General features: G+C 70.4%; 53 protein-coding genes and 1 tRNA gene (2 of these 54 running past the window's edge). 26 read left to right on the top strand and 28 right to left on the bottom strand.

Annotation, left to right across the window (positions count from 1 at the left end; genetic code table 11):
- From OV207_RS08595 to OV207_RS08510, 18 genes are all read right to left on the bottom strand, one after another.
- Window positions 1-1,842, bottom strand: the 5' portion of a protein-coding gene (locus OV207_RS08595) for a chemotaxis protein CheA (protein WP_267554100.1). The gene continues 486 nt to the left of window position 1, outside the view; the window shows 1,842 of its 2,328 coding nt (coding positions 1-1,842); it begins with the start codon at window positions 1,840-1,842; the stop codon falls past the left edge of the window.
- The gene (locus OV207_RS08590; protein WP_193430576.1) at window positions 1,839-2,213 is read right to left on the bottom strand and encodes a response regulator; all 375 of its coding nucleotides are present in this window, start codon (window positions 2,211-2,213) and stop codon (window positions 1,839-1,841) included. Before OV207_RS08590 ends, OV207_RS08595 begins: the two co-directional genes overlap by 4 nt.
- Window positions 2,214-2,269: 56 nt before the next feature.
- Window positions 2,270-2,761 carry a M17 family peptidase N-terminal domain-containing protein gene (locus OV207_RS08585; RefSeq protein WP_193430575.1) on the bottom strand — a complete coding sequence of 164 codons (492 nt, stop codon included), beginning with the start codon at window positions 2,759-2,761 and terminating at the stop codon, window positions 2,270-2,272.
- A complete protein-coding gene (nusB, locus tag OV207_RS08580; protein ID WP_267554098.1) occupies window positions 2,758-3,180 on the bottom strand; it encodes a transcription antitermination factor NusB in 423 nt (140 codons plus the stop codon). Before nusB ends, OV207_RS08585 begins: the two co-directional genes overlap by 4 nt.
- 4 nt (window positions 3,181-3,184) lie before the next feature.
- Window positions 3,185-3,685 (bottom strand): 6,7-dimethyl-8-ribityllumazine synthase, encoded by a 501-nt coding sequence (gene ribE / locus OV207_RS08575; RefSeq protein WP_193430573.1) that lies wholly within the window; start codon window positions 3,683-3,685, stop codon window positions 3,185-3,187.
- Window positions 3,686-3,769: 84 nt separating this feature from the next.
- Window positions 3,770-4,432, bottom strand: coding sequence for a riboflavin synthase (locus OV207_RS08570; RefSeq protein WP_193430572.1), 663 nt, complete (start codon window positions 4,430-4,432; stop codon window positions 3,770-3,772).
- Between the two features lie 41 nt (window positions 4,433-4,473).
- On the bottom strand, window positions 4,474-5,637 hold the full coding sequence (gene ribD, locus OV207_RS08565) for a bifunctional diaminohydroxyphosphoribosylaminopyrimidine deaminase/5-amino-6-(5-phosphoribosylamino)uracil reductase RibD (protein ID WP_267554094.1): 1,164 nt from the start codon (window positions 5,635-5,637) through the stop codon (window positions 4,474-4,476).
- A 10-nt stretch (window positions 5,638-5,647) separates the two neighbouring features.
- Window positions 5,648-6,151: a transcriptional regulator NrdR gene (gene nrdR / locus OV207_RS08560; protein WP_120533839.1), complete on the bottom strand. Its 504-nt coding sequence runs from the start codon at window positions 6,149-6,151 to the stop codon at window positions 5,648-5,650.
- Between the two features lie 9 nt (window positions 6,152-6,160).
- Entirely contained in the window at window positions 6,161-7,417 is a 1,257-nt protein-coding gene (glyA, locus tag OV207_RS08555; RefSeq protein WP_120540523.1) for a serine hydroxymethyltransferase, read from the bottom strand.
- Between the two features lie 52 nt (window positions 7,418-7,469).
- Window positions 7,470-7,916 carry a ribose 5-phosphate isomerase B gene (gene rpiB / locus OV207_RS08550; protein ID WP_193430569.1) on the bottom strand — a complete coding sequence of 149 codons (447 nt, stop codon included), beginning with the start codon at window positions 7,914-7,916 and terminating at the stop codon, window positions 7,470-7,472.
- Window positions 7,917-8,013: 97 nt separating this feature from the next.
- Window positions 8,014-9,270 (bottom strand): beta-ketoacyl-ACP synthase II, encoded by a 1,257-nt coding sequence (gene fabF / locus OV207_RS08545; protein ID WP_267554087.1) that lies wholly within the window; start codon window positions 9,268-9,270, stop codon window positions 8,014-8,016.
- 88 nt (window positions 9,271-9,358) lie between these two features.
- A complete protein-coding gene (acpP, locus tag OV207_RS08540; RefSeq protein WP_193430567.1) occupies window positions 9,359-9,607 on the bottom strand; it encodes an acyl carrier protein in 249 nt (82 codons plus the stop codon).
- 104 nt (window positions 9,608-9,711) lie between these two features.
- A complete protein-coding gene (gene fabG / locus OV207_RS08535) occupies window positions 9,712-10,461 on the bottom strand; it encodes a 3-oxoacyl-[acyl-carrier-protein] reductase (RefSeq protein ID WP_267554085.1) in 750 nt (249 codons plus the stop codon).
- Window positions 10,458-11,396, bottom strand: coding sequence for an ACP S-malonyltransferase (fabD, locus tag OV207_RS08530; RefSeq protein WP_267554083.1), 939 nt, complete (start codon window positions 11,394-11,396; stop codon window positions 10,458-10,460). The genes fabG and fabD overlap by 4 nt, the downstream gene beginning before the upstream one ends.
- Before the next feature lie 28 nt (window positions 11,397-11,424).
- Window positions 11,425-12,432 carry a beta-ketoacyl-ACP synthase III gene (locus OV207_RS08525; protein ID WP_267554081.1) on the bottom strand — a complete coding sequence of 336 codons (1,008 nt, stop codon included), beginning with the start codon at window positions 12,430-12,432 and terminating at the stop codon, window positions 11,425-11,427.
- A 51-nt stretch (window positions 12,433-12,483) separates the two neighbouring features.
- Window positions 12,484-13,545 carry a phosphate acyltransferase PlsX gene (gene plsX, locus OV207_RS08520; protein WP_193430636.1) on the bottom strand — a complete coding sequence of 354 codons (1,062 nt, stop codon included), beginning with the start codon at window positions 13,543-13,545 and terminating at the stop codon, window positions 12,484-12,486.
- 20 nt (window positions 13,546-13,565) lie between these two features.
- Window positions 13,566-13,754: a 50S ribosomal protein L32 gene (rpmF, locus tag OV207_RS08515; protein WP_193430563.1), complete on the bottom strand. Its 189-nt coding sequence runs from the start codon at window positions 13,752-13,754 to the stop codon at window positions 13,566-13,568.
- Between the two features lie 58 nt (window positions 13,755-13,812).
- A complete protein-coding gene (locus OV207_RS08510; RefSeq protein ID WP_193430562.1) occupies window positions 13,813-14,412 on the bottom strand; it encodes a YceD family protein in 600 nt (199 codons plus the stop codon).
- Window positions 14,413-14,578: 166 nt separating this feature from the next.
- Between OV207_RS08510 and OV207_RS08505 the strand changes: the two genes are divergently transcribed.
- The 20 genes from OV207_RS08505 to OV207_RS08410 all read left to right on the top strand — a co-directional run bounded on the left by OV207_RS08505 (window position 14,579) and on the right by OV207_RS08410 (window position 33,562).
- On the top strand, window positions 14,579-15,505 hold the full coding sequence (locus OV207_RS08505) for a hypothetical protein (RefSeq protein WP_267554078.1): 927 nt from the start codon (window positions 14,579-14,581) through the stop codon (window positions 15,503-15,505).
- The gene (locus tag OV207_RS08500) at window positions 15,502-16,005 is read left to right on the top strand and encodes a hypothetical protein (protein ID WP_267554076.1); all 504 of its coding nucleotides are present in this window, start codon (window positions 15,502-15,504) and stop codon (window positions 16,003-16,005) included. The genes OV207_RS08505 and OV207_RS08500 overlap by 4 nt, the downstream gene beginning before the upstream one ends.
- Before the next feature lie 129 nt (window positions 16,006-16,134).
- Window positions 16,135-16,815 carry a winged helix-turn-helix domain-containing protein gene (locus tag OV207_RS08495; RefSeq protein ID WP_267554074.1) on the top strand — a complete coding sequence of 227 codons (681 nt, stop codon included), beginning with the start codon at window positions 16,135-16,137 and terminating at the stop codon, window positions 16,813-16,815.
- A 10-nt stretch (window positions 16,816-16,825) separates the two neighbouring features.
- Entirely contained in the window at window positions 16,826-18,181 is a 1,356-nt protein-coding gene (locus tag OV207_RS08490) for a sensor histidine kinase (RefSeq protein ID WP_267554072.1), read from the top strand.
- Window positions 18,182-18,194: 13 nt separating this feature from the next.
- Window positions 18,195-19,157 (top strand): metallophosphoesterase family protein, encoded by a 963-nt coding sequence (locus OV207_RS08485; RefSeq protein WP_193430558.1) that lies wholly within the window; start codon window positions 18,195-18,197, stop codon window positions 19,155-19,157.
- A gap of 191 nt (window positions 19,158-19,348) precedes the next feature.
- Window positions 19,349-20,950 carry a S1C family serine protease gene (locus tag OV207_RS08480; RefSeq protein WP_267554070.1) on the top strand — a complete coding sequence of 534 codons (1,602 nt, stop codon included), beginning with the start codon at window positions 19,349-19,351 and terminating at the stop codon, window positions 20,948-20,950.
- A 159-nt stretch (window positions 20,951-21,109) separates the two neighbouring features.
- Window positions 21,110-21,961, top strand: coding sequence for a sulfite exporter TauE/SafE family protein (locus OV207_RS08475; RefSeq protein WP_420715190.1), 852 nt, complete (start codon window positions 21,110-21,112; stop codon window positions 21,959-21,961).
- Window positions 21,958-22,401, top strand: coding sequence for a DUF1634 domain-containing protein (locus OV207_RS08470; RefSeq protein ID WP_267554066.1), 444 nt, complete (start codon window positions 21,958-21,960; stop codon window positions 22,399-22,401). The genes OV207_RS08475 and OV207_RS08470 overlap by 4 nt, the downstream gene beginning before the upstream one ends.
- A 52-nt stretch (window positions 22,402-22,453) precedes the next feature.
- On the top strand, window positions 22,454-22,933 hold the full coding sequence (locus OV207_RS08465; RefSeq protein WP_267554065.1) for a SixA phosphatase family protein: 480 nt from the start codon (window positions 22,454-22,456) through the stop codon (window positions 22,931-22,933).
- Between the two features lie 104 nt (window positions 22,934-23,037).
- The gene (locus OV207_RS08460) at window positions 23,038-23,727 is read left to right on the top strand and encodes a response regulator (RefSeq protein ID WP_193430554.1); all 690 of its coding nucleotides are present in this window, start codon (window positions 23,038-23,040) and stop codon (window positions 23,725-23,727) included.
- 125 nt (window positions 23,728-23,852) lie between these two features.
- Window positions 23,853-24,677, top strand: coding sequence for a phosphate ABC transporter substrate-binding protein (locus OV207_RS08455; protein ID WP_193430553.1), 825 nt, complete (start codon window positions 23,853-23,855; stop codon window positions 24,675-24,677).
- Between the two features lie 59 nt (window positions 24,678-24,736).
- The gene (gene pstC / locus OV207_RS08450) at window positions 24,737-25,732 is read left to right on the top strand and encodes a phosphate ABC transporter permease subunit PstC (RefSeq protein WP_193430552.1); all 996 of its coding nucleotides are present in this window, start codon (window positions 24,737-24,739) and stop codon (window positions 25,730-25,732) included.
- Complete coding sequence (pstA, locus tag OV207_RS08445; RefSeq protein WP_193430551.1) at window positions 25,729-26,640, top strand: phosphate ABC transporter permease PstA; 912 nt, start codon at window positions 25,729-25,731, stop codon at window positions 26,638-26,640. The genes pstC and pstA overlap by 4 nt, the downstream gene beginning before the upstream one ends.
- A gap of 39 nt (window positions 26,641-26,679) precedes the next feature.
- On the top strand, window positions 26,680-27,423 hold the full coding sequence (gene pstB / locus OV207_RS08440; protein ID WP_267554410.1) for a phosphate ABC transporter ATP-binding protein PstB: 744 nt from the start codon (window positions 26,680-26,682) through the stop codon (window positions 27,421-27,423).
- Window positions 27,424-27,452: 29 nt separating this feature from the next.
- A complete protein-coding gene (phoU, locus tag OV207_RS08435) occupies window positions 27,453-28,139 on the top strand; it encodes a phosphate signaling complex protein PhoU (RefSeq protein WP_120535119.1) in 687 nt (228 codons plus the stop codon).
- Between the two features lie 98 nt (window positions 28,140-28,237).
- Window positions 28,238-29,425 carry a ceramide glucosyltransferase gene (locus OV207_RS08430; RefSeq protein ID WP_193430550.1) on the top strand — a complete coding sequence of 396 codons (1,188 nt, stop codon included), beginning with the start codon at window positions 28,238-28,240 and terminating at the stop codon, window positions 29,423-29,425.
- Between the two features lie 79 nt (window positions 29,426-29,504).
- Complete coding sequence (locus OV207_RS08425; RefSeq protein ID WP_267554058.1) at window positions 29,505-30,338, top strand: metallophosphoesterase family protein; 834 nt, start codon at window positions 29,505-29,507, stop codon at window positions 30,336-30,338.
- 95 nt (window positions 30,339-30,433) lie between these two features.
- Window positions 30,434-30,817 carry a response regulator gene (locus tag OV207_RS08420; RefSeq protein WP_227028118.1) on the top strand — a complete coding sequence of 128 codons (384 nt, stop codon included), beginning with the start codon at window positions 30,434-30,436 and terminating at the stop codon, window positions 30,815-30,817.
- 82 nt (window positions 30,818-30,899) lie between these two features.
- Window positions 30,900-32,183 carry a hemolysin family protein gene (locus OV207_RS08415; protein ID WP_267554409.1) on the top strand — a complete coding sequence of 428 codons (1,284 nt, stop codon included), beginning with the start codon at window positions 30,900-30,902 and terminating at the stop codon, window positions 32,181-32,183.
- 281 nt (window positions 32,184-32,464) lie between these two features.
- Window positions 32,465-33,562, top strand: coding sequence for a glycosyltransferase family 4 protein (locus OV207_RS08410; protein ID WP_267554057.1), 1,098 nt, complete (start codon window positions 32,465-32,467; stop codon window positions 33,560-33,562).
- A 255-nt stretch (window positions 33,563-33,817) separates the two neighbouring features.
- Here the strand turns inward: OV207_RS08410 and OV207_RS08405 are convergent, their stop codons facing one another.
- Together OV207_RS08405 and OV207_RS08400 are read right to left on the bottom strand one after the other, a co-directional pair.
- Entirely contained in the window at window positions 33,818-34,456 is a 639-nt protein-coding gene (locus OV207_RS08405; protein WP_267554054.1) for a glutathione S-transferase family protein, read from the bottom strand.
- 547 nt (window positions 34,457-35,003) lie between these two features.
- Window positions 35,004-35,077: transfer RNA gene (locus tag OV207_RS08400), tRNA-Arg, on the bottom strand.
- Between the two features lie 167 nt (window positions 35,078-35,244).
- On the opposite strand from OV207_RS08400, the gene OV207_RS08395 reads away from it, so the two are divergent.
- Window positions 35,245-35,907: a hypothetical protein gene (locus OV207_RS08395; protein WP_267554052.1), complete on the top strand. Its 663-nt coding sequence runs from the start codon at window positions 35,245-35,247 to the stop codon at window positions 35,905-35,907.
- Window positions 35,908-35,924: 17 nt separating this feature from the next.
- On the opposite strand, the gene OV207_RS08390 is transcribed toward OV207_RS08395, so the two are convergent.
- Window positions 35,925-37,088 carry an esterase/lipase family protein gene (locus tag OV207_RS08390; RefSeq protein ID WP_267554050.1) on the bottom strand — a complete coding sequence of 388 codons (1,164 nt, stop codon included), beginning with the start codon at window positions 37,086-37,088 and terminating at the stop codon, window positions 35,925-35,927.
- Between the two features lie 222 nt (window positions 37,089-37,310).
- Here OV207_RS08390 and OV207_RS08385 point away from each other — a divergent pair, with 222 nt between their 5' ends.
- On the top strand, window positions 37,311-38,144 hold the full coding sequence (locus OV207_RS08385; protein ID WP_267554048.1) for a mechanosensitive ion channel family protein: 834 nt from the start codon (window positions 37,311-37,313) through the stop codon (window positions 38,142-38,144).
- A gap of 9 nt (window positions 38,145-38,153) precedes the next feature.
- Here OV207_RS08385 and OV207_RS08380 read toward each other — a convergent pair whose 3' ends face one another.
- From OV207_RS08380 to OV207_RS08355, 6 genes are all read right to left on the bottom strand, one after another.
- Window positions 38,154-38,687: a DsbA family protein gene (locus OV207_RS08380; RefSeq protein ID WP_267554046.1), complete on the bottom strand. Its 534-nt coding sequence runs from the start codon at window positions 38,685-38,687 to the stop codon at window positions 38,154-38,156.
- A complete protein-coding gene (locus OV207_RS08375; RefSeq protein ID WP_267554044.1) occupies window positions 38,684-39,199 on the bottom strand; it encodes a redoxin domain-containing protein in 516 nt (171 codons plus the stop codon). Before OV207_RS08375 ends, OV207_RS08380 begins: the two co-directional genes overlap by 4 nt.
- Window positions 39,200-39,373: 174 nt before the next feature.
- The gene (locus OV207_RS08370; protein WP_267554042.1) at window positions 39,374-40,111 is read right to left on the bottom strand and encodes an SDR family oxidoreductase; all 738 of its coding nucleotides are present in this window, start codon (window positions 40,109-40,111) and stop codon (window positions 39,374-39,376) included.
- A gap of 15 nt (window positions 40,112-40,126) precedes the next feature.
- Window positions 40,127-41,518, bottom strand: a complete 1,392-nt coding sequence (locus OV207_RS08365) for an FAD-binding oxidoreductase (protein ID WP_267554040.1) — start codon at window positions 41,516-41,518, stop codon at window positions 40,127-40,129.
- Between the two features lie 13 nt (window positions 41,519-41,531).
- Window positions 41,532-42,980, bottom strand: coding sequence for a UbiA family prenyltransferase (locus OV207_RS08360; RefSeq protein ID WP_267554038.1), 1,449 nt, complete (start codon window positions 42,978-42,980; stop codon window positions 41,532-41,534).
- A gap of 138 nt (window positions 42,981-43,118) precedes the next feature.
- Window positions 43,119-44,504 carry a di-heme oxidoredictase family protein gene (locus tag OV207_RS08355; RefSeq protein WP_420715194.1) on the bottom strand — a complete coding sequence of 462 codons (1,386 nt, stop codon included), beginning with the start codon at window positions 44,502-44,504 and terminating at the stop codon, window positions 43,119-43,121.
- 230 nt (window positions 44,505-44,734) lie between these two features.
- On the opposite strand from OV207_RS08355, the gene OV207_RS08350 reads away from it, so the two are divergent.
- The 3 genes from OV207_RS08350 to OV207_RS08340 all read left to right on the top strand — a co-directional run bounded on the left by OV207_RS08350 (window position 44,735) and on the right by OV207_RS08340 (window position 50,437).
- On the top strand, window positions 44,735-47,752 hold the full coding sequence (locus OV207_RS08350; RefSeq protein WP_267554036.1) for a DEAD/DEAH box helicase: 3,018 nt from the start codon (window positions 44,735-44,737) through the stop codon (window positions 47,750-47,752).
- A gap of 191 nt (window positions 47,753-47,943) precedes the next feature.
- Window positions 47,944-48,918, top strand: a complete 975-nt coding sequence (locus OV207_RS08345; protein WP_267554034.1) for an NADP-dependent oxidoreductase — start codon at window positions 47,944-47,946, stop codon at window positions 48,916-48,918.
- Between the two features lie 109 nt (window positions 48,919-49,027).
- Window positions 49,028-50,437, top strand: a complete 1,410-nt coding sequence (locus OV207_RS08340; RefSeq protein WP_267554032.1) for a hypothetical protein — start codon at window positions 49,028-49,030, stop codon at window positions 50,435-50,437.
- A gap of 3 nt (window positions 50,438-50,440) precedes the next feature.
- On the opposite strand, the gene OV207_RS08335 is transcribed toward OV207_RS08340, so the two are convergent.
- On the bottom strand, window positions 50,441-50,743 hold the full coding sequence (locus OV207_RS08335) for a hypothetical protein (protein ID WP_267554030.1): 303 nt from the start codon (window positions 50,741-50,743) through the stop codon (window positions 50,441-50,443).
- A 434-nt stretch (window positions 50,744-51,177) separates the two neighbouring features.
- On the opposite strand from OV207_RS08335, the gene OV207_RS08330 reads away from it, so the two are divergent.
- A protein-coding gene (locus OV207_RS08330) for a CHAT domain-containing protein (protein WP_267554029.1) crosses the window boundary here: on the top strand, window positions 51,178-56,199 show its 5' portion. The gene runs 468 nt beyond the window's last position; 5,022 of the gene's 5,490 nt are visible here — the first part of the coding sequence; the start codon lies at window positions 51,178-51,180; its stop codon lies beyond the right edge, outside the window.

Below are 56,199 nucleotides of genomic sequence, written 5' to 3'. Positions count from 1 at the left end.
GATGCCGGACAGGTTGCCCAGGTTGTTCTTCACCACGTCCAGGCCCACGCCGCGCCCGGACAGCGCGCTGACGCTGGAGCGGGTGGAGAAGCCCGGCAGGAAGATGAGGTTGAGCAGCTCGCGCCGCGTCATCTCGCTGATCTGCGAGGAGGTGACGAGCCCCCGGGAGAGCGCCACCTCGCGCACGCGCGCCTCGTCGATGCCGGAGCCGTCGTCGCTCACGCTGATGAGGACGTGGTTGCCCTTCTGCTCCGCCCGCAGCCGCAGCAGCGCGCGCCGGGGCTTGCCCGAGGCCAGCCGCGCCTCCGGCCCCTCCGCCCCATGGTCGATGGCGTTGCGGATGAGGTGCATCAGCGGATCGCTCAGCTCCTCGACGATGAGCTTGTCCAGCTCCACCTCGCCGCCGGTGCTGACGAAGTCGATCTCCTTGCCCGCCTCGCGCGCGATGCGGCGCACCAGCCGCGCCAGCTTGTCGAACACCTGGCCCACCGGGACCATGCGCGCTTCGAGCAGGCCCTCCTGGAGCGCCTCCAGCTTGCGCTCCAGTTGCCGCGTCTCGCGCGACAGATCCTGGCCGAACAGCTTCGACAGGGCCACCGTCCCGTCCTGCCGGGACGCCTCCGCCAGCCGCTGGAGGTTCGCCTTGATGAGCAGCAGCTCGCCCACCATGTTGATGAGCCCGTCCAGCCGGCCGATGTCCACGCGCACCGTCTGCGTGAGCGAGCGCAGCGACGTCTCCTCCGGCCGGGGACGTCCGGCGGGCACCGGCGCGGACGCGGCCGCCTGGAGCCCGACCGCGGTGGACGGAGGGCTCGCCACCGCCCGCATGCGCGGCGCGGACGTCGGCACGGAGGCGAGGCCCGACGGCGCACCCGCCTGCGAGGGCCCCTGCTCCGGCGCCCCGGTGTTCGCCGGCAACAGCGGCGGCGACGTGCCCGGGCCCAGCGCCAGCGCGGAGGCGCGGGCCCCCTTCTTCTTGCGCTTCACGCGGGGCGACGCGACGGGGCCGGCGTCAGGGGCTTCCATGGACGGCCGGGCCGCGTCCGGCGACCGGGGCGGTTCGAAGCCGGGGCCCGGCGCGCCGTCCACGGAAGGCCGCACGACCAGCGGCTCCAGCTCCGCGGGCGTGCCGTGGAGGCCCGCCTCCAGCACCTGCGCGGCCACCTTCGCGCCGAAGATGAGGTCGAACGCGATGCCGGTGGCGCCCCCGGGGCGTGACGAGGGCAGCGTGCTGATGACCTCGCCCAGGGGCTTGAGGCGCGCGTTGAGGTCCGCCAGGCCCTGGTCGAAGTCGGAGAGGTCGAACGCGGCGCGCACCCGCCACAGCGCCACGCCGCGCCGCACGTTCTCGCGCAGCCGGTGCTCCTCGTACTCGGTGAAGACGGCGCGCACCTGCGCGTCCAGCTCCAGCCGCTCCAGCGGATCCTCTTCCACCGCGGCCGGCGGCGAGCCCATCCGCGCCAGCCGGTCCTCCATGGCGCGCGTGCGCCGGGTGAGGTCCTCGCCGTCCTCGCCCCGCGACGCCTCCCCGAGCAGCGACTGGAAGGTGTCCAGCGCGTCCACCAGCGCGTCCAGGACCTGGTCGTCCAGCGTCAGCCGGCCCAGCCGGAGCCTGTCGAGCAGGTCCTCCGCGGCGTGCGCGAGCTGGGTGATGCGCTCCTGCCCGAAGAGCCCGGACAGGCCCTTGAGCGAGTGCGCCGCGCGGAAGATGCCGTTGATGTGCTCCGGATCCGCCTCCTGGTCCCGGGCCTCGTCCAGCGCGAGCAGGTCCCTGCCCAGCGCGTCGAGGATCTCCGTGGCCTCGGCGACGAACTCCGCCAGCGCCTTGCCCCCGGGCGTCACAGCGGCTTCAGGAAGCGCCGCAGCAGCGCCTCCAGTTCCTCCGTCTGGAACGGCTTCACCAGGTAGCCCGCGGCCCCCAGCGCCATCCCCCGGGAGCGGTCCTGCTCACGCCCCTCGGTGGTGACGATGATGAGCGGCACGTCCCGGTAGTTGGGGTTCTTCTTGACGAAGTTGATGAGCTCCAGCCCGTTGATGTCGGGCATGTTGATGTCGGTGATGATGAGGTCGAAGCGCTGGCGGGGCAGCAGCTTCAGCGCCTCGAAGCCGCTGGCGGTGGTGACGGCCTCGATGCCGTCCACGGCCTCCACGGTCGCGGCGATGTGCTCGCGCGACACCTTGGAGTCCTCGACAATCAAGACCTTGAACTTCATCGCGCGCACGCCTCGGAGGTCGGATGCTAGCAGAACACCCGCCCGGGCACAGCGCGTCACCCCTTGCGGGATGACAGTGAGCCGACAAGCCCCTTGTCCGCCAGCAGCGACACCCGGGCCCCCTTGAAGGCCGGCAGGAACTGGCGCTGATACGCTTCCGCACGCGCCGCGTCGCTCAGGCCCGCGCCCCCGGGGATCTCCAGGGCCACCGACTCCACCTTCGCGCGGCTGAGCACCTTCGCCGCGCCCGCCAGCGCCTCGCCCAGCGCGGCCGGGTCCAGGCGCTTGCGCGCCCCCAGCCCCACCACGAAGATGCGCGGCACGGAGAACTTCCCGTCCGAGGGCAGGAGCAGCCAGTCATCCTTCACGCCGGTGAAGAAGCCACCCTGGAGCACGCGGGACAGGACGCCGCACAGCCGCCAGTCCACGTAGCCCGCGGTGGAGGGCAGGGGCCGGTCGTCCTCGGCCACGAAGAGGCACAGGGCGTCCACCCCGGCCAGCGCGTCCAGGCCCTCCAGGCCCACGTCCAGGGTGGTCGTCTGGCTCACGGCTTCCCGAGCGCCACCGCGACGCGGTCCAGCAGGCCGTTGACGAAGGCGCTCGACTCCTCCGTCCCGAAGTTCTTCCCCAGCTCCACCGCCTCGTTGATGGTCACCTTGCGGGGGATGTCCGGGCGGTGCTTCAGTTCGAAGATGCCCAGGCGCAGCACGTTCCGATCAATGCGGGACATGCGGTCCAGGCGCCAGTTGTGGCTGTGGCGTTCAATGAGCGCGTCGATCTCCTCGCGGTGGGCTTGCACCCCGTCGACCAGCTCCTTGGCGAACTTCACCGCGTCCGGCTCCGGCTTGCCGTCCTCCGCGGAGGCGGCCCACGCCGAGTCCAGGGCCTCCCGGGCAGCGCCCTGGGCCATGTCCAACTGAAAGAGCGCCTGCAACGCCCGCTCCCGTGCCGTTCTGCGCGCGCCCATGCGGTCAGCCCTTCCGTTCCGCGGCCGTCATGCGCGCGTAGAGGTTGACCATCTCGATGCAGGCCACGGCGGCCTCCGCGCCCTTGTTGCCCGCCTTCACGCCCGCCCGGTCGATGGCCTGCTCCACGGTATCGCACGTCAGCACGCCGAACGTCACCGCCGTGGGCTTCGGGCCCGCCGCCGCGCTGAACGCCACCGAACCCACGCCCTTGGCGCACTCGCCCGCCACGTAGTCGAAGTGGGGAGTCCCACCGCGAATCACCGCGCCCAGGATGACGAGGCCCGCGTACTGGCCGCCCTCCGCCACGCGCCGGGTGAGGCCGGGCAGCTCATACGTGCCGGGGCAGCGGTACACGTCGATGGCGTCGTCCTTCACGCCATGGCGCACCAGCGTGTCCACGGCGCCCTTCAGCAGCTCCTCCGTGATGAAGCTGTTGAACCGGGACACGCAGATGGCGAACCGGCCCTGGGGGGGGAGGAAATCCCCTTCGAAATAACGAGGCATGGCGCGCTCCTTACACCACCCCGCCCCCCGACGTCTGCACGGGGTTTGCCGCACCGCGCCCGCCCCGGAAATCCGGGGCCTTTCCTACCCGCGCGGGGTGAAGCCCGCCGCCCGGACCACCGCCTCCGACAGGCCGGCGCCCCGGGTCCCCTCCGGGGTGCCCCGGAGGGCGAACAGCCGGGCCACGTACTTGCCAATCAGGTCGCCCTCCAGGTTCACCTGGGCCCCCACCCCCTTGGCGTGCAGGGTGGTGCGCTCCTGGGTCTCCGGAATGAGCTGCACCCGGAAGCGGTCCGCCTCCACCGCGTTCACCGTGAGGCTGATGCCGTCAATCGTCACCGAGCCCTTGTCGATGAAGCAGGGCGCCAGCTCCGGGGGCAGCCGGAACACCATCACCCACGAGCCCCCTTCCGCGAAGGCCTCCAGCACCTCGCTGACGGCGTCCACGTGGCCCGACACCAGGTGGCCTCCCAGCCGGTCCCCCAGCGCCAGGGCCCGCTCCAGGTTCACCTTGTCGCCCGCGCGCCGGGCGCCCAGGGTGGTGCGCCGCAGCGTCTCCGGGGCGGCCTGCACGCGGAAGGTGTCCCCGCCCTTCTCCACCACGGTGAGGCACGCGCCGTCCACGGCGATGGATTCCCCCAGCGCGAACGCCTCCGCGCCCAGCGAGGTGCGGATCCACACGTCCGTCATCGCCCCGGGGGTGATGCGGGTGATGGTGCCAGTGTCCTGGATGAGGCCGGTGAACATGGCCGGATTTTATAGCGGAAGCGCGCGCCGGGCGCTGGCCTTCAGAGCAGGGCGCGCAGCAGGACGTCGTCCCCCACCTTCTCCAGCTTCAGGTCCTTCACCGCCAGCGCCTGGGCCATGTCCTTCACGCCCAGCTCTCCGGCCCACGACAGCCCACCCGCGCCCACCAGCTTGGGGGCGAGGAACAGGTCCAACGAATCCGCCAGGCGCTCGCGCAGCAGCGTGCCGTACAGGCCCGCGCCGCCCTCCACCAGCACGTGGTTGAGCCCCTCCTTCGCGATGCGGCGCAGCACGGCCTTCAGGTCCACGCGGTCCTGCTTCGCGCGCACGTGCCAGACCTCCACGCCCTGCGCCAGGAAGCGCCGCGCCTTGCGCCCCTCCGGGTCATCCAGCGTGGCCACGATGGTGCGCGCAGGGCTGCGCTGGGTGAAGACGGTGTGTCCGGGCGACAGCTTGAGGTGCGAGTCCACCACCACGCGCACGGGGTCCTTGCCCCCACCGCCGGGCAGCCGGGTGGTGAGCCGGGGGTCGTCCAGGCGCACCGTGTTGGCGCCCACGAGGATGGCGTCCACCTGATCGCGCAGCCGGTGCACCCAGGCAAGCGCGGCCTCCCCCGTCACCCAGCGCGAGCTTCCGTTGGCCGCGGCCAGCTTCCCGTCCAGCGTCGAGGCGGCCTTGAGCGTCACCCACGGCAGGCCCGTGCGCATGACCTTGAAGAAGGGCCGGTTGAGCGCGTCCGCCTCGTCCTTGAGGACGTGCGTCACCACCGCCACGCCGCCGCGCTTGAGCCGGTTGAGGCCCTTGCCGCTCACCAGCGGGTTGGGGTCCGACGAAGCGCTGAACACGCGCCGCACGCCGGCCTCCAGCACCGCGAGGCTGCACGGCGGGGTGCGCCCGTAGTGGTCGCACGGCTCCAGCGTCGTGTAGAGGTCCGCGCCCCGCGCCTTGGAGCCGGCGGCCTCCAGCGCCACCACCTCCGCGTGCGCCGTGCCGGCCTTCTTGTGGTGGCCCCGCGCGATGATGCGCCCGCCCTTCACCAGCACCGCCCCCACGACGGGGTTGGGGCTGGTGCGGCCCAGGCCCTTGGCGGCCTCCTCCAGGGCGATGCGCATGAAGAACTCGGCCACGGCGTGGTCGAAGTCCGCCGCGCGTTTCGCCCGGGGCGTCTTCGCCGCCTGCAACCGTCCCCGCGTGAGCAAGCGCATACCGCCCTTCCTAACCGTCCTTGGGCGGAGTCGAAGGTGGCTTCACCTTGCGCTCGCGCTCCTGGTCCTCGAGCAGGTCCTTCAGCTCGTGCATGAACTCGGAGATGTCCCGGAAGCTGCGGTACACGGACGCGAACCTCACGTACGCCACCTCATCCAGTTGCTGCAGCCGCCGCATCACGTGCTCGCCAATGGAGGACGAGGGCACCTCCTTCTCCCCCATCCCCTGGAGCATCCGCTCGATGTCCTCCACCGTCTCTTCCAACTGCGCGGCGGACACCGGGCGCTTCTCGCAGGCCTTCTTCAGGCCGTTGAGCATCTTCTCCCGGTCGAACGCCTCGCGCCGCCCGTCCTTCTTCACGATGAGCGGGTAGAGCTCCTCCACCCGCTCGTACGTGGTGAAGCGTCGCTTGCAGGCCAGGCACTCGCGCCGCCGTCGGATGACGGAGCCCTCATGCGACTCTCGCGAGTCGATGACCTTGTTCTCCGCGTCCTGGCAGAAGGGGCAGCGCACGGGGGCGGGTTACTTCAACCGCGAGGCGTACAGCGGGAAGCCCTGGGCCAGGTCCTTCACCTGGCCGCGCACCCGCGCGAGCCCGGCGTCGTCCTGCGCGGAATCCAGCGCCTCACCAATGAGCCTGCCCACCACCGCCATCTCCTTCTCGCGCATGCCGCGCGTGGTGATGGCCGGCGTGCCCACCCGGACGCCGGAGGTCACCATCGGCTTCTCCGGGTCGAAGGGGATCATGTTCTTGTTCACGGTGATGCCCGCCTTGCCGAGCACCTCCTCCGCCACCTTGCCGGTGAGCTTCTTGGAGCGCAGGTCCACCAGCATCAGGTGGTTGTCCGTGCCGCCCGAGCACAGCCGCAGGCCCGCGGACTTCAGCGCCTCCGCCAGCGCCTGCGCGTTGGCGACGATCTGCTTCTGGTAGGCCTTGAACTCCGGCGTCAGCGCTTCCTTGAAGGCCACCGCCTTGCCCGCGATGGCGTGCATCAGCGGCCCGCCCTGGATGCCGGGGAAGATCTGGCTGTTGATGCTCTTGGCGAAGGCTTCCTTGCTGAGCACCATGCCGCCGCGCGGCCCCCGCAGCGTCTTGTGCGTGGTGGTGGTGACGATCTCCGCGAAGGGCACCGGCGAGGGGTGCACGCCCGCGGCCACGAGGCCCGCGATGTGGGCCATGTCCACCAGCATGGAGGCGCCCACCTTGTCGGCGATCTCCCGGAACTTCGCGAAGTCGAGCGTGCGCGGGTAAGCGCTCGCGCCCACCACCAGCACCTTGGGCTTGTGCTCCAGCGCCAGCGCCTCCACCTGCGCGAAGTCGATGGTCTCCGTCTCACGCGTCAGGCCGTAGTGGACGACCTTGTAGAGCTTGCCGGAGAAGTTGAACGCCGCGCCGTGGGTGAGGTGGCCGCCGGAGTTCAGGTCCAGCGACAGCATGGTGTCGCCGGTCTTCATGAGGGCCATGAAGGCGCCCATGTTGGCCTGGCTGCCGGAGTGCGCCTGCACGTTCACCGCGTCCGCGCCAAACAGTTCCTTCGCGCGGTTGATGGCCAGCGTCTCCGCCACGTCCACCACCTCGCAGCCGCCGTAGTAGCGCTTGCCGGGGTAGCCTTCGGCGTACTTGTTGGTGAGCACGGAGCCCACCGCCTCCATCACCGCCGGGCTGACGAAGTTCTCCGAGGCGATGAGCTCCAGCCCCTCCTCCTGACGCTCGGTCTCCTGACGGAGCACCTGGGCGATTTCAGGATCCACCTGGGCCAGCGTGCGGGTGTTCTCCATGGGGTTGCCTCCTGGCGACGAACGGGGACAGCGTGGGGACGACGGCGGAGCTTCAGCGCTGCTGGGCTTCGACGTCGCGAATCTTCTGGACGCGCTGCTCGTGGCGGCCGCCCGCGAAGGCGGTGTCGAGGAAGGCCTCGAGGATGCCCCGCGCCACGCCCACGCCCACCACGCGCTGGCCCAGGCACAGCACGTTGGCGTCGTTGTGCGCGCGGGTCATCCGCGCCTCGAACTCGGTGGTGCACAGGGCCGCTCGCACGCCCCGGTGCTTGTTGGCCACGATGCTCATCCCGATGCCGGTGCCACACACCAGCACGCCCAGCGTGCCGGCGTCCGCCACCACCGCGCGCGAAACCTGCGACGCGAAGTCCGGGTAGTCCACCGACTCACGGGTGTGGGGACCCAGGTCCTCGAACGCGACGCCGCGCTCCTTCAGCAGGGCCACCAGGTCCTGGCGCAGCTCGAGTCCCGCGTGGTCGGAGGCGAGGATGACTTTCACGGCCGGACTCCGAAGCGGCGCCCGCTGAAAGGGCGGGGCCTGGAAGGGAAGGCCCCTGCCCGCCGCCCCGTGCAGGGGAGTAGCGGGCCGGAAGCCATCAGGTGAAGCGCTTGAACACCAGCACCGCGTTGGTGCCACCAAAGCCGAACGAGTTGCTCATCACCGCGTCCACCCGGGCCTCGCGCGCCTGGTTGGGCACGTAGTCCAGGTCGCAGTCGGGGTCCGGCGTCGTCTGGTTGATGGTGGGGGGCAGCACGTTGTGCGTCAGCACCCGCACGCTCACCACCGCCTCCGCGCCCCCCGCCGCGCCGAGCATGTGGCCCGTCATCGACTTGGTGGAGGACACCGCCAGCTTGCGGGCGTGGTCCCCGAACACGGCCTTGAGGGCCTTGGTCTCGTTGGCGTCGTTGAACGGCGTGGAGGTGCCGTGGGCGTTGATGTAGCCCACCTCCTCCGGCCGCATGCGGGCGGACTGGAGCGCCAGGCGCATGCAGCGCGCCGCGCCCTCGCCCTCCGGGGCCGGCTGGGTGACGTGGTACGCGTCCGAGTTGGCGCCGTAGCCCACGATCTCCGCGAGGATGTTGGCGCCGCGCTTCTTCGCGGACTCCAGCTCCTCCAGCACGACGATGCCCGCGCCCTCGCCCATCACGAAGCCGTCGCGGTCCTTGTCGAACGGACGGCTGGAGCCCGCGGGGTCGTCGTTGCGCGTGGACAGGGCCTTCATGACGGAGAAGCCGCCCATGCCCAGGGGCGTGATGGCCGCCTCCGCGCCGCCGGCGATGGCCGCGTCCGTCTCACCCAGGCGGATGGACTTCCAGGCCTCGCCGATGGCGTGGGCGCTGGTGGCGCACGCGGACACCGGGGCCCAGTTGGGGCCCTTGCAGTTGTAGCGCATGGAGATGAGGCCCGGCGCCATGTTGACGATCATCTGGATGATGAAGAAGGGGGACAGCCGATCAAACCCCTTCTCCAGCCCCTTGCGGTGCTGCTCCTCCAGCGAGGAGATGCCCCCGATGCCGGAGCCCACGATGACGCCCACGCGCTCCGGATCATAGCCATGGGGCGCGTCCGGGCCGATGGGCAGGCCCGACTCCTTCACCGCCATGTCGGCCGCGGCCATCGCGTACTGGGCGAACAGGTCCATCCGGCGCACTTCACGCCGGTCGATGAACTGCTCGGGCTGGAAGTCCTTCACCTCGCCCGCGATGCGCGCGTCGATCTTCCCCGGATCGAAACGGGTGACCGCACCGATTCCGGATTGACCGGCCAGGAGCGCCTGCCAGTTCTTCTCGGTGCCGGTGCCCAGCGCTGAAATCATGCCGGTGCCGGTGATGACGACTCGACGGTTTGACACTTGTCCTCTCCACTGACCGCGGACGGCGATGGGACCGGAGCGCCGGTGACGCGCGCCCCCGTGGCCCCGACACTCCAGGATGCCGCGGCTACTTCTTGTGGGTCTTCACGTAGTTGATGGCGTCGCCGACGGTCTTGATGTTCTCCGCCTCGTCGTCGGGGATCTCGACCTCGAACTCCTCTTCCATCGCCATCACCAGCTCGACGATGTCGAGGCTGTCCGCGCCCAGGTCCTCGATGAAGGAGGACTCGGGCTTGATCTCGTCCTCTCCCACTCCGAGCTGGTCGGCGATGATGGACTTGATCTTGGCTTCGACGTTCACGGTGGCAGTCGTCATAAGTGTAAATCCTCCAGCGGCCGGGGCGGGCCCCAGCTTGACTCACGGGCTGTCTTAAAGGCCGGCGCGGTATATCCCACGCCCGGCGGCAATCCAACCTTGGCTTACATGTACATGCCGCCGTTGACCTTCAGGACCTCGCCGGTGATGTAGGACGCCGCATCACTCGCGAGGAACACCACCGCCCCGGCGACCTCCTCCGGATTGCCCAGGCGGGCCAGCGGGATGCCGCCGACCATCTTCTGGCGCAGCTCGTCGTCCAGGTGGGACGTCATGTCCGTCGCGATGAAGCCCGGGGACACGGCATTGACCCGGATGTTGCGGCTGGCCAGCTCCTTGGCCACCGACTTGGTCATTCCGATAAGCCCCGCCTTGGCCGCCGAGTAGGCGGCCTGTCCCGGGTTGCCCATCTCCCCCACCACGGAGGTGATGTTGATGATGGCCCCGCTCCTCTGCTTCATCATGGGGCGGCTGGCGGCGCGAATCAGCGCGAAGGGGCCCCGCAGGTTGGCGTCCAGTTGCTTGTCCCAGTCCTCGTCCTTGACGCGCATGACCAGGCCGTCCACCGCCAGGCCGGCGTTGTTCACGAGCACGTCCAGCCGGCCGTGCGCCTTGATGACGCCCTCCACGGCGCCCGCGCACGCGGCGGTGTCCAGCAGGTCGAAGCGGATGGCCTCCGCCTTCGCGCCCGCCTGCTGGAGCAGGCCCACGGTCTCCTGGGCGGCGGCTTCGTTGCCCACGTAGCTGATGACGACGGTGGACGCGCCCGCCTTCGCGAAGGCCAGCGCCACCGCCCGGCCGATGCCGCGCGAGCCACCCGTGACCAGCACCACCTTCTCATTGAAGCCGCTCATGCTGCCTCCAGCGCCGCCAGCACCTTCTGCAGGGTCGCGGCGTTCTCGACGTTGAACGATTCGATGTCCTTGGTGATGCGCTTGATGAGGCCGCCCAGCACCTTGCCCGGCCCCAGCTCCACCACGTGCGTGACACCGTTCGCCTTCAGGGCCTCCACGCACTCAATCCAGCGCACCGGCGCGCTCACCTGCGACAGCAGCAGCGGCACCACGCGAGCGGCGTCCGAGTTGGGCGTGGCCTCCACGTTGCTGACCACCGGCACCTGGGGCGCGAGGATGCGCACGCCCGCGAGCACCTCCGCGAGCCTCGGCTTCACCGGATCCATCAGCGCGCAGTGGAAGGGCGCGGAGACGGGCAGCGGCATCACGCGCTTGGCCCCGGCCTCCTTGCACCGCAGGCCCGCGCGCTCCACCGCGGCCGCGTGGCCGGCGATGACGGTCTGCTCGGGCGAGTTGTAGTTGGCGGGCGACACGATTTCACCTTCGGCCGCGGCGTCGCAGGCGGCCTTCACCGCGTCCGGCGCGAGCCCCAGGATGGCGGCCATGGCGCCCACGCCCGCCGGCACCGCCTCCTGCATGAACGTGCCGCGCGCGCGCACCGCCCGCGCCGCGTCGCTCAGGTCCAGGGAGCCCGCGGCCACCAGCGCGGAGTATTCCCCTAGCGAGTGGCCCGCGACGAACAGCGGGGCCGGGCCGCGCGCCTTGAACACCGCGTGCACCGCCGCCGACACCGTGAGGATGGCCGGCTGGGTGGTCGCGGTGAGCTTCAGCGCGTCTTCCGGCCCCTCGAAGCAGGTGGTGGAGAGCTTCTCACCGAGCGCTTCGTCCACGGCGTCGAAGACGGCGCGCGCTTCGGGGAACTGCTCGTAGAGGTCCTTGCCCATCCCCACGGCCTGGCTGCCCTGCCCGGGAAACACGAACGCGACCTTCGCCATGTTGCGGTCCTTCCTTGTGTCGTCCTGCCTACCAGCGCACCACCGCGCTGCCCCACGCCATGCCCGCCCCGATGGCCATCATCGCGATGACATCCCCGCGCTTGAGACGGCCGGCGCGCTGCGCCTCATCCAGCGACATGGGCAGCGAGGCGGACGACGTGTTGCCGTACTTGTGCAGGTTGAGCCAGCATTTTTCGCGCGGGATCTCCAGACGCGCCAGCACGGCTTCCAGGATTCGCAGGTTCGCCTGATGCGCGATGACGTGGTCCACCTGCCCCGGGTTCATCCCCTGGGCCCCCAACGAAGCCTGGGTGGATTCCACCAGCGCACGCACGGCGAAGCGGAACACCTCCTTCCCGTTCATCTTGAGCTTGTGAAGATTTGCATCCACGTTGTCCGCGGTGACGGGGGTGCGCGAGCCGCCCGCGGGGATGCAGAGCAGGTCCGCCATCGCGCCGTCGGTGCGCAGGCAGGTGGAGAGGATGCCGCGGGGCGCCACGGCGTCCGGGGCCTCGTCCTGGGCCGGGCCCGGGCCGAGCACCATCGCGCCCGCGCCGTCCCCGAAGAGAACGCAGGTGTTGCGATCGGACCAGTCCACCGCGCGGGTGAGCAGCTCCGCGCCCACGACGAGCGCGCGCTTCACCTGGCCCGTGCGCACGAACTGGTCCGCCACGCTCAGGGCGTACAGGCCCCCGGCGCACGCGGCGGACACGTCGAAGGCGAACGCGCGCCGGGCGCCCAGCTTCGCCTGCACCAGCGCGGCGCACGAAGGCATGGGCATGTCCGGGGTGACGGTGCCCACGATGATGAGGTCCAGGGCCTCGGGCGCCACGCCCGCCATCTCCAGCGCCTGCCGGGACGCCTGCACGGCCAGGTCGCTGGTCGCCTCATCCGGCGCGGCCTGACGGCGCTCCTGGATGCCGGTGCGCTCGCGGATCCACGCATCGGACGTGTCGACGAGCTGCTCCAGGTCCTGGTTGGTCAGGACGCGCGCGGGAGCATAGGAACCGGTTCCGAGGATCTGGGTGCGTGACACGAGGTTTCTCCGATGAAGCGCCGTCGGAGCCCTCCACCCGGGCCACGCGCTCTAGTCAGGAACCTCTTCCGTCTCCGCCTTCCTTCCCCGCGCGTGGGGCGGAAGCCAGGAGGCGGCATTGGCAATGCAGCGCGTCAGCTCTTCCTGCACACCCGCGCGCACGTGCTGGAGCGCGGTGACGAGCGCGTTGTGGATGGCGCGAGGGGACGACCGGCCGTGCGCGACGATGCCCACCCCCTGGAGGCCCAGGAGCGGCGCGCCGCCGTATTCAGCGTAGTCCATGACGCGGCGCAGGCCCGCGAGGGTGGGCTTGAGCAACAGCGCGCCCAGCTTCTCCGGAAGGCCGCCGCGCTTCTCGATGGCCTGACGCAGCAGGCCGGTAATGCCCATGCCCACACCCTCCGACGTCTTCAGGACGATGTTGCCCGTGAAGCCGTCGGTGACGACCACCTCCACATCCCCGGAGAACAGGTCCTTGCCCTCCACGTAGCCCACGAAGTCCAGGTCCGAGCGCCGCAAGAGCGCGCTGGCGTCCCGCGTCAACTGCGTGCCCTTGGAGGGCTCCTCGCCGTTGGAGAGCACCGCCACCCGGGGGCGCTTCACGCCCAGCAGGGTGCGCAGGTAGGCCTCGCCGAGCACGGCGAACTGGGCCAGGTGCGAGGCGCGGCAGTCCACGTTGGCGCCCGCGTCGAGCAGCAGGCAGCGGCCACCGCCCTTGAGGGCCGGGAACAGGGCCGCGATGGCAGGACGCTCCACGCCGGGGATCCGGCCGAGCGTCAACATGCCGCCGGCCATCACCGCGCCGGAGTTGCCGGCGGAGACCAGGGCGGACGCCTCCCCTTGCCGGACGAGCGCGAAGCCCACCCGGAGCGAGGAGTCCCGCTTGCGTCGGAACGCAGCGGTCGCTGGGTCGTCCATCTCCACCACCTCCGACGCGTGGTGGAGCTGGACGTTGGCAGGGGCACCGGCGCGCTCCAGGACGGGGCGTACACGCGTGGCGTCCCCGACCAGCACGAGTTCGTGCCCGGGATACGCTCGCGCGAACAGCACGCCCCCTTCCACGACGGCGTCAGGGGCGTGGTCGCCACCCATCGCGTCGAGGACGAGCCGCACCGGCGTCATCCGCCTTTCAACTACTCCGCGGCGGTCGCGATGACTTCACGGCCCCCGTAGTTGCCACAGGCCGCGCAGGCGCGGTGCGGCATCACGGGCTCCTTGCACTTGGAGCACTTGATGACCTGCACGGCGGTCCGCAGGTTGTTGTTGCCCGCCCGACGACGGTCCCGGCGCATCTTCGACGTCCGCTTCTTGGGAACTCCCACGACTCACCTCGGCATCGGACCCGTCCCCCCTCGCGACCTGCGAGGGGCATAGGGACCGTCAGTTCAGCTTGATGTTCATCAGCGGCGACAGTCGAGGGTCGGAGACCTTCGGCGTGCAACCGCACTTCTTCTCATTGAGGTTCTGGCCGCACTGCGCACAGAGCCCCTGGCAGTCATCCCGGCAGACCGCGCTCATCGGGAGGGCGAGCAATACCTGTTCTCGGACGATCGGATCCAGATCGATCGTCTTTCCGTCGAACACCTGCTCATCCGTATCGTTGATGGCGAAGGTGCCGCCCGACTCGCCCTGGGCGCGCTCCTTCTTCTCCATGACCTTCTCGTCGTCGTCCTTGAAGTCATCCCCCCGGGCCAGCGACTCCGGCACCAGGTTGAGGGTGAAGGACACCGGCAGGTCCATCTTCACGTCGGTGAGGCAGCGCTTGCAGGGGGCCGTGATGTTGAGCGTGAAGCTGCCCTGCAGCAGCACACCGCCACTGAGCTTGCGCAGGGAGGCATGGAGCGTGGACGGTTGGGTCGGCTGGAAGCCGGTGTCGTGACCCGACGCCGCGCCACCCAGGACCTCCGACAGGAGCCCAAGAGCGATGGGCTCATCGAGCTTGAGCCCCGCATCTTTGATTTGTTCAATCTTTACGAGCATCTACGAGGCGTCCCATCCAAAAGGGCGCGCAACATAGAGGGACTCCCCCCGTCAGTCAACACGCCGGATTTCACCGCGACCTCCCAGACGGCGCCGCCGCCCCGAACGGACGGCGACATTGCGTCGCGTGGATCCCTTCAACACCGCTCTGGTAGGTTTCCTTCTGATGCACACCCCCGCCCGACGTTGGCGGGGCGCACTCTGCGTCGCGGGACTCGGGCTGACGCTCGCCCTGCCGGCCCAGGCCCGTGCGCCCCTTCCCCCGCCTCCCCTCTTCCAGCTGGGACCGGCCAGCCCCGCCATCACCGAGGCGCGCGAGCTGCTGGAGGCCGGCCGCTTCCAGGAGACGCTGTCCGTCGTGCAGCGCGGGCTGGATGCCCCCGACGTCACGGACGACGAGCTGGTGGAGCTCTACCGCCTCCAGGGACTCACCGCCCTCTACGTGGGGGACGAGCCCCTGGCGCGGGGGGCCTACGAGAAGCTGCTCCAGGCCCGGCCGGACTTCGAGCTGCCCCGCTCCGCGCCCCCCAAGATTCGCGCCCTGTTCGCGAAGCTGAAGGAGGACCTGAAGCACCGCCGCGTCCACCCCGTCACCCTGGAGGTGGACCCCATCCCGGACCCCGCGCCCGGGGAGACGGTGCGGGTGGAGGCCACGCTGCGCGACATGGCGCTGGGCGCGCGGGCCCGGCTGTTCTACCGGCGCGCGGGGGCCCAGGCCTTCTCCTCGGTGGACTTCGTTCGCGACCGCGCCCGGCCGGAGCACTACAGCGCCGTGCTGCCCTCCTATGAGCTGCCGGTGGAGAGCACCTCGTATGAGGTGGAGTACTACTTCGAGGTCGTGGACGCGGCGCAGCGCAGGCTGGCCGGCCGTGGCGACCCGTTCCACCCCCTCCTCTTCCAGGTGGCCCCCCGGAACGCCCCCACCGCCACCCTGACGGAGGGCCAGGGCCGCCCCTGGTACAAGAGCCCCTGGGTCTGGGTGGCCGTGGGCGCGGTGGCCATCGGCGGCACCGCCGGGGTGGTGGCCCTCACCTCCTCCGAGGACCGGGGCCGGGTCCCCCTCACCATCCGCGTGGAGGACGCCCTGCCATGAGACGCCAGGAGAGCCTGTGCCTGCTCCTGGGCCTGGGGGCCGTGCTGGCGGGCTGTGGGCCGGACGCGGGCACGGACACCCGGCCGGTGGGCCTGGAGGTCGTCTTGAGCCGCGCCGTCGCCAGCCAGGTGGGCGCCTACCAGGTGGCGGTGCTCAAGGACGGCGCGAAGCGCAACTGCACCGAACTGCAACGCACCTGCCTGGCCGCGCAGGTGGAGCCGGGCGTGCTGCTGGACCTCCGGGACGCGGACGGGAGGTCGGGGCGCACGCTGCGCTTCCCCTCGGCGCCCGGGGGCGCGGCGATGGAGCTGGCCGTGGACGTGCCGGTGGGGCGCGACTACGCGCTCGTCATCGAGGCCCTGTCCGCGGACACGCCCACCCGCTTCCTCGGCAGCTCCTGCAACTACCTGCGCGAGGTGAACGCCGGCCGCAACGCGGCGCTGGTGGCGGCGCCCATCGAGCTGACCGAACAGGCGTGTGATCCGGTGTTCCCGCGCTGAAGCCCGCGCCTCTGAAGGGGGGAGGCGGGCAGGCATGGCGCATGGATGTCACATGGTTGTCCCGAGCGGGCCGGAACGAATCTGTTACGGGACGCCACGGATTCCATCCCCTTCGCGGGAGCAACCTTCATGACGCGCATCCTCATCATCGAGGACGAGCAGGACCTGGCCGGCCTCGTTGACTACAACCTCCGCGCGGCCGGCTTCGAGACCGACACGGCGAACACCGGCGCGGGGGGCCTGGCCCGGGCCCGGGCGCAGCCGCCGGACCTGGTGCTGTTGGACCTGATGCTGCCCGACGTCGCGGGCGGCGAAGTGCTCCGCATGCTCAAGAACGACCCGGAGCTGAAGAAGGCCGCGGTCGTCATCGTCAGCGCCAAGGGCCAGGAGGCCGACCGCATCCAGGGCCTGGAGCTGGGCGCGGACGACTACGTGGTGAAGCCCTTCTCCGTGCGCGAACTGCTGCTGCGCGTGAAGGCCGTGCTGCGCCGCGCGGACGCGGAGGAAGGCCCCGCGGCGGTGCTGTCCGCGGGGGACATCGGCCTGGACACGTCGCGCCACCAGGTGCGCGTCAAGGGCGAGGAGGTGGTGCTCACCGCGCTGGAGTTCCGCCTGCTGCGCACCCTGCTGGAGCGCAGCGACCGCGTGCAGACGCGCGAGGTGCTGCTGTCCGACGTCTGGGGCATCCAGGCGGAGATCCACACCCGCACCGTGGACACCCACATCAAGCGCCTGCGCGAGAAGCTGGGCCCCGCGGGCGACATCATCGAGACCGTGCGCGGCGTGGGCTACAAGCTCAGCCCTCCCTGAAGCTCCCACCATGCCCCTGCGCTCCACGCTCCTGGCCCTGCTGGTCCCCGCCCTGCTGGTGGGAACGCTGCTCGTGCTGTTCGGACATCCCACGGGCGCGCTCGCCGCGGGCCTCGTCACGCTCGCGGGCTCCGCGCTGGCGCTGGGGACGAGCCGCGTGGCCATGGAGCGCCAGCTGCGCGCCCTGACCCAGAAGACGCAGTCGCTGGCCGAGGGCGTCATGTCCCCCGCCAGCCTGGAGCGCACGGACGACCTGGCGCAGCTGGAAGACGCCATCGACACGCTGGATGACCGGCTGTCCACGCGCAACGCGGCCCTCAACCAGGAGGCGCGCATCCTCACCGCCGTGCTGGACGGCATGGCGGAGGGACTCTGGGTGACGGACGCCGAGGGCACCGTGGTGCGCCACAACGACGCGCTGGCGGAGATGCTGCGCCCCGCTCAGGGCGCCATCGTGGGGCAGCGGCCGCTCGCGTTGATCCGCAACGAGGCCCTCAATGACGCGGTGGCCCGCGCCTGCCAGGAGGGCGCGTCCACGCGGCTGGAGCTGACCCTAGAGGGGCTGTTCTCCCGCACGCTGGCGGTGCGCGTGACGCCCGTGGGCCGCGACCTGCCCGGCAGCGCCGCCGTCTTCCATGACGTCACCGAGCTGCGCCGGCTGGAGAAGGTCCGCAAGGACTTCGTGGCCAACGTGTCCCACGAGCTGCGCACGCCCATCACCGCCATCCGGGGCTACGCGGAGACGTTGCAGGGCGGCGCGCTCAACGACGCCCAGGCCGCCCCCCGGATGGTGGAGATCATCCACCGCCAGTCCGAACGGCTCTCCGAGCTGGTGGAGGACCTGCTGGAGCTGTCCCGCCTGGAGGCGCGCGAGATGACCTTCCAGCGCGCCGAGGTGCCGCTCGCGCTGGCCCTCTCCCGCGCCGCCGAGGGCGTCCGCCCCAAGGCCGAGGGCAAGAACCAGCAGCTGGGCCTCCACATCCCGCCGGGGCTGGTGGCCCTGGGGGATGGGCGGGCCATCGAGCAGGTGCTCCTCAACCTGCTCGACAACGCGGTGAAGTACACGCCCTCCGGAGGGCGGGTGGACGTGGACGGAGCGTATGAAGGCGGCCGCTGCGTGGTGCGCGTGCGCGACACAGGCGTGGGAATCGAGCCCAAGCATCTTTCCCGGATTTTCGAGCGATTCTACCGGGTGGACAAGGGCCGCAGCCGGGACATGGGGGGCACGGGGCTGGGCCTTTCCATCGTGAAGCACCTGATGGGCGCGATGGACGGGGAGGTGAAGGTGGAGAGCCAGCCGAACGAGGGCAGCACCTTCGTCATTTTTCTACCCTCTGCGGCTGGCCCGACGGCGGCGACGGGCTAGGATGGGGGCGGCCATGCGGGTCGCCATCCTCGCGGACATTCACGGAAACCTTCCGGCCTGCGAGGCCGTGCTGGACGACATCACCAAATCGGTGGCGCCGGATTACATCGTCGCGGCCGGAGACTTGGCCCTGCGCGGGGCCCATCCGCGTGAGACGGTGGAGCTGCTCTTCAGCCGCTGCCACGCGCTCATCATGGGCAACACCGACGCGTACCTGGCCGGCAACTACCTGGGCGGCGCGTACCGCGAGCGGGACCACTGGAAGACGGAGCTTCTGCGCTGGACGCGCGACCAGCTGGGCGACGCGCTGTTGCAGCAGCTGGGGCAGATGCCCTTCTCGCTGCGCTACACGCCGCGCAAGGGGCAGGACCTGTTCATCTGCCACGCCAACCCGCGCAACCTGGAAGAGTCGCTGGATCCCACGCTGGACGACCACGCCGTGCGCCGCTTCTTCACGCACCTGGACGCGGCCGCGTGCGCCTTCGGCCACCTGCACTTCCCCTACCGGCGGCGCGTGGGCCGGATGCTCATCGCGGACGTGGCCAGCGCCGGCATCCCGCGCGACGGCGACCTGCGCCCCGCCTACGGCGTCTTCACCTTCACCCCCAAGGGCTGGCGCGTGCAGATCCGCCGCGTGCGCTACCCGGTGCGCAAGGCCACCCAGGCCCTCACCGCGCGCCGCGTGCCCGGCGGGCCGCTGCTCATCCACAAGCTCGTGGAGGCCAGATACCGCCACCACAACGCCCTGATGGAGGCCGCGCGGCGGCACTCGGGGCTGCCTCCTCCGGGGCCCGTGCTGCGACCGCCTCCCGGCGCCTCCGGGGCCCCCGGCGCGGCCCGGCCCGCGCTCGCCGCGCCGTTCGAGAACGGACCTCCGCCCGAGGTCGACCCCTCCACCCTGCCCACCGACATGGACGGCACGGTGACGGGCGCGGCGCCGCTGCCGCTCGACGCGCTCAACGACCTGGACGGGTGAGCCTTCCGCCCACCGGGTGCGTGCGCGTGGGGAGCGCCCGTCCGGGAATGGACAGGCCCGCCGCCACTTCTGACGGACAGCGGGCGATTGCCCGCGCCAATCGTGGCCTGGGTCCCGCACGCCCAGGTGCGTGTGGGCACCAGGAGCCTTAGCAACAAAGAGGCGACGACATTCACGACGGAGGAGGGGCCATGGTCTGGTGGACGGTCGGACTGTCGGTGGTGGCGGTATCCCTGGCCACGGCGGGTGCGCAGCCCCCTCCCCCCGCGCCGCCTCCCGAGTCCACGCCCCAGGCCGCCGGCACGCCGCCCGCCGCGCCCTTCTGCGAGGGCGAGTACGCGGACAGCTACAGCGCGCTGTCCGCCCAGGCGCGCGCCTTCGAGCAGTCGGTGAAGAAGAAGTACACGTACTGCGTGCGCAGCACCGCCGTGTACGAGTGCCTGTCCTACGGCGCGGAGGGCAACGTGCGGCGCACGCGCACGTCGGTGTCCGCGCACGGCACGGCGTTCGCGTACCGGCAGCAGGCCGGAGAGACGCTGCTGCTCACCAACGAGCACGTCGTGGAGTGGCCGGACGTCACCAGCGACGCGGACGCGGTGGAGAACGTGCCGTCCGGCTGCAAGCGCGTGAAGGACGGCCTGAGCATCGTGGAGAACGAGGCGGACGCGTACGACCGCGACGACATCCCGCTGTCCAAGGCGGTGGTGGATCCACAGCTGGACCTGGCCGTCATCAAGTCGAAGACGCCGCTGACGGTGCTGCCGTGGAAGGTGGGCCGCAGCGCGGGCGTGCGCGAGCGCGACGTGGTGGACGTGCGCGGCTTCCCGCTGGGCGTCTTCAACGCCACCAACATGGGCAAGGTCATCTCCGCCTACGACCGCGACGAGTACAAGGAGTGGTACCACGACGACTTCGTCATCGACGCGCTCCTGTCCCAGGGCAACTCGGGGTCGCCCGTGCTGGCCATCTCCTGCAAGACGGGCGAGTTCGAGCTCGTCGGCGTCTACCACGCGGGCTACTCGCGCGGCAGCGCGCTCAACGTGGTGGTGGGCATCGACCAGGCGCGCGACCTGATGAACAACCTGCGCCGGACGCCCAGGCGCGCGGAGGCGAACCCGCCCCTGGATGCGCTGGCGCGCGCGCGCATGCGCAAGCGCGCGGAGGTGTCCGCCACGCCCTTCTTCCCCTTCGGCTCGCGCACCGCGGCGGTGTTCCCCCGCGCGGATGGCACGCTGCTCTTCGCGCTGTACGGCCAGGACTTCCCGCGCCGCGTGCATCCGCTCGTCGTGCTGGAGGACCTGCCCGCGGCCTCCGTGGACCAGGGCTTCGGACGCGCGGGCCGCGTCTGGTTCGGCGGGGAGCGGGGCCTGCTGGAGCGCACGCGCGCGGAGCAGGACGCGGAGCTCCAGCAGCAGCTCGCGCGCCTGCTGGATGCGCTGCGCCGGGACGCGACGCTCGCGTTCTCCTACCAGGACTCGCTGCCCGCCTCCGACGAGTCCCGACAGACCTTCGACACGTCCGCCCGCCTCAACAAGACGCTGGAGCGCACCATCGTCGCGCACCGCGAGCTGAGTGACGCCGCCGCGGAGCTGGCGGATCGCTTCGCCCCGGACGTCACCGAGTCCGCGACCCGCACCGAGTCCGTGCTGAAGAACCCGCCGCCCCCGGGCATCCACCTGGGCAGCGCCTCCGAACCCGCGGGGGCCTCCCCCGCGAACCCGCCGCCGCCCCGCGACTCCGGAGCGCGGCAGCCCGCCCGCAGCGCCAAGGACGGGCCCCCGTCGCGCAGGTAGCCGCCTCCCCTACTTTGGGAGCGAGGGCCGTCGCCACGCCGCGACCGCTGGAGCGCGGATGACCCGCCCGTCACGGAGGGTGCGCCAGGGCAGGCGGCCAGACGGGCTCCGAGTGAAGCGGCTTGCATGCGCCCGACACGGGAGGAAGATGGCCGCTCCTTGGACGCCACTCCGTTCAACTTCGTCGCCATCGTGTTGCTGATCTCGATGGGCGCGGGCCTGCTGGGCTCGCTGCTGGGGTTGGGCGGAGGCCTCATCCTCATCCCCGTGCTCACGCTCGTGCTGAAGGTGGACATCCGCTACGCGGTGGGCGCCTCCATCGTGTCCGTCATCGCCACCTCCAGCGGCGCGGCGGCGGCCTACGTGCGGGACGGCCTGGCCAACCTGCGCGTCGCCATGTTCCTGGAGCTGGCCACCGTGGCCGGCGCCGTCACGGGCGCGATGCTCGCGGGTCAGGTGGGCGGCCGCGCGCTGTACCTCCTCTTCGGCGCGGTGATGGCGTACTCGGCGCTCGCGATGCTGCGCAAGCTGCGCCAGGACGACACGCCGCGCGAGGAGCCCGCACCGGATGCGCTCGCGGACCGGCTCGCCCTGCACGGCAGCTACCACGACGCGTCCACCGGTCAGGACGTGGCGTACCGCGTGCAGCGCCCCCTCACCGGCCTGGGGCTCATGTACGTGGCGGGCACGGTGAGCGGCCTGCTGGGCATCGGCTCTGGCGCGCTGAAGGTGCCGGCCATGGACCTGGCGATGGGGCTGCCCATCAAGGTGTCCACCGCCACCAGCAACTTCATGATTGGCGTGACGGCGGCGGCCAGCGCCGGCATCTACTTCGCGCGAGGCGACATCGACCCCTTCATCGCCGGCCCCGTCTGCGTGGGCGTCACGGTGGGGGCCTACGCCGGCTCGCGCTACCTCACGAAGCTCAAGAGCGGCTCCCTGCGCGGCCTCTTCGTCGCCGTCCTGCTGTGGGTGTCCTACGAGATGCTGTCCAAGGGGATCCACGGATGAGCCAGCAAGCCCCCGAGCCCCCCGCGCCGGAGCTGACCCCCAGCGCCAGCCACCCGGAGGCGGTGCCCCTGGCGCCGGAGCTGCTCATCAGCCAGTTGCTGCGCGTGGGCGTGCTGCTGAGCCTGTCGCTCGTCATGTGCGGCATGGTGATCACGTTCATCCGCCACCCGGACTACTTCTCCTCTCCGGACGCGCTCGAGCGGCTCACCGCGCCGGACTCCGCGCCCCACCGGCTGGCGGACGTCTTCGAGGGGGTCCTGGCCGTGCGCGGGCAGTCCTTCGTGATGGCGGGCCTGCTGGTGATGATCACCGTGCCGGTGCTGCGCGTGGCGCTGTCGTTGGGCCTCTTCCGCGCGCAGAAGGACCGCACCTACGCCGCCATCACCACCGGCGTGCTGGCGCTGCTGCTGCTCGCGTTCTTCCTGGGCGGCGTGGAGTAGTCCACCGGTTCGTCACACCCGGAGGGACGGAAGCCGCGCTACAACGCGCCCCATGGCCGACCACGACCTGCCCCTCCTGCTGGTGCGCCACGCCGTCGCCGAGGACTCCCACGCGCTGGGCGACGAGGCCCGCGCCCTCACCCCGAAGGGCCGCGCCGCCTTCCGGCTGCACGCGCGCAAGCTCGCCCGCCTGACGCCCCTCATGGGCATCCTCACCAGCCCCCTGGTGCGCGCGGTGCAGACCGCGGAGCTGCTCGCGGAGGCGCTCTGCCTGTCACACGTGGAGGTCCACCCCGCCCTCGTGCCCATGAAGGGCGCGGCCCGCCATGTCCTGAAGCTGGCGCGGGAGGTGGGTCCGGGCTGGGCGCTGGTGGGCCACAACCCGTCCCTGGAGCGCGCCGCCGCGCTCGCGCTGGGACAGGACCTGCCAGACACGCTGCGAAAGGGCTGCGCGGTGGCCCTGCGGCCCCAGGGGCGTGACTTCTCCCTGCAATGGCTGGCCTCGCCAGGGCGTCCGTTGCGACGCCCGTGACCCGTCCTCCCGGGCACCGTGGCGTCCCCGGTGATGGACGTGACGCAGTTGTTGCCGGCGCGTCACGTCGCCGCGAAGGGACGGGCGCACAGTACGCAGCCGCCATGTCCCACGTTCTCATCGTCGACGACGAGCGCGACCTCGCCGAGCTCATCGACTTCAACCTGCGCGGCGCCGGCTTCTCCACGCACCTGGCCTTCACCGGGGAGGCGGCGCTGCAGGCCGCCCGCGAGCAGTCCCCGGACGTGGTGCTGCTGGACCTGATGCTGCCGGACCTGTCCGGCATCGAGGTCTGCCGCCACCTGCGCGCGAACTCCCGGCTGCGCGACGTGCTCATCGTCATGCTCACCGCCAGGAGCGAGGAGGCCGACCGCATCCGCGGCTTCGAGGTCGGCGCGGACGACTACGTCGTCAAGCCCTTCTCCGTGCGCGAGCTGGTGCTCCGGCTCAAGGCCATCCTCCGCCGCGCCGCCACGCCCCAGCAGACCACCCCGCCGCTGGCCCTGGGCCCGCTGCGCCTGGACGTCACCGCGCACCGCTTCTACGTGGAGGGCCAGGAGACGACCCTCACCGCGCTGGAGTTCCGGCTGATGGAGCACCTGATGGCCCGGCTGGGCCGCGTGCAGACGCGCGAGCAGCTCCTGGAGGAGGTGTGGGGCCTGTCCAGCTCCCTGGAGACGCGCACCATCGACACGCACGTCATGCGCCTGCGCGACAAGCTGGGCAACGCCCGCGCCCTGCTGGAAACGGTGCGCGGCGTGGGCTACCGCATCGTGGACCCCACCGCCGGATGAGCGCGGGCGCGGGCGTTGCCGTCACCCATTTGTCACGCAAGGGCCGTCAAACGGCCACATCCGCCCCATAGATCGTGACGCGGCCCGCTGTTCACCCTCCAGTGGCGCTTCCGAGGAGACACCCCATGAAGAAGACCCTGCTCTCGAGTCTCGTCGCCCTTGGCCTCACGGTCCTCCCGCTCGCCGCCCAGGCGGGCACGGTGACGGTGAAGGGCTCGGACACCATGGTCATCCTGGCCCAGCGCTGGGCGGAGGCGTTCATGAAGAAGAACCCGTCCGTGAAGGTCCAGGTGACGGGCGGCGGCTCCGGCACGGGCCTGGCGGCGCTGCAGAACGGCACCACCGACATCGCCATGTCCAGCCGCGAGATGAAGAAGGCGGAGGAGGACAAGCTGAAGGCCGGCGCCAACGCGGCGCCCACGGGCCTGTCCGTGGCGAAGGACGGCGTCACCTTCTACGTCAACGCGTCCAACCCGCTGGACGCGCTCACGGTGGAGCAGCTCCGGGACATCTACCTGGGTGACACGACGTCGTGGAAGGCCGTGGGCGGCGCGGAGGCGCCCATCGTCCTGTACTCGCGGGAGAACTCCTCCGGCACCTACGTCTTCGTGAAGGACGCGGTGCTGGACGGAGAGGACTTCGCCTCCGCCGCGCAGACGCTCCCGGGCACGGCCGCCGTCGTCAACGCGGTGTCCAAGGAGAAGCACGGCATCGGCTACGGGGGCGCCGCGTTCGCCAAGGGCATCAAGGAGCTGAAGGTGAAGAAGGGCAACGAGGCCTTCGCCCCCTCGGCGCAGAACGTGAAGAGCGGCAAGTACCCGCTGTCGCGCGACCTGTACTTCTACCTGCGCAACAAGCCCGCCGGCGACGTGAAGGCGTTCATCGACTTCGCGCTGTCCCCCGAGGGCCAGGCCATCGTCACCCAGGTCGGCTACTTCCCTGTGAAGTAGTGGCCGTCCCACGTCCGTCACCCGCGCGCGAGGGCTCCATCTTGGATAGACAGGCCGTCATGCAGGAACAGGACCTCGCGCCCCCCGTGGCGCTGCCCATGCTGTCGCCCGAGGCACGGCGGCGGCAGTTGAAGGAGAAGCTCATCGCCGGGGTCATCACGGCGGTGGCCTTCACGGGCATCGCCGCGCTGGTGCTCATCCTCGTCTTCGTGGCGAAGGAGGCCCTGACGCTCGTCACCGACGCGGCCGCGCGCGAGGAGGCGAGCTTCTCCAAGATGTTCCTGCCGCAGCTCGTGCGGAAGGCGAAGCCGCTGGCCTACGTGTGGCAGCCCGTGTCCGGCGTGCCCAAGGTCAGCATGATTCCGCTGTTCATCGGCACGCTGAAGACGACGGCGGTGTCCATGCTGGTGGCCGTGCCGCTGGGCATCTTCGGCGCGCTGTTCGCCGCGGAGTTCGCGCCCCGCCGCCTGCGCGAAGTGCTCAAGCCCACCATCGAGATGCTGGCCGGCATCCCGTCCGTGGTGCTGGGCTTCTTCGCCCTGATGGTGCTGGCCACCTTCCTCCAGGACACCTTCGGCTTCACGTCCCGGCTCAACGCGGTGGTGGCGGGCCTGGGGCTGGCGCTGGCCATCGTGCCGGTCATCTTCACGGTGACGGAGGACGCGCTCACCGCCGTGCCGCGCAGCTACCGAGAGGCGTCGCTGGCCCTGGGCGCCACGCAGTGGGAGACGGCGTGGAAGGTGGTGCTCCCGGCCGCGGCGCCCGGCATCCTCGCCGCGTGCGTGCTGGGCTTCGGGCGCGCCATCGGGGAGACGATGATCGTCCTCATGGCCTCCGGCAACGCGGCCATCACCTCCGCGAACCTGGGGGACTCCGTGCGCTCGCTGTCGGCCACCATCGCCGCGGAGATGGGCGAGGTGGTGGTGGGCAGCCCCCACTACGCGCTGCTCTTCTTCATCGGCGTGGAGCTGTTCCTCTTCACCTTCGTGCTGAACATGCTGGCCAGCGTCTGGACGAAGAAGGTCATCCAGCGGCTCAAGGGCGGTGCCGGGTGAAGCACGCCACGCGCCGTGTGGTAGGCCTGTCGCTCGTGTCGCTCACGGGGGTGGCCGCGTTCGTCATCGTGGCCATGCTCGCCCTCGTCCTGCTGGACGTGGTGAAGGGGGGCGCGAGCCACCTGTCCTGGGAGTTCCTCACGCAGGCGCCCTCCAACGGGATGATGGGTGGCGGCATCTTCCCCGCCCTCTTCGGCACCGCGGCGCTCACGCTCCTGATGACGGTGGCGGTGATGCCGGTGGGGGTGCTGACGGCGGTGTACCTGCACGAGTACGCCCCGCCGGACGGGAAGCTGGCCCGGCTGGTGCGCGTGGCGGTGGCGAACCTGGCGGGCGTGCCCTCCATCGTGTTCGGCCTCTTCGGCCTGGGCTTCTTCATCCTCTTCGTGGGCAAGGGCCTGGACCGCGCGCTGGGGTACGAACAGCTGCACTGGGCCCAGCCGGGCATCCTCTGGGCGGCGCTCACGCTGGCGGTGCTCACCCTGCCCGTCGTCATCGTCTCCACGGAGGAGGCGCTGCGGGCGGTGCCCCTGGACCACCGCACCGCGAGCCTCGCGCTGGGCGCCACCCAGTCCCAGACGCTGGCGCGGGTGGTGCTGCCGGGCGCGCTGCCGGGCATCCTCACCGGCGCGGTGCTGGCCATCTCCCGGGGCGCGGGCGAGGTGGCCCCCATCCTCTTCACCGGCGCGGCCTACTTCCTGCCCGACCTGCCCACGAGCCTCAACTCGCAGTTCATGCACCTGGGCTACCACACGTACGTGCTGGCCACGCAGTCGCCGGACGTGGAGGCCACCCGTCCCCTGCTGTACGCCACCGTGATGGTGCTGCTGCTGCTCACCTTCACCCTGAACCTCGTCGCGGTCCTCATCCGCACACGCACGCGCCGCAAGGCCGCGAGCGGGCACTGACCCCCCATGCCCCCCATCCCCGTCACCCCGCGCAACAAGATGGAGTCCCGGGAGCTCACCCTGCGCTACGGCAGCAAGGTGGCCATCCAGCAGGTGAGCCTGGGCATCCCCGAGCACAAGGTCACCGCGCTCATCGGTCCGTCCGGCTGCGGCAAGTCCACCTTCCTGCGCTCGCTCAACCGGATGAACGACCTCATCGCGGGCGCCCGCCACGAGGGCAGCGTGTTCCTGGACGGCCGCAGCATCCACGACCGCGCCCTGGACGTGGTGGACCTGCGTCGGCGCGTGGGCATGGTCTTCCAGAAGTCCAACCCCTTCCCCAAGTCCATCTTCGAGAACGTCGCCTACGGCCTGCGCGTGGGCGGGCTCAAGGACAAGGCGAAGCTCGCCGCGCGCGTGGAGAAGTCCCTGCGCGGCGCCGCGCTGTGGGACGAGGTGAAGGACCGGCTGGACGAGAGCGCCCTGGGCCTGTCCGGCGGCCAGCAGCAGCGGCTGTGCATCGCGCGCGCGCTGGCGGTGGAGCCGGAGGTGCTCCTGATGGACGAGCCCGCGTCCGCCCTGGACCCCATCGCCACGGCGAAGATTGAAGAGCTCATCCACGAGCTCAAGGCCACGTACACCATCGCCATCGTCACCCACAACATGCAGCAGGCCGCGCGCGTGAGTGACCAGACCGCCTTCTTCTACATGGGCGAATTGGTGGAGTGCGGCCCCACGGAGCAGATCTTCACCAACCCGCGCGAGAAGCGCACCGAGGACTACGTCACCGGGAAGTTCGGCTGAACCCCCGCGCGGGACGGAAAGACAACGACATGGCGGCCACGCACACCGACAAGGCATTCGAGCAGGACCTGCGCAACCTGCGCGAGAAGCTGCTCGCCATGGGGGCCAAGGTGGAGGCCCTCGTCGCGCAGAGCGTGCGCGCGCTCACCGACCGGGACTCGGCCCTGGCGGAGAAGGTGGTGGGCGCCGACCGCGAGGTGAACCGGCTGGAGGTGGACATCGACGACCTGTGCCGGCGCATCCTCGCCCTGCGCCAGCCGGCCGCCAGCGACCTGCGCCTCATCACCACCGCGCTGAAGATCGTCACCGACCTGGAGCGCATCGGCGACCTGGCGGTGAACATCGCCGAGCGCGCCATGGACCTGAACCAGGTGCCCCCGCTGGCGCCCTACGTGGACACGCCGAAGCTGGCGGACCTGGCGCAGCAGCAGGTGAAGAAGGCGCTGGACGCGTTCGTGTCCGGCGACGCGGCCAAGGCGGAGGAGGTCCTCAAGGGGGATGACCTGCTGGATGCCCTCTTCCTGAAGATCTTCAACGAGCTGCTGGCGTACATGATGGAGGACTCGCGCAACATCCGCCGCGCCACGGCGCTGATGTTCATCGCGAAGCACCTGGAGCGCGTGGGCGACCATGCGCTCAACGTGGCGGAGATGGTCATCTACATGGTGCGCGGCAAGGACGTGCGCCACCCGAAGAGCCGCGAGCTGCCCGAGTAGCCCCCCTCCGCGCGCTTCACGGCGGTGTCACGCCAAGTTGGCCGTCCCGCCGTCCCGGCGCCCCGGGCCCGCCTTGTGGGCCCCGTAGGGTGCCGGACATGCTCATCGCCTCCAGCCTCCTCCTGGCCGCGTCCGTCGTCGGCCTCCTGGCCCTGGTCCTCCAGGCGCTGCTCGTGCGCCGCCACCGCCGCGAGCCTCCGGCGGTCCCCACCCACGCTCCGGGCCTGTCCATCCTCAAGCCGCTGTGCGGCGTGGACGACGACCTGGAGGCGAACCTGGAGCAGTTCGCCCGACTCTCCTACCCGCGCTACGAGGTCCTCCTGGGCGTGAAGGACGCGCGCGACCCGGCCTTCGCGGTGGCCAAGGCGGCCCAGGCGAAGTGGCCCCACGTCATGCGGGTGGTGCTCCAGGAGGGCGAGCCCGGCCTCAACCCGAAGGTGAACCAGCTGGTGACGCTGTCGTCGGAGGCCCGGTACGACCTCTGGGTGGTGAGCGACAGCAACACCCGCGTGGGCGAAGGCTACCTGGAGGAGATCGCCGCCGCGTTCGAGGACCCGACGGTGGGCTGCGTGACGCACCCGGTGGCGGGGCTGGGCGAGGAGACGTTCGGTTCGCTCCTGGACAACCTGCACCTGTCCTCCAGCGCGGCGGCGGGGATGATCGCCGCGAAGCACCTGGCGGACCGGGACATCGTGGTGGGCAAGTCCATGGCGCTCAGGCGCGAGGACGTGGAGTCGCTGGGCGGCTTCTTCTCCGTGAAGGACGTGCTGGCGGAGGACTACGTCATCGGCCAGTGGGTGACGCGCAAGCTGGGCAAGCGCGTGTGGCTGGCGCGCGCCCCCGTCTTCAACGTGTCGCTGCGCAAGAGCGTGGACGCCTTCTTCCAGCGCTACCTGCGCTGGAGCGTCATCCACCGCACAGCGGTATCGCCCACGACGTACCTGGCGCAGGCGCTGCTCAACCCGGTGCCCCTGGCGCTGGGGGGCGCGCTCTTCCAGCCGTCGGTGCTGACGGGCCTGGGAGCGCTGGCGGTGGTGCTGGGCAAGGTCTGGGTGGACGTGGCGGTGTTCCGCGCGCTGCGGCCGCAGCCGGTGGGGTTGCGCGCGGCGCCCGCGGTGCTGGTGAAGGACGCGCTCCTGTTCGCCGCGTGGTGGCACGGCGCGTTCAGGCGCACGGTGGACTGGCGCGGCACCCGCTTGCGCGTGGTGTCAGGCACGCGGTTGGTGCCGGTGCGCGTCCGGACGCGGACGTCCGAGGCGTGGATCACCAGCAACGGGGTGGGTTGAAAGCCCGGGGTTCAACTTTTCGCGATCGTTCGTGCACCGACCCTCGCCGCGACTCCACGCGATGCCTATTTCCTTCAACATGCCCTCCTTGAAGCTGGCCCATCTCTCGGATCTCCACCTGGACATGAGCCGCGAGAGCGATGCGTCAGCGGCCTCCCTGGTGAAGGCCCTGGCGACCCAGGACGTTGATCACGTGGTGGTGACGGGCGACCTCACGCACCGCGGCGCCAACGCCGAGTTCCAGCGCTTCCGCGAACACTTCGCCCCGTGGATGGACACCGGGCGCCTCACCTTCATCCCCGGCAACCACGACCGTCCGGGAGAGGACGTGGGCAGCCGGTTCATGGAGGGTCGCAAGGTCCACATCGTGGAGAAGGCGGGCCTCTTCATGGTCTGCGTGGATTCCACCGGTGACCACAACCGGAACTATTTCTCCAGCCACGGGGAGCTGACGGAGGATGTCGTGACCCAGGTGGAGGTGGCCCTGTCCGCCGCGCCACCCCAGACGCTGGTCGCGGTGCTGCTGCACCACCACGTCCTGCCGCTGCCGCTGGAGAGCTTCCCGGAGTGGATCGCGACGAAGGTGGGCCTGCCCCACGCGTCCGAACTCGCCCTGGGCAAGACGCTGTTGGAGCGCGTGGGCGGCAAGTGCGACCTGGTGCTGCACGGCCACCGGCACGTCCCGCATGAGCTGGCCCTGGGTGCCCCCGCGGAGCGACCGCTGCGCGTCTTCAATTCGGGCAGCAGCACGGACCTGGGGCGCTTCCGCGTCTTCAGCCACATGGCCGGCCGTCTGGTGGACGAGCCGACGTGGTGCCAGGCGGCGGAGCCGGCGAAGCCGCGCACGGCGGTCCACAACGTGAGGCCCGCGCTCCAGTACCTGGTGGGCCAGCTGGGCATGGCGCTGTTCTAGGGCCTGGCCGGCCGCCTGCTCCGGAGAGAATCAGGGCACGCGTGTCGCGAATGCCAGTGGGGCCCTGGAAGGTTGTCCTCAGGTCAGGAGGATGCTTGGGGCGACTCGCGGTGGATGACGGAGTTCGGAAGGTCCTGGTCGTGGACGACGACGCGGACTGGCGGGAGTTCCTCCGGGTGAGCCTGGAGGACCTCGGCTATGAGACCACCGAGGCGGCGGATGGCCAGGAGGCGCTGGACTCGCTCAGACGGGGCGAGCGCTTCGGGGTCATGCTGTTGGATCTGAACATGCCGGGCATGAGCGGCCTGGAGGTCGTGGAGAAGCTGCCACGGGTGTCAACCAACCCGCGCATCGTCTTCCTGACCTCGGCGGCGGCCCAGGATGTAGGCAGCGCACTCATGTCGGGGCCGCACTACTACCTGCCCAAGGGTGCGAGCCGCGACCAATTGTCGCTGCTCCTTCAATCGTTGGGGGTGTAGGACAGGGGGCGTCATCCGCCGCCTGCCGCGGGCGGACAAAGCCAGGAGGTCCGCCATCGTCACGGAGCTCATCATCATCTTGCTGCTGGTGCTCGCCAACGGCGTCTTCGCGGGCGCCGAGCTGGGGCTCCTGTCGGTGCGCAAGACGCGGCTGCGGGAGCTGCTGGAGCAGGGCAGCAAGTCCGCGAAGGCGGTGGCCGCGCTGCGGGATGATCCGGAGCGGCTGCTGGCCACGGTGCAGATTGGCATCACGGTGATTGGCGCCACGGCGGCGGCCTTCGGCGGCGCGAGCATCGCGCAGCGGCTGGGCGTGGTGCTGGCGGACATGGGGGTGCCGGAGGTGACGGCCCACCAGGTGTCCCTGGCGCTGGTGGTGGCGCTGGTGTCCTTCCTGACGCTGGTGCTGGGGGAGCTGGTGCCCAAGTCCTTGGCGCTGCGCTTCTCCGAACAGTACGCGCTGACGCTGGGCCGGCCGCTCAAGGCGCTCGCGTGGCTGATGCGGCCGCTGGTGTGGTTCCTCACGGCCAGCTCCAACGTGGTGCTGAAGCTCTTCGGGGACAAGACGAACTTCACCGAGTCCCGGCTGTCGCCGGACGAGCTGCAGCAGCTGGTGGAGGAGGCGTCGAAGCAGGGCACGTTGGATCCGCGCGCGGGGGAGATTGCTTCACGGGCCTTCGAGCTGGGCGACCTGACGCTGGGCGAGGTGATGGTGACGCGCGAGCACGTGGTCGCGCTGCGGCGCCACGCGAACTCGGAGGAGATCCGCCAGGTGCTGCTGGAGCACGGGCACTCGCGGATGCCGGTGTACGAGGGCACGCTGGACAACGTGGTCGGCTACATCGTGGCCAAGGACCTGCTGGGCGTCGCCTGGGAGGCGCACCTCATCGTGCTGGAGGACGTGCTGCGCCCACCCCTGTTCCTGGTGGAGTCCATGCGCGCCATCGCGGCGATGAAGGAGATGCAGCGCCGGAGGATGCAGCTGGCGGTGGTGGTGGACGAGCACGGCGGCGTCGTGGGGCTGGTGACGGTGGAGGACCTGGTGGAGGAGCTCGTCGGGGAGATCCTCAGCGAGTCGGAGATGCCCGAGGAGCGCGTGCGCCGCGAGGGCCCCAGCCAGGCCGTGGTGCAGGGCGAGGCGAGCCTGCGCGAGGTGAACCGCGCGCTGGGCCTGGAGCTGGAGGAGAGCGAGGACTACTCCACCGTCGCGGGCCTGTGCATCGCGCTGGCCGGAGGCGCCATTCCGGAGCCGGGCGCGAAGCTGTCCATGCCGGATGGCACCGTGCTGGAGGTGATGGAGGCGTCGCCGCGCCGGGTGCGCCAGGTGCGCTTCCACCTGCCACCGCCCCCCGCGCAGCCAGAGGCGTGAGTCCGGGCCGCGGCGGCCGGCGCTCCAGGGCGTGAGCGTGGTGCTGGAGCCGCGGGCCCCTTAAGTCCTGTCCGTCTACCGTCAACCCCGTCCCCCTGACGGGGCGCTCCGTGCACCAGGCGCCAGGAGCGCGGGCGCGCGTGGGAATCCGGACGTGGCGGGGGCCGCCCTGCTGGCGGCGAGGCACGGCGCCCCGCTAGAGCCGAGGGCACCCGGTGCGCGCCTCCCGCGAGCGGCATCCACGAGAGGACCGTCCTGCACCGGCCAGGAGTGTGAAGCAGATGTCCGCGTCGGCCCCACGCATCGCGTTCGCCATTGAAACGACGCTCGGCAATTCGGTCTTCCTCGAGAACCTCCAGCGGGCCATGGCGCGGCGCGATGACATCACGCCGGTGTGGCTGCCCATCGACGAGCACGCGGATGACGTCTGGGAGCAGCTCCCGCTGTCGCGCTCCCGGCTGTCCGTGCGCGGCGGGCTGAGGACGCGGTTCGCGCTGCGGCGGGCGCTCGCGCGGGAGCCCCTCCATGCGCTGGTCGTGCACACGCAGCGGATGGCGCACCTGGCGCACGACTTCATGCGCCGCGTGCCGAGCGTGATTTCGACGGACGCCACGCCCAGCGGCCTGGAGGCCTACCTCCAGTACTACGGGATGCGCTCCGAGCACGCCGGCTGGTCGGGCCGGGCGAAGCACCTGCTTCACCGCCGCACGTATGGACTCGCGAAGGGCATGTTGTCCTTTTCGGAGTTCACGCGGCGCTCGCTGGTGGAGGAGTACGGCGTGCCCTCCGCGCAGGTCCACGTCGTGTGGCCCAGCGTCGACACCACCCTGTGGCGCCCCAATCCGGCACGGCGCCCGCGCGACGGCGTGGTGCGCCTGCTCTTCGTGGGTGGGGACCTGGGCCGCAAGGGAGGTGACCTCCTGCTGCGCTGGGCCTGGGAGACGCGCCAGCGGGGCTGGCAGCTCGACGTGGTGACCTCCCTCCCCTTCAAAGCGCCGCCCGGCGTCCGCGTCCACGTGGGCGTCCCGCCCAACTCACCGGAGCTCATCGCGCTCGCGCAGGCCGCGGACCTCTTCGTGCTGCCGACGCTGGCGGACATGTCCTCCTGGGCCATCGCCGAGGCGAAGTCCGCGGGCCTCGCGGTGGTGACCACGGCCTCGGGCGGGGTGGGCGAGCTGGTGCGCGATGGCGTGGACGGGCGCATCGTGCCGGTGGGCGACTACGCGGCCCTCGCGAATGCCCTGGACGCGCTGGTGGCCCGGCCGGACACGCTGGAGGCCATGGGCCGCGAGTCCCGCCGGATGGCCGAGGAGCGGATGAACCTGGACACCACCTGCGCCCGGATGATCGCCTTCATCCGGCAGGTGACGGGCGCCTGACGGAAAAGGCCCGGAACCCGTGGGCTTCCCCGACGATTCCAGGCCCTTGTTTCTGCGCGCGAGGCAGGATTCGAACCTGCGGCCTTTGGCTGCTGACGGCCGACGCCCAGGTCATCGCCGTGGACGCGGTGGGCATCTGGTGGAGCCTGCGCTCCTCCGCCGACGGGAAGCGCGGGGGCCTGCCCATCGTCATCTTTGGCGGGCAGCACGCCGACGTGCTACTGCCCTCCGCGCGGCGGCAAGGCCATCCCGCGCTCAGGCCGCCTCGACGCGGTCGCAGTAGGCGTCGAACGCCTTCTTCCAAGCCGGACGCGCGATGCAGCGCTTCTGGAAGGCGAGCACGTTTGGGTAGTCCTTGACGACACTCTCGTCGGTGCCGGCGCCCAGCACATGTGTCATCAAGAGGTCCGCGACGGTGAACTCGTCGGTCGCGACGAACTCTCTGCCAGCGAGCCAGCCGTCGAGCTGCTTCAGGCGCATGTCCCCCCACTGGTGAAGCGCATCACTCCCCTTGGTGCCCTTGCCGCCGTTCAGGTCGACGAACCACGCGGTCAGGATGGGGACTTCGATCGTGTTCAGGGCCGCGACGCACCAGCGCAGTACCTGCGCTTCGCCGGCAAGGTCGCGCGGCATCAGCTTGCCGCTCTTGCGGGCAAGGTAGAGCAGAATCGCGCCCGACTCGGTGACGACCACGCCGTCGTCGTCGAGCACCGGAATCTGTCCGAAGGGATTGAGCGCGCGATACGCGGGCGTATCGAGGTCGTGCCGCGGATGGTCCATCCCCACGACCTCGTACGGAAGACCCATCTCCTCCAGCGCCCACAGCACGCGCAAATCACGGGTCTTACCGCGGGCCATCTTGTTCACTCGGGAGAAGCCGTAGACCTTGAGCATGCGCGCATCCTATTTCGCGCGCAGATGGCTCGTGCAGGCCTCGTTGGGCTTCTCCTCGCAGAGTGTCAGGGGCCGGGGTCATGGACCGCATCCGGGTCGGCCAAACGGATCGCGACTCCTGATCGCTCAGGACTGGCCGCTTGCGGTCGGTTGCCCTTCGCCCGCGCGCGGAGGGAGGGTCAAGGGCGCAGAACCGTTCAGGTTTCGGCGGAGCCGACCCTTGACGCTCCCGAGCACGCGGGCTGGTCGAAACAGTGATCCGAGGAGGTGACCCACGCGCGATCCGATAGGGCGGCCCATGACAGTCTCCAGGGTCGAGCACCACGGAGCGGCCATCGACTGTTCCGACGAGGAGCGTCGCATAGAGCACGACACTCAGCCCGCGAGACGTCGACCCGGTCCCAGGGCGAGCCGGGCGCCTGTGCGGGTTCGCGCGGGTGCTGGCGTAGGAATCAGGTGGAAACCGGGTGGATGGACCGCTCGGGAGGGGTCGGCTGACCGCCTCCCGAGCGTCACTTTCCACTGTCCCGTCAACTACTTGGGACTGCGCGCGATGCAGGATTCGAACCTGCGGCCTTTGGCTCCGGAGGCCAACGCTCTATCCAGCTGAGCTAATCGCGCAGGACTGACTTCCGGTGTGGGAGGAGTAACCGAAGTCCCAGAACGACGCAAGCACGCAATCCGGGGGCGCCGGGGGACTGTCGTGGGGCGGGGGGCGCTGCGCACTCCTTCACAGATGGGGCCTCCCGCGGCCCCGCCTTTGGGTGGCGATGAACTAAACCCGGGCCATGAACCGCGCTCCCCTGCTGTCCGCCTGCCTCCTGGCCACCTGCCTGGCCTGCACGGAGGCCCCCCGTGCGCCCGCCGAACCGTCCGCGCCCACCACCCCCTCGCGGCCCACGCCGCCTCCCGCCCCGGCGGAACCGGATGCCGGAGCGCTGGTCGACGCGGGCGCCACCACCGATGCCGGGACGACGACGGCCGCGACGTGCTCCGCCCGCGACCTGAGCCCGGTGCCGAAGCCCACCGCGAAGCCCCTGCCCCCGGCGGTGGCGTCCATGCGCGAGCGCATCATCGCGGCCGCGGTGGCCTGCGACTACGCGGCGCTCCAGAAGCTGGGGGACGAAAAGGGCAAGGCCGTGCGCTTCTCCTACGACCCCGACCAGGACATGGCCACCACCTGGCGCATCCAGGAGGAGTGGGCGGAGTCCCCCCAGCCCGTGCTGTCGCGGCTGGTCCAGGTCCTCAACCTGCCCTTCTACCAGGAGGGCAACCTCATCTACTGGCCCACCGCGTTCCGCGAGGGCGCCACCGCCGCGGACTACCGCGCGCTCAAGGGCCTCTACCCCGACGACCAGCTCCAGGCGATGCGCAAGGACAAGAGCTACCTGGGCCTGCGCGTGGGCATCACGGTGGACGGCGACTGGCAGCTCGCCGTCGCCGGGGACTGACGTCCCGTCCCCGAGCATCAGTCTCCGGCGATGAACCGCGCGACGGCCTCCTGCACCTCTTCGTCGCCCATCATCCCCACGTGGTCCGCCTGCGTCTCCAGCCGGTCCACGTGGAGCGGCGACGGGGGCATCGCGCGCGTCACGAGCACGGAGCCGTCGCCGGTCGCGACGATGGGGTCCTCGAACGTGGGCTTCCCGTCGATGACCCGGAAGGACTTGATCAACGTCTGCCCCACGCCCACCACCGCCAGCGTGCGGAACGGCGGGGGGGGCCCCTCCCGGTCCGCGAGCGACCGGGCCAGGCCGGCCCTCGCCACCAGCATGCGCTCCAACTGCGCCCGGTACGCGGGCTCCGTGCGCAGGCCCACGTCCTGGAACACGCCCCACCCGCCCTGGCTCCAGGCCTCCGGCGAATACGCGTCGAAGTCCACCGGCTGACCGCTCGCGTCCACGAAGAAGTCGCTTTCGGCGGGGAGCAGCTGGAACGCGGACGCGAAGGTGAACAGCGCGTCGGGTGACAGGAGCGCGTGGTTGCGGCCCACCGGGGTGCCCAGCGTGAAGTCGTCGAACATGCCCGGCGCCCCACGGAAGGGCGTGCCCAGGAACACCACCCGCTTCACATGCCGCGCGCCCGCCCAGGTGGGCTCGCCCGTGTCGTCGCCCAGCCCGTAGCGCAGGCACTGGAGGGTGACGAGCCCCCCCATGCTGTGCGCCACCAGGTTCACCTTCACCTTGCCCCCGCGCGACTCGGCCAGCTGATCCAACAGCGCGCACAGCCGCTTCGCCGTCTCCCGGTTGTCCTGGCGCCAGTCGTAGTCGAACACGACGAAGCCCGGCAGGCGCTCGCGCCCGAACTCCAGGAACCCCTTGTAGACTTCGTACTGCCCCACCCACGGCAGCACCGTGAAGCGCGTCACCGGCCCATCCGCTTCGAGCGGGCCGAACCGGGGCGCGGGCCGCTGGCCCGGGAACGGCAGCGCCAGGGAGCGCTCCCCGCGCGACAGCACGTCGCCCACCGACACCCAGGCCCGCTCGCGCTCCGCGTCCGTCGAGGTGAGGAACGAGCCCCGGTAGCCGTGGACGAAGACCGTCACCTCCTCGCCCGTGGGAGGGGGCACCGCGACGCGGGAGGCGGTGCAGGCGCTCAGCAACATCAGGAACGGGAGCGAGAACAGGCGCATGGGCCCACGTCTCGCTCAGCGCCGGGCCACACGCAAGGACCGGGCGCATGACACGTCAGTGAGAGCGGCCGGCGCGTCAGGTCCTGGCTGACACGTCCAGAGGTCAGGAATGCCCTCCCGTTGAACATCCCTCCCGTCCCGGGGGCCCCTTGCGTGCCCTGGCCTCTTCCGTGCAAAAGGCGACACATGAGCGACCCGGTCCGGGTCGAGGGAGTTCACGGGATGGATGCCATTGTCGCGCAGTTGAAGTCCTTGGCCCTGACGGAAGCGCTGCCGCTGCTGTTCAAGGTCATTGGAGCGCTGCTCGTCTGGTTCGTCGGCCGCACGGTCATTGGTGGCTTCCGCAGGGTGTTGGACATGGGCCTGCAGCGGAGGCAGCTGGACGCCACGCTCATCCGCTACATCGGCTCGCTCTTCTCCGGCGTGCTCACCGTGGTGCTGATGGTCGGCATCCTGGGACTGATGGGCGTGGAGACCACGTCCTTCGCCGCGCTGATCGCCGCGGCGGGTATCGCCATCGGCGCGGCCTGGTCCGGGCTGCTCGCCAACTTCGCGGCGGGCGTCTTCCTGCTCGTGCTGCGCCCCTTCCGCGTGGGCGAGGAGATCTCCGCCGGCGGCGTCGTCGGCATCGTGCAGGAGATTGGCCTGTTCGTGACCACGCTCGACACGTCCGACAACGTGCGCATCGCCGTGGGCAACAACCAGATGTTCAGCGACAACATCATCAACTACAGCCACCACGCGCACCGCAAGATGACGGTCAAGGTGCCGCTGGTGCACGGCGTGGATGCGCGGATGCTCATGCAGGCGCTGACGGACCGCATGGCCAGCGTGCCCGGCGTCCAGGCGAAGCCCGCGCCCCAGGTGGAGGTGGCGGAGTTCACGCTCCAGGGCCCCGTGCTGGGCGTGTGCATCTTCTGCAAGCCCACCGAATTCAACGACGTGCAGGCGAGCGTCGGTGAGGCCGTGGTGGAGATCCTCCAGCTGGCCAACTACGGCGTCCCCTTCCCTGCCCCCGCCGTGGCCGTGCCGCCGCAGCTGGCGAAGGTCGGCTGAAGCCCTCCGTCAGCGGGAGGCGCCCAGGCCTCCCGTCAACGCCTCCAGCAGGTCTCCGGCGCGGAAGGAGCCGTCGTGCCGGTGTCCGTTGGCGAAGAAGGTCGGCGTCCCGTTCACGCCGCTGCGCACGCCGTCCATGAAGTCGCGCCGGATGCGCTCCTCGAACCGGTGCGACTCCAGGTCCTCGCGGAAGCGGTCCACGTCCAGTTCCAGCCCCTCCGCGTGGGACAGCAGCACCGGCCGCTCCAACGCGTCCTGATTCTCGAAGAGCAGGTCGTGCATCTCCCAGAAGCGCCCCTGCGCGCCCGCGGCCTCGGCGGCCTCGGCGGCCTGGAGCGCCAGGGGGTGGGCCTGCGTCAGCGGGAAGTTGCGGAACACCAGCCCCAGGCGGTCGCCCAGCGTCTGCTGCAACCGCTTCACCTCCCCGTACGCCTGCCCGCAGTAGGGGCACTGGTAGTCGCCGTACTCCACCAGGATGACGGGCGCGTCGCGCGGCCCCTGCACGTGGTCGTCCGCTCCCACGGCCCTGCGCAGCCGGCTCATGAGCGCGCCTCCCGCGACGCCGCCCGCGCCGACAGCTTCTCCAGCGCGTCCAGCACGCCATCCACGCCGGGGTTCACGTCCGGGGGCGACACGTGTCCCCAGACAATCACCCCGTCGCCGTCCAGCACGTACAGCGCCCGTTCGGAGACGCCCTCCCCTTCGCGCCACGCGTGGTAGCGCCGGGACATCTCTCCCTTGGGATGGAAGTCCGCGAGCAGCGGGAAGCGCAGCCCGCGCTCCCGCGCGAACGCCAGGTGACACCACACGCTGTCCACCGACACGCCGAACACCCGCGCGCCATGCCGCTGGAGCTCGGGGAGCACCTCGTTGAAGAGGGCCAGCTCGTCGCCGCACACCGGGCTGAAGTCCGCCGGGTAGAAGACGAGCACCACGGGCGACCCCGCGCACGACTCCAGTGTGAGCGATTGCTCGGGCGTGACGGCGAGCTGGAATGAAGGGGCCCGGGTGCCGGCAGGCAGCGGGAGTGACAAGGATGGCGTGGCAATGGCCATGGAAGAGGTCCTCACTGCCCTGAATCTGGGAGGGCTGTCCGCCCTCCGCCAACCCACCCCTCCCCAGCGCCCGTTCCGTGGCTCTGGCAGCGTCCGGCGGATGCGCCGGCCCCCCATCCGGTCTCCCCTCCCCTGGGGGCGACATGCCTCCCGAGCGGGCCGCCGGCTGAAGCGCTACAGCTTCATCCGCTTGAACACCGGCTCCGGGATGCTGCGGATGATGAGCATGATGAGCGCCCAGAAGCCAGGCACGTAGACCTCGTTCTTGCGTGCGTCCGCGGCCTTCAGCAGGCCGCGCGCCACCTGCTCCGGCGACGCGAAGAGCTTGTTCTTCGGCACGTGCGCCGTCATCGGTGTGTCCACGAAGCCGGGCTTCACCGTCACCACCGCCACGCCGGACTTCGCCAGCCGGTTGCGCAGGCCCTGGAGGAACACGCTCAGCGCGCCCTTGGACGCGCCGTACACGTAGTTGCTCTGCCGGCCGCGATCCCCGGCCACGGACGAGATCACCACCAGCGTGCCGGCCTTCTGCGCCTCGAAGCGGTTGGCCAGCTCCGTCAGCAGCGACGCGGCGGAGAGGAAGTTCGTGCGCAGCACCAGCTCCGCCGCCGCCCACGAGCGCTGGCTCTCATCCTGGTCCCCCAGCACGCCGTGCGCCAGCACCACCCCGTCCAGGCCCCCCAGCGCCTGCCACGCCCGCTCCACGAGGCTGGCGTGCGCTTCGCAGTCGTTCAGGTCCAGCGCCCGGAACTCCACCTTCGGCGCGCCGCGCGTGGACGCGTCCCGGGCCACCGCCTCCAGGTTCTCCGCGTTGCGGCCCACCAGGTACAGCGACGCCCCGCGCGCGGCGAGCAGCCGCACCGTGGCCTGGGCAATGGCGCTCGTGGCGCCGAGGACGATGACTTTCTTCATGGGAGCAGGGGCCTGTCAGCGAAGGGCGAGCAGTGACGCCGGAGGGACGGCGCCGTCGCCGCGCCCCTCCAGCGAAGGCAGGGGCAGCGACACCGGGTTCACCCGGCGCCAGAAGGAGGAGGAGAAGGCCGGGTCCAGGTACGAAGCGAACCGCTCCCGCTGGGGGAAGTACGCCGCGAAGCTCTCCGGGCTCATGCGCGCGTCCTTGGCCGGGTACACCGCGCCCCCCGCCTCGCGCGTCACCCGGTCCAGGTCCTCCACCAGGCGCCACGTCTTCTCACCCCGGTTGGCGAAGTCCATGGCCAGCGTGATGCCGGGACGCGGGAAGGACATCCACCCGGGCGACGGCAGGTCGCCGAACGTCTTCAGCACGGACAGGAAGCTGGGCAGCCCTCCCCGAGCGCTGCGCTCCAGGACCTCCTTCACCGCATCGCGCGCGGTGGCGTGGGGCACCACGCACTGGAACTGGAGGAAGCCCCGGCTGCCGTAGATGCGGTTCCACCCATGCACGGCGTCGAGCGGGTAGAAGAACGGATCGTAGTGCACCAGGTGCCGCGACGGGCGCCCGCGCTGGCGGTGGTAGTACAGCAGGTTGAAGGCGGCCACCGACAGCCGGTTGAGGCAGAAGGCCGGCAGGTCCATGGGCACCGCGAGCCCGCTGCCATGCGACAGGTGGCTCTTCACCAGGGGCAGGCGCTCGAACTGCGACGGCGCGAAGTTGCCCCGGTAGAACAGGCCGCGCCCCAGCTTGCGGCCGCGCGCCAGGCAGTCCACCCACGCCACGGTGAACTCATGGTCGGCCTCGGATTCGCGCGACACGCGGAAGAAGCCGTCCAGGTTCTCGAAGGGCACCGTCTCCTGGACCACGAAGGGGTTGCGGATGGGGACCAGCTGCACCTCCGCCCAGGTGACGAGCCCCGTGAGCCCCAGGCCGCCCACCGTCGCCCCGAACCAGTCGGGGTTCTCCTCGGGCGAACACATGCGCCGGCTGCCATCCGAGCGCAGCAACTCCAAGCGCCGCACGTGCCGGCCGAACGTCCCGGAGCGGTGGTGGTTCTTGCCGTGCACGTCGTTGGCGATGGCGCCGCCCACCGTCACGAACTTCGTGCCCGGCGTCACCGGCAGGAACCAGCCCCGGGGCACGCACAGCCGCAGGAGCGTGTCCAACGACACGCCGGCCTCGCAGCGCACCACGCCCGTGGTGGGGTCGAAGTCGATGAGGCGATCCAACCCGGAGGTGAGCAGCAGCGTGCCCCCGGCGTTGAGACACGAATCGCCATAGCTGCGGCCCAGGCCGTGCGGCAGGAGGCTGCGCTCGCCGGAAGGCAGCGCGTCCGAGCGCCACACGAGCGGGCGCGCCTGCTGTTCGACGCGGGGAAAGCGCCCCCAGGAATCCGGTGGGCTCATCGCGAGGCTCCTGTCACGTCGCCACCCACAGCACCAGCGCCGCGACGAGGCCCACGACGTAGCTGACGCGGTCGCGCAGCGCGAAGACGAGCGGATCCTCGTTCACGAGGCCCCGGTGGGCCAGCACCCAGATGCGGCCCACCCAGTACAGCATCACCGGGCAGAGCAGCCACAGCCGCTCGGGGTGGACATACAGCGCCGTCACCTCCTTGCTGGTGATGTAGAGGGCCAGCACCAGCACGGACACCTGCCCCGCCGCCGTCCCCAGGCTCGCGACCAGCTCGTAGTCCTGCGCCAGGTAGCCGCGCCCGTGGGCGGACACCTCGTTGGACTGACGCAGCCGCCGCACCTCGCTCAGGCGCTTGAGCAGCGCCAGGGACAGGAAGAGGAAGGTGCTGAACATCAACAGCCAGCTCGACGTGGGCACGCCCACCGCCAGCGCGCCGCCGAAGATGCGCACCGTGTACAGGCCCGCCAGCACCAGCACGTCCAGCATCACCACCTGCTTGAGCCGCAGCGAGTACGCCAGCGTCAGCACCCAGTACACGCCCAGGAGCGCGGCGAACGACAGGGGCAGCGTCCCCAGGGCCACCACCGCGGCGAGCCCCAGCAGCACGGGCGCCAGCACGACGCCCGCCCGCACCGGCAGGTCGCCGGACGCGAAGGGACGCTTCGACTTGGTGGGGTGCCGCCGGTCCGACGCCAGGTCCAGCAGGTCGTTGAGCACGTACACGCTGGAAGCACAGAGGCTGAAGGCCACGAAGGCCAGCACCGCGCGGGGCCCCATGCCGGCCTGGGTCGCCTTGTGCGCCGCGAGCAGCGGCACGAAGACGAGCGCGTTCTTCGCCCACTGGTGCACCCGCAGGGCCCGGACCCAGACGCGCAAGCCCGCGGGCTTCGCCTCGAAGACGCGGTGCACGGGCCGGCCCATGCCCCGGGCCTGGAGCAGCACCCCAGCCGTGGCATGCACCACCACCACCTGCCGGGACTCGCGCCACAGCGGCAGGTCCACGGCGTCATTGCCCGCGTAGTCGAACGTGCCCAGGGCCTCGCGGAGCCGCGCGAGCTTGCGCGTGCCGGACAGGTTCACCCCGGCTTCGCTGGCGAGCACGTCGCTGAACAGGCCCAGGTGGGCCGCCACCGCGTCCGCGATGCGCCGGTCCGCCGCCGTGGCCAGGATGAGCCGCCGGCCCCGGGCGTGCTCCTCGCGCAGGAAGGCCAGCACCTCTTCGTTGTAGGGCAGCGCCGTGACGTCCAGCCGGGCGCGGCGGGCGACCTCGGCCTTGAAGAAGGCCTTGCCCCGGAGCACCCACAAGGGCGCCAGCAGCAGCAGCCACGGGGCGTGCTTGAAGAGCACGAGCAGGTTCTCGTGCAGCGTGTCCGTGCGCACCAGCGTCCCGTCCAGGTCGACCGCGAGCGGGACGTCGGGGGCATCATCGGGAATGGGAGCGTGGGGCTGCATGAACGGGGAACGCAGGGTAGCCCAAGGACCCGGGCCGTCCACCGTTCCGTACCCCGGGGGCGCCGGAAGGCCCTTCCAGTCGACGGGCGCCCTGCCCGCCCGTCGGACAGGGGGCCGGGGGCTGCCCTCCCGCTGGCGTCAGAGCGACTTCAGGAAGGCGAGCAGCGCGGCCCGGTCCTCCCGGGGCAGCCGCACGTAGCGCGCCTGGGAGGCGGCCGCTTCGCCGCCATGCCAGAGGATGGCCTCCTCCAGGTTGCGCGCCCGGCCGTCGTGGAGGAACCGCGTGTGCTTGTTCACGGTCTCCACCAGCCCGATGCCCCACAGCGGAGGGGTGCGCCACTCGCTGCCGGTGGCGAGCCCGTCCGGGCGCCCGTCGGCCAGGTCCTCGCCCAGGTCATGCAGCAGCAGGTCCGTGTAGGGGTAGATGACCTGGTGGGACAGCTCGTCGAAGCCCTCCACGACGCCCGTCTCCTGCGGCGTGTCGACGTGGCAGGCCGCGCACCCGATGGCGCGGAACACCGCGTGGCCGCGCTGCACCTCCGGCGCGGTCCAGTCGCGCCGCTTCGGCACGGCCAGCAGGCGCATGTAGAACATCAACAGGTCCAGGTCGTCCGCGGACAGCTCCGGTTCACCGGGGACGGCGCGCCCCTGCTCCTGGGGGAACAGGGAGGAGGTGATCCCCATGTCGGCGACGAGCGCGTGCGTCACCTGCTGGAGCAGCGTGGGCTGGTTCGCCTTCCACCCGAAGCGGCCCAGGCGCGGGGTGCCGGTCTCCACGTCCAGCACCTGGTTGGCGCGGCCGGAGATGCCGTCCTGGTCCAGGTCGTCCGGGTCGGCCCGGGCGAGGAGCGCTGCTTCGGGCAGGGCCTCCAGCAGGCCCAGGCCGAAGTTGACGGGAGACACGCGGGCGGAGACCCGGGTGCCCTCGCCCAGGGGGCCATGCACCAGGGCCTGGAACTGGTAGCGCGGACGCACCAGGGAGTACGTCTCGCCGGTGGCGAACGTGCCGCGCGTCTCCTCGAAGTCGACGCGGACGCGGCCCTCCGGGACGTGGCCGTCCACGGCGTGCGCATCCAGCTGGGCGCCGTACAGCGGGTGCGGCCCGGTGCCGTCGGGTGAGCTCAGCAGGAAGGCCAGCGAGACGGGCGCCTCGGAAGGGGTGGCCGGAGGCTGACCGCGACCGTCCTTCACGTGGCAGGTCATGCAGGAGGCGGCGCTGAAGAGCGGCCCCACGGAGACGGGCTTGCCGGCGCGGGGCTCGCTCCAGTCGCGGTCGAAGACGCCCTTGCCGGCGTGGAAGTCCGGCCAGCGCGTGCGCGGCATGTTCATGGGCGAGCGCCCGAACGCGTTGCGGCCCGGATCCGCCACGGTGGTGGCGCCACCGGACTGCTCCACGGACGGAAGCACGACGGCGGGCAGCGGGCCCAGGTGGAGGGGCTCGGGGCGGCGGACCACCGTGGCCCACGCGGCGCCGACGAGCAGCGCTCCCGTGGAAATGCCGACGATGGGCCAGGGCACGCGCATCAGGTCCTGGAAGTATTGCACCTCCCGCGCCAGCGACGGCCATGGCGCCTGCCCGCGAGGAAGCCAGCGCGTCCCCTGGCCCCTGTAGCGCGCGAAGTCACAAACGGCCCAGGGCTGTATCGGCCCGCGTCACAGGTCCGCTGGCCACGGAGACTCCGGGTATGGCCTTGCCCCACCCGGGTTGTGCTGTTGCGCGCCGCATCCCGGGGGGCTAGGCACTGGGTCCTCGTATGTCGGCGCTCGCGGAACTGCTCGATGCCATCCGGGAAGAGACCCGCCCGGATACCTGGTCCGCCGGAATGGCGCTCGCTCGCGCGGGCGCGGTCTCGGTGCTCTCCGTCGGCGAGGAAGAGACCGTGGTGCGCGTGCGCGTCCCCGGTCGTCCCGCGCCCGTGAAGTCCGTGCTCTACCCGGAGGACGAAATCTGGGAGTGCGACTGTCGCGGCAAGCACGACCCCTGCGAGCACGTCGTCGCCGCCGCCTTCTTCCTCCACCAGGCCGAAGGCCGCCGCGTCCCGCCCCCGGCCCGCCCTGGCACCGCGCCCAACACCGTGCGTCCCGGCGCCGCGCCCGCCGCGCGTCCCGGCACCGCGCCGAAGCCCGAGCGCATGGTGTACCGCTTCAAGCGCGTGGACGGCGGAGGCCTCCAGTTGGAGCGGCTGGTGGTGCGTCCGGACAACACCGCGCGCCTGCTGGCCCGCAGCCTGACGTCCCTGCTGAACAACCCCGTGGAGGCCGCGCGCATCCAGGTGGAGCCCTGCGACCTGCTCGTGGACAAGCTGCTCGCGCAGCCCACGAAGGGGGCGCTGCCGTCGAGCCGGCTCGACGCCCTGCTGCACGTCCTGGAGAAGGCGCGCACCGTCCTCTTCGACGGCGCGCTGGTGTCCGTCTCCAACGAGCCCCTCCTGCCCCGCGTCACCGTGGAGGACCGGGGCGAGCAGACCGTCCTCAAGGTGGAGAGGGATCCGCGCATCACCGAGCTGGTCAGCCCCGGCGTCGCGCTCAGCGGTGGCATGCTCTGCCGGCTCGGGGAGCAGGCCCTCACCGGCGCGCGGCTGGAGAACCTGCCCCAGGAGCGCGTCTTCTCCCCGGATCAGCTCGCGGACCTGACGGGCAAGGTGCTGCCGGACCTCGCGCGGCGCATGCCGGTGGACGTGAAGAGCCGCCGGCTGCCGCCCATCGACCGGACGCTCAAGCCGCGCATCTCGCTGGAGCTCGACAAGCTGGACGCGGGGCTCTCCGTGCTGCCCACGCTGGTGTACGGCTCGCCGCCCACGGCGCGCATCGACAACGGGCGCATGGTGTACCTCCAGGGCGCCGCGCCCGTGCGCGACGAGCCCGCCGAGACGAAGCTCATCCACCAGCTCCGGGACGAGCTGAACATGGCGCCGGGCCGGCGCGTGACGGTCCACGGCAAGGAAGCGGTGCAGCTGGCCGACAAGCTGCGGCGCTGGCGCGGCGGCCTCACGGGGGACGCGGCGGGCGTGGTCAGCCCCGACGTGAAGCTGCGGCCCATGCTCACGCTGGACACCACCACCACCGGGGAGGGCGTGCCGCACGTGGGCTTCGCGCTCGACTTCCAGGTCGAGGGCCTGGGGCCCGGCATGACGCGCTCGGTGGACGCCGCCACGGTGATGCGCGCGTGGGAAGAGGGCCTGGGGCTGGTGCCGCTGGAGGGCGGAGGCTGGGCGCCGCTGCCCACCGGCTGGCTGAAGGCGCATGGCCAGCGCGTCACGGACCTGCTGGCCGCGCGCCAGCCAGACGGCCGCATCGCCAACCACGCCATCCCCCAGCTCACCGGCCTGTGCGACGCGCTGGAGCACCCTGCCCCGCCCGGCCTGGAGCGACTGGCGCCCCTGGTCCAGGGCTTCGAGAAGCTGCCCGAGCCGCGCCTCCCCAAGGACCTCACCGCGACGCTGCGCCCGTACCAGTTGCAGGGCGTGAGCTGGCTCACCTTCCTGCGACAGGCAGGGCTCGGCGGCGTGCTCGCGGACGACATGGGCCTGGGCAAGACGCTCCAGACCATCTGCGCGCTGGGCCCGGGGACGCTCGTCGTGGCGCCCACGAGCGTGCTGCCCAACTGGGAGGCGGAGGTGAAGCGCTTCCGCCCGTCGCTGAAGGTGTCCGTCTACCACGGCGTGAACCGGGCCCTGGACGAGACGGCGGACGTGACGCTCACCACGTACGCGCTGCTGCGCCTGGACGCGGCCGTGCTCGGCGCGAAGACGTGGGACACGGTGGTGCTGGACGAGGCCCAGGCCATCAAGAACCCGGACAGCCAGGTCGCGCGCGCGGCCTACGAGCTGGACGCGGGCTTCCGCGTGGCGCTCAGCGGCACGCCCATTGAAAACCGGCTCGAGGAGCTGTGGAGCCTGATGCACTTCACCAACCGGGGGCTGCTGGGCGGACGCAAGGCGTTCGAGGAGCGCTGGTCCCGGCCGGTGTCGGAGAACCAGAAGGGCGCCGCCGAAAAGCTTCGCGCGCGCATCCGGCCCTTCGTGCTGCGCAGGCTCAAGCGCGACGTGGCGCCTGAACTGCCGCCGCGCACCGAAGCCGTCCGCCACGTCACCCTCACCGAGCAGGAGCGCGCCGTCTACGACGCGGTCCACGCGGCGACGCGCGAGGAGGTGGTGTCTCAGTTGGAGGAAGGCGGCAGCGTGATGAAGGCGCTGGAGGCCCTGCTCCGGCTCCGGCAGGCGGCCTGCCATCCCGCGCTGGTGCCGGGGCAGCAGGCGAAGACGTCCTCGAAGGTGCAGGCCCTGGTGGAGGCCCTGGGCACCGCGGTGGCGGACGGACACAAGGCGCTGGTGTTCTCGCAGTGGACGTCAATGCTGGACCTCATCGAGCCCGCGTTGCGGGAAGCGGACATCGGGTTCATCCGCCTGGACGGCGGCACGGCGAACCGGGGCGCGGTGGCCACGTCCTTCCAGTCGGAGAACGGAGCCCCCGTCATGCTCATCTCGCTGAAGGCGGGCGCCACGGGGCTCAACCTCACGGCGGCGGACCACGTGTTCCTGGTGGACCCCTGGTGGAACCCGTCCGTGGAGGCCCAGGCCGCGGACCGGGCGCACCGCATTGGCCAGCAGCGGCCGGTGATGGTGTACCGGATGGTGTCCCAGGGCACGGTGGAGGAGAAGATCCTCCTGCTCCAGGACAAGAAGCGGGCCCTCTTCGAAGCCGCGCTCGGGGGGGCCGCGGAAGGCGGCGCCGCGCTCACGCGCGCGGACCTCATGCAACTGCTGGCCTGAAGCGTGTCTGTCATTCCCCCTGCCCGCGGATGGGCAGGCGGGGAGCCGAACGGAGGCCTGGTTTCACCCTTGGAAGGCCATGCGTACGGCCGGCCGTGCCCCACGGTTCCTGGATGGCGGCTGGTGCCTCCCGTACGGTGAGTGCGCACCCTTCGCGGCGAACCAGCTTCGCCTTGAAAGGGAATCACCCCATGGCCCAGACGCTTCCCGAAACCATGCAGGCCGCGGCGTTCGACCGCTTCGGAGGACCGGAGGTCCTCGGCATCAAGACCGTGCCCGTGCCCCAGTGCGGCGACGACGAAATCATCATCCGCGCCGAAGCCGCGGGGGTGGGCACCTGGGATGCGCTGGAGCGGCAGGGCGAAATGGTCGAGCTGCTCGAAGGCCCTCCGCGCTTTCCCTACGTGCAGGGCACGGACGGCGCGGGCGAGGTGGTCGCCGTGGGCAGCGCCGTGCGTGGCTTCAAGCCAGGCGACCGTGTCTACGGCGTGGCGTTCATGAGCGCCAAGGGGAGCTTCTACGCGCAGTACGTCGCCGTGAAGGAGCACCAGGCCGCGCCCATTCCCCGGGGGCTGAAGGTGGAGCAGGCGGCGGCGCTCGCGGCGGACGGCTGCACCGCGCTGATCGGACTCGAGGACAAGCTCCAGCTCAAGCAGGGGCAACGGCTGGTCATCTTCGGGGCCAGTGGTGGCGTGGGACACATCGCGGTGCAGCTCGCCCGGAGGATGGGCGCCAAGGTGCTGGCGGTCGCGTCGGGTGACGACGGCGTGGAGCTGGCCCGCCGCTGCGGGGCGGACGCGGTCGTCGAAGGCCGCAAGGGGGACGTGGCCGCGGCCTGCCGCGCCTTCGCGCCGGACGGCCCGGATGCGGCGTTGGTGCTGGCGAATGGAGACGCCGCCCAGGCGGTCCTCCAGCACCTGCGCAAGGGAGGGCGCATCGCGTACCCGAACGGCGTGGAGCCCGCCCCCCGCGCGCCCGAAGGCGTCGAGCTCCTCGCGTACGACGGCATCCCGGGTCCGAAGACCCTGCCCCGGCTCAACGCGCTGGTCGAACAGGAGCCCTTCCATCTGGAGGTCAGCCGCCTCTACCCGCTGAAGGAGGCCGCGAAGGCCCAGGAGGAGGTGCTCAAGCACCACCTGGGCAAGTTCGCGCTGCGAATCAACTGACGCAGGGTTCCAACCGGGCGCGTCGGGGCAGGCACCGGCGCCCCGGGGTAGGCGGACTCCTCAATCCAGGCGAAACTGGTTCACCCTGACTCCAATCCCAAGGTGAACCATGTCGTCCCTGCCCGCCCTCTTCACGGCACTCGCACTCGCCGGAACGCCGACGCCCGCTCCGGAGGACGCGTTGTGGAAGGCCGCCTACGCGCTGGAGGCATCCCCTCCGGCGGTGCGTGCGGACGCGGAGTCCAAGCTGCTCCAGGGAGGCGTCGCCGCCTACGAAGTGCTGACGAAGCTGGCCCGCGTGGGCGGACGGGAGCAGGTGATGTCCGCCATGGGCCCGACCGTCTCCTGTAACGAGGGTGCCTTGTATCGTTCCAGGCCGGTGATGCGCTCCAACGGGCCCAGGCTTCCCGGCCTGGCCGCGGACTTCGCGGGGCGCATGCTGATGAAGGACGAGTCCCTGCGCAGACGGGCGCAGACGTCGGAGGATCCGTTCGACCGGGCCCTGGCCCTGATGGCCTCCGCCAAGGTGCCCGAGGCCCAGCCCCAGGCCCTCGCGGCGATGAGGAAGGAGTCGGATCCGGAGCTGCGGCTGTGGGCGAGCGCGCTCGCGACGTGCTTCGTCCGCACGGCGGAGCGGCGCTCGGCTCCCACACTCGACCAGATGCGCATCGAGCAGAATCACCTGAAGGAGCTGGCCGAGGAAGTGGGAGCCCCGTTGCAGTGTCTGGAGCCCGCCGAGTTGGAGCCCAAGCTGGTGGATGAGCTGGCCACGGGGATGGCCACGGCTGACGGCTGGTCGTCTTCCAACAACACGTTCCAGGTGACCGCGAGGCGCGCGAACGGCGAGCAGGTACACCTGAGCCCTGCGTGTGCGTTGGCGGCCTATGACGCGCTGGTCGCGCGAGGAACGTACCTGGAGTCACTGGTGGTGCCCCTGGCCACACATCTGCGCAAGGACTGGAGCCTGAGAATGGAGGCGGGGCAACGGGCGGCGCGCGACCTGGCGCACGTCGCGGAGTTCCGGCGCAACCACACGGCGGCGGAGCTGGTGAACGCCGGCCACACCGTGCCGGTGAAGGTGACGTGGCGCGAGGACAGGGGCTCCGCGGGCCGCAATGAGCTGGAGGCGGCCGTGCGCCAGGGCAATCCCGATGCCAGGGCGGCGATTGATCGGCTGGTGTTCTGCCGCGGCGGCGTCGGTGAGAACCCGGTCGCGCTGCTGGGCTACCTGGGGACGAAGCAGGCGGCGGAGACCGCGTATCAGATCGGGCAGCGCTGCCCTGAAAGCCAGGCGGCGGCCACCGCGGCGTTGGTGCGGCTGAAGGACCCGAGGGCCGCGAAGCTGCTGCCGAAGGCCCTGGAGAACTGGGGCTTCGACCAGGAAGCCCTGCGCCGCGCGCTCGTGGATGCCTATACGCCGAAGCTGGGCCAGCAATTGCTTGCGTTGGAAGCCCAGGACAACTCCAAGGCGCGTGACATGGTGGAGTTCTTGAAGAGCGTCGGGGTGATGAAGCCGTAGGCGTCAGTGCGGCCCGGCGTTCTCCGAGGCGGGCGTGAGCATCCGCACCGCCACGGCGCGACATTCTGAGCACGCGACCCCGGAGCGCTCCCAGTGCACCTGGGCCTCCAGCTCGTCTGCATCCTCGGGCCCCGCCTCCAGCCGTTGGACGAGTTCGGCGAGCGCGTCCCCGTGCCCGCCGTCCGCCTCATCCGGAGCGTCGAGCACGTCCTGCTCCCCTTCAAGCACGAGGCTGAAGCGGAAGTACACCTCGTGGGCCGCCAGGACACGCTGGCAGGCCGCACACGTCCGTGGTCGCTCACCCATGGACGTGAGCGTAGCCAGGAAGCGCGGGGACTGCTCCCACTCCCCGTCAACGGCCCCTATTGAGGGCTTGGGCCGGGCCCCTACATCCGACATTTCCGAATCGGGGCGAAGTCGGCTTGACAATTGGCCTTTCGTTCCTGGCTTCCGGAGAATGAAAGAAAGCGATCAAGAGACGCTCTCCGCGCACAGTGTCTGACCGCGCTTGAGGGGCACATTGGAAGCACATGAACGCGCCCCTCGAGGGAGGGGTATTGGCTTCCCGCCGGTATGACGTTCTGAGCCGAGGCGTGTCACGGCCCAAGGTAGAGGGGCGCCCGGGAAAATTCCAACCGGACACTGCTTGGCCGCATGCTTCCGGTGCGCCGCGAATCTGCTTGAACCAGGTCCGGGGAAACCGCTGTGCGCCACCGGCTATCAGGGGCAGGAGGACGGATATGGGAAACCTGACGCACTTGGAGATGAGGCTGGTTGAACTGGACTTGTCCTATCAGGCGGAGATGAAGTCCACGCCCGCAGGCAGAGAAGCCAACGAGTTGCTGCGTGAAGCGCAGGAACTGGAACACCAAGCTCGGCTCGATGAAGCGCTCGCCCTGCGCCAGCAGGCCGTGACGCTCTTCTCGGATGACGATGACAGCGCTGCAGCATCCTCGGCCCGGCATGACCTGGCCCACTCGCTCATCCCGAACCCGAGGCACGGGCTGTTCAAGGGGCAGTTGCTGGCGGACCAGCAGGCCTGCATCTCCGCCATGGAACTGTTGCGACAAGCCCTGCGCGCACCTGTCCGTCAGCGGGTTCCCATGCGGCGTGCCCAGAGCGAGAACTCCCTGGCCGTATGCCTGCGGATGCTGGCCGGTCTGGTGACGGAACCAAAGAGAGAGGAGCTCCTCCAAGAAGTCGAGCAGCTCTACCGCAGCGTCATCCCTCTATCGGAGAAGTGTGGAAGATTGGGCTTCCGGCTGGTGGCGGAGGCGCACCTCAACTACGGGAACCTCCTGCTTGAGCGAGAAGCAGAAGCCCAGGCGCTCCAGCAGTACGATTGGGCCATCGGCGCGGCTCATCGTGCGCAGCGGGATGGGTATGGATCAATGCGGCATGTCCTGGCACGCGCGCGCATCTCCGCAGCGGGGATTCTCGTACGCCGGGGCCGCAAGAAAGACCTGACGAAGGCCGAGCAGTACGCGAAAGAGGCCTTGAAGGAACCTGAGCTGGGCCGCGAGGACCAAGCACTCTTGGTGCTGGCCGAGATCGAGCTGGCAGGCGAGGCACCAGACTGCAATGAGCGCGTGAGGAAGTTCCTCTCCAAGGTGCGTTCGACCCGGCTGGCCGATGACCGACTACGCATCGTCTACATCCAGCTCTTGCGCCGCACGGGGGCCGTGGACGACGCGCTGGCCGTCCTCAAGGAGTGGATCGACAACTCCATCCACTTGCGTGCTCAGACCATCGCTGACTTCGCGGCGGACACGGCCGCCATGGACTTCCAGTTGGCGGCATCACTCGCGGCCCGCATCCTAGTGGAGGACAAAGCGGATGCCGTGGGGGCCTTCCTCCAGTTGGAGAACACCAGTGGAATGCGCTTCGCCGAGGACTTCAGCGTCTTCCTGTGGAGACCTCGGGAGCCGGTGACGCGAGCGCTGCAATCAAAGATGGAGCACCATAGCGGCCGGGCCTCTGTCCTGGATTCCATGCTCCGCTCCATGGAGACACTGGCACCCGAGAGCCAGCGCGAGCGCTTACGGGAGATACTGGAAGCCTACCGCGTGGCGCCGGATGACGAGGAAGGTGTCCGGGGGATGCCGGACAAGGCGTTCTACGTCGAAACCCTCCGTGCGGCCGTGAATGCGCCGGTTCCCCTGCACCATCTTGAAGGCAACCTGGCGAAGGAGAGGACGCGCTGCATCAAGTTGAAATCCGCGCTCCGCCGCCATGACGCGACCTATGGCGCCCGCTCCCACCCTTTGGAGGAGGACCTGTCACGCGAGAAGCTGGAAGCCCTGCTGCGGGAGCACCCGGAGCAGGTGCTGATGCGCTTGAGCCTTCATCAGGAATTGCTCGTGGTATCCACTTGGATTGAAGGGGAACAGGTCGTGGCGCGCAGCACCAGCATCGCCATTCCCTCAAGGCTGCGCGACCTGCTGAGGGAGGTGGCCCAGGACAAGAAGGAGCTCGACTATACCGAGCTGACCGGACTGCTCGCATCCGTGGACCTGACGGCCGCGCTCCCCACGAGGCGGTACGCACGCGCGGTTCTGCTGCCCTCGCATGCCGCCGCGGCCCTGCCGCTCGCCGCCCTGGGCCCCCAGGGACACAGGTTGATGGACCGCTTCGAGTCCCTCATCTGGTTGCCCAGTCTCCTCCCCCTGCGGTCCTGGCCGGCCGCGATGAAGCCCCGGTCGGGTAACCTCGTCGTCAACCCACTGAACACAACCTTCCACTCCATTGCCCTGCCCCTGCATATGGACGGCGAGCGGCGGCTGGAGGGAAAAGACGCGACGCCTGAGGCCCTGACGCACATGGCTGCCGAGGTGGCGACCGTCTGCATCTACACGCATGGACTGCACGAGCCTGGGGACGAACCCGTTCTGGAACTCCATGACAAGCAGCAACTGTCGGCGTCTCACTTGATGGGAAAGCTTGCCGGTCTTGAGCGAATGGAGATCTGGGCCTGCCAGACGGGAACCAATCGGGCGATAGACCCCTTCACCCCGCCCGTGGACGAGGGATTCGGCCTGGACTTCCTGCTCCTGAGTCGCGGGGTGCGCACCGTCATTGGAACGCTGTGGTCGGTCCCGGACCTGGTTACAGCCTCCATTGTCAGACGCTACCGGCAGCGGCTCTCCGAAGGAACCAATCCCTCCGTGGCATTGCTGGAAGCTCAGCGTTGGTGGCAGGAGGAGGGGCTGGACCTGCTGCTTGAACAGTTGCGCTGCGCCCCCCCAGGCCAAGCGGTGGCGACCTTCGCCGCGAAGCTGGGCGTGGAACTGGCACCTGCCACCCTGGACTCCGCCGCCAGGATGCTGGGGCCTGCGTCCCGCTCCCAGGACGTGGAGAAGGTGCGGGCCGCCTTCTCCTGCCCGGTCTCCTGGGCGGCCCTCCGCTTCGTCGGGGCACCAGAGCGTGGACCGAGGGAACCCTGGGTGGAGGTACCCGAGCGGCTTCTGACGAAGGAGGAGGAGCAGGTGGTCGCGCAGTGCCTGGAGGTCGAGGCGACAGAGACAGCCGAGCCAGAGGACTTCCGCGAGCAGCAGGAATCCTGGCTAACGGCGTACGCCATGCTCAAGCCAGGCGAGAGTCCGTCCGTCGAGCAGGCGCTCCAGATGGCCCGCTTGCTGAGAGATCGCCTCATTGGATCGCACCAGGACAACCTGCTGGTGGCGCTGGCCTGGATCCATGAGGCGCTTGCCACGCCGGAACTGGCTGAATCGGATCGCGTCCGGCTGTCGGTGGAGGCCGCGCACCTGTGGCTCGAGGTCGCCATCTTCGAGCAGTGGTTGCCCCTCCTGCCCCAACGGACGGCGGTGGCTCGGGCCCAGCAGTTCCTGGAGCGCCTTCCTCCGGCGGGAGAACTGGTTGCTGCGGACATTCTGGCCGCGCGGGCCCGGATGCACCTACTGCTTCATGCCTATGACGCAGATGAGCCGCTGCGGTGCGTCCAGCAGGCCTGGGAGCTCATCTCGCCGGCTCTCGAACAGCTCCAGCCCGGTTCTTATGAGGCGCTGCGTGTGGCGACCATCGCTGTGGAACTGCTGCCTCGGGCCGAGGCGGGCCTGGCGCCACAGCGCGAGCGGGCGCTCCAGCGCGTGCGAGTACTCGCGGAGCAGGTCCGACACCCGCAGTGGATGTTTCCCGCGTGGCAGCGGCTGCGCGGCGCACTCGATCGCTTTGAGCCTGATGACGGGAACGCCCAGCGCGCACAGCACCTGTCCACCCCCAGGGAGCTGCAGGAGGCGACCGTCCACGCAGTCGGACGCGAAGCCCAACGCCCCGGCTTCAGCTCCATCGCCACCCTCAAATTGCTCAGCGCAGCCCTGAGTCAGATGGAGTCGGGCCTCTGGGGGTATCCCAGCGACGAGCGCCGGAATCTGGTGCGCACCACAGGGACGCAGGGAGCCGCCTACCGGTCCTTGATGAAATCCTATCTTTCCAATCACATTCGTAACGAGCCGGAGGGTGGCGCGCATCAGCTCGCCTGCCTTCAGTACGCCTGCGACCTGCGCCTCACCTTTCTTGGGCGACTGGCCTGGGTGTCCACGTGGCTGCCAGACCTCCTGGGTTCACGCTTCCGGAAGCTGCAGGAGTTCATCCGCAATCGGCAATCGCTGAGCGCTGCGGTAGCGGATACGGCACTCCTCAAGACATCCCCTGGCGACGACAATCCCTACCACATGGACCCGTATGCACTCCCGGCCAGGGCCATGAGCCCGGGGCTGAAGGATTTCAGGGGCCTGTCGGCCTGGAGCCTGGAGCTGCTCTGCGGCGTCTGGCCTGAGCATGTGAAGCCGGCCCGAACTGCGGCCTTCGAGGCGGTCCGCACGTTGAACATGCTGGAGCACGAGGCGCGGCATCTGTGGAGAGAGGCCCTCGATATGGACGCGCGAATGCGCAAGGAAGCCAGTGGGGATGACCGCGTCAGTCTGGCTCAAATGATGAACCCGGCATTGAAGCTGGAAGACAACGAGGAGTGGCTGGGCAGTCTGGCGGAGGGCTATGGACTGCTCGGACTGGTCCTCGGCCAGCAGGGTGAGCTGTTCATCATTGCCTGGTGGAACTCAGGAGCGGGTCCGACGGGGCGCACCGTCCGACTCTCCTCGACCGCCGTGCAGGACGCCTTGGTCCAGTTGCTTCGGCCCGCCAGGGAAGACGTGTCGCCCCAGAGAGGCAGTTCCTCGCCACGGCGCGAGGCCTGGAGCCGCCTGGAAGCAGCGCTCTCCCCCGCGCTCACGTCCCTTCTGCAGGAGGCACAGAAGAAGCGGAGCCTCCGTTGGTGGGTATTGGCACCCGGGGCCATGCGTGCACTGCCACTGCTGGGCTTGCGTTTGGAAGATGGTGCGCTGCTGGCGGAGAAGGTGCTGCGGCTCTCCCATCTGCCGGCGCTGAGGTTCGGAATGTTGGGGAGCTCGCTCCTCAAGGAGGTAGAGCCCTTCACGGCCTGCGTCGTGTCCCCTGAATCCAGACAGGGGACAACCTGCTTTGGCGAGGCCGCCCAGCAAACGCTCCATGGCGTGTACCCACCCGAGCTGGTCCTTGAGGCCGGGAAGGTCCATGGGCAACAAGGCGACGTGGTGGAGTTGCTGGCGTCACATGCCTCGCGAATCCGAACGCTGCGCCTCTATGGTGTTGGAACACCGGAGTCCATCACCGACACCACAGGGGGCCTCCGGTTGGGCCCTGGACATGCGCTGATGGATCGGAACACGCTCGGCCTGTTCCTGCCACATTGCCGGCTGGTGGAACTC

The sequence above is a fragment of the Corallococcus sp. BB11-1 genome, assembly GCF_026626625.1.
Taxonomy (GTDB): domain Bacteria; phylum Myxococcota; class Myxococcia; order Myxococcales; family Myxococcaceae; genus Corallococcus; species Corallococcus soli.
This window is presented reverse-complemented; position numbering and strand designations above follow the sequence as displayed.

Excerpts from the sequence above, each read along its gene's own strand:
- OV207_RS08380 (WP_267554046.1), bottom strand. The coding sequence starts at position 38,687 with ATGAGCCGGCTGCGCAGGGCCGTGGGAGCGGACGACCACGTGCAGGGG.
- fabD (WP_267554083.1), bottom strand. The coding sequence starts at position 11,396 with ATGGCGAAGGTCGCGTTCGTGTTTCCCGGGCAGGGCAGCCAGGCCGTG.
- OV207_RS08370 (WP_267554042.1), bottom strand. The coding sequence starts at position 40,111 with ATGAAGAAAGTCATCGTCCTCGGCGCCACGAGCGCCATTGCCCAGGCC.
- OV207_RS08355 (WP_420715194.1), bottom strand. The coding sequence starts at position 44,504 with ATGCGCGTGCCCTGGCCCATCGTCGGCATTTCCACGGGAGCGCTGCTC.
- OV207_RS08490 (WP_267554072.1), top strand. The coding sequence starts at position 16,826 with ATGCCCCTGCGCTCCACGCTCCTGGCCCTGCTGGTCCCCGCCCTGCTG.
- OV207_RS08510 (WP_193430562.1), bottom strand. The coding sequence starts at position 14,412 with ATGCTCGTAAAGATTGAACAAATCAAAGATGCGGGGCTCAAGCTCGAT.
- OV207_RS08345 (WP_267554034.1), top strand. The coding sequence starts at position 47,944 with ATGGCCCAGACGCTTCCCGAAACCATGCAGGCCGCGGCGTTCGACCGC.
- OV207_RS08360 (WP_267554038.1), bottom strand. The coding sequence starts at position 42,980 with ATGCAGCCCCACGCTCCCATTCCCGATGATGCCCCCGACGTCCCGCTC.
- OV207_RS08405 (WP_267554054.1), bottom strand. The coding sequence starts at position 34,456 with ATGCTCAAGGTCTACGGCTTCTCCCGAGTGAACAAGATGGCCCGCGGT.
- OV207_RS08340 (WP_267554032.1), top strand. The coding sequence starts at position 49,028 with ATGTCGTCCCTGCCCGCCCTCTTCACGGCACTCGCACTCGCCGGAACG.
- OV207_RS08485 (WP_193430558.1), top strand. The coding sequence starts at position 18,195 with ATGCGGGTCGCCATCCTCGCGGACATTCACGGAAACCTTCCGGCCTGC.
- phoU (WP_120535119.1), top strand. The coding sequence starts at position 27,453 with ATGGCGGCCACGCACACCGACAAGGCATTCGAGCAGGACCTGCGCAAC.
- OV207_RS08590 (WP_193430576.1), bottom strand. The coding sequence starts at position 2,213 with ATGAAGTTCAAGGTCTTGATTGTCGAGGACTCCAAGGTGTCGCGCGAG.
- OV207_RS08455 (WP_193430553.1), top strand. The coding sequence starts at position 23,853 with ATGAAGAAGACCCTGCTCTCGAGTCTCGTCGCCCTTGGCCTCACGGTC.
- ribE (WP_193430573.1), bottom strand. The coding sequence starts at position 3,685 with ATGCCTCGTTATTTCGAAGGGGATTTCCTCCCCCCCCAGGGCCGGTTC.
- OV207_RS08385 (WP_267554048.1), top strand. The coding sequence starts at position 37,311 with ATGGATGCCATTGTCGCGCAGTTGAAGTCCTTGGCCCTGACGGAAGCG.
- fabG (WP_267554085.1), bottom strand. The coding sequence starts at position 10,461 with ATGAGCGGCTTCAATGAGAAGGTGGTGCTGGTCACGGGTGGCTCGCGC.
- OV207_RS08470 (WP_267554066.1), top strand. The coding sequence starts at position 21,958 with ATGAGCCAGCAAGCCCCCGAGCCCCCCGCGCCGGAGCTGACCCCCAGC.
- OV207_RS08395 (WP_267554052.1), top strand. The coding sequence starts at position 35,245 with ATGAACCGCGCTCCCCTGCTGTCCGCCTGCCTCCTGGCCACCTGCCTG.
- ribD (WP_267554094.1), bottom strand. The coding sequence starts at position 5,637 with ATGCGCTTGCTCACGCGGGGACGGTTGCAGGCGGCGAAGACGCCCCGG.
- OV207_RS08465 (WP_267554065.1), top strand. The coding sequence starts at position 22,454 with ATGGCCGACCACGACCTGCCCCTCCTGCTGGTGCGCCACGCCGTCGCC.
- OV207_RS08375 (WP_267554044.1), bottom strand. The coding sequence starts at position 39,199 with ATGGCCATTGCCACGCCATCCTTGTCACTCCCGCTGCCTGCCGGCACC.
- OV207_RS08480 (WP_267554070.1), top strand. The coding sequence starts at position 19,349 with ATGGTCTGGTGGACGGTCGGACTGTCGGTGGTGGCGGTATCCCTGGCC.
- OV207_RS08350 (WP_267554036.1), top strand. The coding sequence starts at position 44,735 with ATGTCGGCGCTCGCGGAACTGCTCGATGCCATCCGGGAAGAGACCCGC.
- OV207_RS08570 (WP_193430572.1), bottom strand. The coding sequence starts at position 4,432 with ATGTTCACCGGCCTCATCCAGGACACTGGCACCATCACCCGCATCACC.
- nusB (WP_267554098.1), bottom strand. The coding sequence starts at position 3,180 with ATGGGCGCGCGCAGAACGGCACGGGAGCGGGCGTTGCAGGCGCTCTTT.
- OV207_RS08500 (WP_267554076.1), top strand. The coding sequence starts at position 15,502 with ATGAGACGCCAGGAGAGCCTGTGCCTGCTCCTGGGCCTGGGGGCCGTG.
- OV207_RS08505 (WP_267554078.1), top strand. The coding sequence starts at position 14,579 with ATGCACACCCCCGCCCGACGTTGGCGGGGCGCACTCTGCGTCGCGGGA.
- OV207_RS08495 (WP_267554074.1), top strand. The coding sequence starts at position 16,135 with ATGACGCGCATCCTCATCATCGAGGACGAGCAGGACCTGGCCGGCCTC.
- OV207_RS08460 (WP_193430554.1), top strand. The coding sequence starts at position 23,038 with ATGTCCCACGTTCTCATCGTCGACGACGAGCGCGACCTCGCCGAGCTC.
- OV207_RS08335 (WP_267554030.1), bottom strand. The coding sequence starts at position 50,743 with ATGGGTGAGCGACCACGGACGTGTGCGGCCTGCCAGCGTGTCCTGGCG.
- OV207_RS08365 (WP_267554040.1), bottom strand. The coding sequence starts at position 41,518 with ATGAGCCCACCGGATTCCTGGGGGCGCTTTCCCCGCGTCGAACAGCAG.
- OV207_RS08390 (WP_267554050.1), bottom strand. The coding sequence starts at position 37,088 with ATGCGCCTGTTCTCGCTCCCGTTCCTGATGTTGCTGAGCGCCTGCACC.
- pstC (WP_193430552.1), top strand. The coding sequence starts at position 24,737 with ATGCAGGAACAGGACCTCGCGCCCCCCGTGGCGCTGCCCATGCTGTCG.
- OV207_RS08410 (WP_267554057.1), top strand. The coding sequence starts at position 32,465 with ATGTCCGCGTCGGCCCCACGCATCGCGTTCGCCATTGAAACGACGCTC.
- OV207_RS08430 (WP_193430550.1), top strand. The coding sequence starts at position 28,238 with ATGCTCATCGCCTCCAGCCTCCTCCTGGCCGCGTCCGTCGTCGGCCTC.
- acpP (WP_193430567.1), bottom strand. The coding sequence starts at position 9,607 with ATGACGACTGCCACCGTGAACGTCGAAGCCAAGATCAAGTCCATCATC.
- glyA (WP_120540523.1), bottom strand. The coding sequence starts at position 7,417 with ATGGAGAACACCCGCACGCTGGCCCAGGTGGATCCTGAAATCGCCCAG.
- pstB (WP_267554410.1), top strand. The coding sequence starts at position 26,680 with ATGGAGTCCCGGGAGCTCACCCTGCGCTACGGCAGCAAGGTGGCCATC.
- OV207_RS08425 (WP_267554058.1), top strand. The coding sequence starts at position 29,505 with ATGCCCTCCTTGAAGCTGGCCCATCTCTCGGATCTCCACCTGGACATG.